At 64.4% G+C, this 52499-nt stretch carries 67 protein-coding genes (2 of these 67 running past the window's edge); 30 read left to right on the top strand and 37 right to left on the bottom strand.

Annotated elements, in window-relative coordinates; translation table 11 throughout:
* Nucleotides 1-909: the start of a YadA-like family protein gene (locus NSO95_RS14395; RefSeq protein ID WP_257597004.1), read on the bottom strand. It extends 1299 nt beyond the left edge of the window; the window shows 909 of its 2208 coding nt (coding positions 1-909); the start codon lies at nt 907-909; the stop codon falls past the left edge of the window.
* A 512-nt stretch (nt 910-1421) separates the two neighbouring features.
* Between NSO95_RS14395 and astD the strand changes: the two genes are divergently transcribed.
* Nucleotides 1422-2837, top strand: coding sequence for a succinylglutamate-semialdehyde dehydrogenase (gene astD / locus NSO95_RS14390; RefSeq protein WP_257597003.1), 1416 nt, complete (start codon nt 1422-1424; stop codon nt 2835-2837).
* On the opposite strand, the gene NSO95_RS14385 is transcribed toward astD, so the two are convergent.
* Nucleotides 2834-3547, bottom strand: a complete 714-nt coding sequence (locus NSO95_RS14385; protein ID WP_257597002.1) for a hypothetical protein — start codon at nt 3545-3547, stop codon at nt 2834-2836. The genes astD and NSO95_RS14385 overlap by 4 nt on opposite strands.
* A gap of 162 nt (nt 3548-3709) precedes the next feature.
* Nucleotides 3710-4171: a glycine zipper 2TM domain-containing protein gene (locus NSO95_RS14380; RefSeq protein ID WP_257597060.1), complete on the bottom strand. Its 462-nt coding sequence runs from the start codon at nt 4169-4171 to the stop codon at nt 3710-3712.
* Nucleotides 4172-4388: 217 nt separating this feature from the next.
* Here NSO95_RS14380 and rarD point away from each other — a divergent pair, with 217 nt between their 5' ends.
* The gene (gene rarD / locus NSO95_RS14375) at nt 4389-5291 is read left to right on the top strand and encodes an EamA family transporter RarD (RefSeq protein WP_257597001.1); all 903 of its coding nucleotides are present in this window, start codon (nt 4389-4391) and stop codon (nt 5289-5291) included.
* Here rarD and pyrC read toward each other — a convergent pair.
* Nucleotides 5288-6319, bottom strand: coding sequence for a dihydroorotase (pyrC, locus tag NSO95_RS14370; protein WP_257597000.1), 1032 nt, complete (start codon nt 6317-6319; stop codon nt 5288-5290). The genes rarD and pyrC overlap by 4 nt on opposite strands.
* A 189-nt stretch (nt 6320-6508) precedes the next feature.
* Between pyrC and ygfZ the strand changes: the two genes are divergently transcribed.
* Nucleotides 6509-7246, top strand: a complete 738-nt coding sequence (ygfZ, locus tag NSO95_RS14365) for a CAF17-like 4Fe-4S cluster assembly/insertion protein YgfZ (protein WP_257596999.1) — start codon at nt 6509-6511, stop codon at nt 7244-7246.
* Between the two features lie 9 nt (nt 7247-7255).
* On the opposite strand, the gene NSO95_RS14360 is transcribed toward ygfZ, so the two are convergent.
* Nucleotides 7256-7852, bottom strand: a complete 597-nt coding sequence (locus NSO95_RS14360) for a TetR/AcrR family transcriptional regulator (RefSeq protein WP_257596998.1) — start codon at nt 7850-7852, stop codon at nt 7256-7258.
* Between the two features lie 28 nt (nt 7853-7880).
* Here NSO95_RS14360 and NSO95_RS14355 point away from each other — a divergent pair, with 28 nt between their 5' ends.
* Both NSO95_RS14355 and NSO95_RS14350 read left to right on the top strand, forming a co-directional pair.
* Nucleotides 7881-8813, top strand: coding sequence for a metal-dependent hydrolase (locus NSO95_RS14355; RefSeq protein WP_257596997.1), 933 nt, complete (start codon nt 7881-7883; stop codon nt 8811-8813).
* A gap of 88 nt (nt 8814-8901) precedes the next feature.
* Nucleotides 8902-9777, top strand: a complete 876-nt coding sequence (locus NSO95_RS14350; RefSeq protein ID WP_257596996.1) for a metal-dependent hydrolase — start codon at nt 8902-8904, stop codon at nt 9775-9777.
* Nucleotides 9778-9895: 118 nt separating this feature from the next.
* Here the strand turns inward: NSO95_RS14350 and NSO95_RS14345 are convergent, their stop codons facing one another.
* The 3 genes from NSO95_RS14345 to rplU form a co-directional block, all read right to left on the bottom strand.
* On the bottom strand, nt 9896-10426 hold the full coding sequence (locus tag NSO95_RS14345) for a GNAT family N-acetyltransferase (protein ID WP_257596995.1): 531 nt from the start codon (nt 10424-10426) through the stop codon (nt 9896-9898).
* A gap of 202 nt (nt 10427-10628) precedes the next feature.
* Entirely contained in the window at nt 10629-10898 is a 270-nt protein-coding gene (rpmA, locus tag NSO95_RS14340; RefSeq protein WP_257596994.1) for a 50S ribosomal protein L27, read from the bottom strand.
* Between the two features lie 12 nt (nt 10899-10910).
* Nucleotides 10911-11384, bottom strand: coding sequence for a 50S ribosomal protein L21 (rplU, locus tag NSO95_RS14335; protein WP_257596993.1), 474 nt, complete (start codon nt 11382-11384; stop codon nt 10911-10913).
* Between the two features lie 207 nt (nt 11385-11591).
* On the opposite strand from rplU, the gene NSO95_RS14330 reads away from it, so the two are divergent.
* A complete protein-coding gene (locus NSO95_RS14330) occupies nt 11592-12104 on the top strand; it encodes a hypothetical protein (RefSeq protein WP_257596992.1) in 513 nt (170 codons plus the stop codon).
* Between the two features lie 96 nt (nt 12105-12200).
* On the opposite strand, the gene NSO95_RS14325 is transcribed toward NSO95_RS14330, so the two are convergent.
* The 19 genes from NSO95_RS14325 to coxB form a co-directional block, all read right to left on the bottom strand.
* Nucleotides 12201-12623 carry a hypothetical protein gene (locus NSO95_RS14325; protein WP_257596991.1) on the bottom strand — a complete coding sequence of 141 codons (423 nt, stop codon included), beginning with the start codon at nt 12621-12623 and terminating at the stop codon, nt 12201-12203.
* An 81-nt stretch (nt 12624-12704) separates the two neighbouring features.
* On the bottom strand, nt 12705-13148 hold the full coding sequence (locus tag NSO95_RS14320) for a molybdenum cofactor biosynthesis protein MoaE (RefSeq protein WP_257596990.1): 444 nt from the start codon (nt 13146-13148) through the stop codon (nt 12705-12707).
* 3 nt (nt 13149-13151) lie between these two features.
* Complete coding sequence (locus NSO95_RS14315; RefSeq protein ID WP_257596989.1) at nt 13152-13394, bottom strand: MoaD/ThiS family protein; 243 nt, start codon at nt 13392-13394, stop codon at nt 13152-13154.
* A gap of 1 nt (nt 13395) precedes the next feature.
* On the bottom strand, nt 13396-14400 hold the full coding sequence (gene moaA / locus NSO95_RS14310) for a GTP 3',8-cyclase MoaA (protein ID WP_257596988.1): 1005 nt from the start codon (nt 14398-14400) through the stop codon (nt 13396-13398).
* Nucleotides 14393-14722 (bottom strand): Rossmann fold domain-containing protein, encoded by a 330-nt coding sequence (locus NSO95_RS14305; RefSeq protein ID WP_257596987.1) that lies wholly within the window; start codon nt 14720-14722, stop codon nt 14393-14395. The genes moaA and NSO95_RS14305 overlap by 8 nt, the downstream gene beginning before the upstream one ends.
* A gap of 4 nt (nt 14723-14726) precedes the next feature.
* Nucleotides 14727-15098, bottom strand: a complete 372-nt coding sequence (locus tag NSO95_RS14300) for a dihydroneopterin aldolase (RefSeq protein ID WP_257596986.1) — start codon at nt 15096-15098, stop codon at nt 14727-14729.
* Nucleotides 15095-15589: a hypothetical protein gene (locus NSO95_RS14295; protein ID WP_257596985.1), complete on the bottom strand. Its 495-nt coding sequence runs from the start codon at nt 15587-15589 to the stop codon at nt 15095-15097. Before NSO95_RS14295 ends, NSO95_RS14300 begins: the two co-directional genes overlap by 4 nt.
* Entirely contained in the window at nt 15586-16476 is an 891-nt protein-coding gene (locus NSO95_RS14290) for an RsmD family RNA methyltransferase (protein ID WP_257596984.1), read from the bottom strand. The genes NSO95_RS14295 and NSO95_RS14290 overlap by 4 nt, the downstream gene beginning before the upstream one ends.
* Nucleotides 16476-17876, bottom strand: coding sequence for a threonine synthase (thrC, locus tag NSO95_RS14285; RefSeq protein ID WP_257596983.1), 1401 nt, complete (start codon nt 17874-17876; stop codon nt 16476-16478). The genes NSO95_RS14290 and thrC overlap by 1 nt, the downstream gene beginning before the upstream one ends.
* Nucleotides 17877-17949: 73 nt before the next feature.
* Entirely contained in the window at nt 17950-18522 is a 573-nt protein-coding gene (locus tag NSO95_RS14280) for an SURF1 family protein (protein WP_257596982.1), read from the bottom strand.
* Entirely contained in the window at nt 18519-18905 is a 387-nt protein-coding gene (locus tag NSO95_RS14275; protein ID WP_257596981.1) for a DUF983 domain-containing protein, read from the bottom strand. The genes NSO95_RS14280 and NSO95_RS14275 overlap by 4 nt, the downstream gene beginning before the upstream one ends.
* Nucleotides 18902-19765, bottom strand: coding sequence for a cytochrome c oxidase subunit 3 (locus tag NSO95_RS14270; protein ID WP_257596980.1), 864 nt, complete (start codon nt 19763-19765; stop codon nt 18902-18904). The genes NSO95_RS14275 and NSO95_RS14270 overlap by 4 nt, the downstream gene beginning before the upstream one ends.
* Before the next feature lie 64 nt (nt 19766-19829).
* Nucleotides 19830-20420, bottom strand: a complete 591-nt coding sequence (locus NSO95_RS14265) for a cytochrome c oxidase assembly protein (RefSeq protein WP_257596979.1) — start codon at nt 20418-20420, stop codon at nt 19830-19832.
* 3 nt (nt 20421-20423) lie between these two features.
* Nucleotides 20424-20546 (bottom strand): cytochrome c oxidase system small membrane protein, encoded by a 123-nt coding sequence (locus NSO95_RS14260; RefSeq protein WP_257596978.1) that lies wholly within the window; start codon nt 20544-20546, stop codon nt 20424-20426.
* Nucleotides 20543-21466, bottom strand: coding sequence for a heme o synthase (locus NSO95_RS14255; protein ID WP_257596977.1), 924 nt, complete (start codon nt 21464-21466; stop codon nt 20543-20545). Before NSO95_RS14255 ends, NSO95_RS14260 begins: the two co-directional genes overlap by 4 nt.
* A 52-nt stretch (nt 21467-21518) precedes the next feature.
* Nucleotides 21519-22214: a GNAT family N-acetyltransferase gene (locus NSO95_RS14250; RefSeq protein ID WP_257596976.1), complete on the bottom strand. Its 696-nt coding sequence runs from the start codon at nt 22212-22214 to the stop codon at nt 21519-21521.
* A gap of 23 nt (nt 22215-22237) precedes the next feature.
* Nucleotides 22238-23188 carry an alpha/beta fold hydrolase gene (locus NSO95_RS14245; RefSeq protein ID WP_257596975.1) on the bottom strand — a complete coding sequence of 317 codons (951 nt, stop codon included), beginning with the start codon at nt 23186-23188 and terminating at the stop codon, nt 22238-22240.
* An 86-nt stretch (nt 23189-23274) separates the two neighbouring features.
* Entirely contained in the window at nt 23275-24999 is a 1725-nt protein-coding gene (ctaD, locus tag NSO95_RS14240) for a cytochrome c oxidase subunit I (protein ID WP_257596974.1), read from the bottom strand.
* A gap of 35 nt (nt 25000-25034) precedes the next feature.
* Nucleotides 25035-26111 (bottom strand): cytochrome c oxidase subunit II, encoded by a 1077-nt coding sequence (gene coxB / locus NSO95_RS14235; protein ID WP_257596973.1) that lies wholly within the window; start codon nt 26109-26111, stop codon nt 25035-25037.
* Between the two features lie 195 nt (nt 26112-26306).
* On the opposite strand from coxB, the gene pyrE reads away from it, so the two are divergent.
* From pyrE to ruvX, 7 genes are all read left to right on the top strand, one after another.
* Complete coding sequence (gene pyrE, locus NSO95_RS14230; RefSeq protein WP_257596972.1) at nt 26307-26885, top strand: orotate phosphoribosyltransferase; 579 nt, start codon at nt 26307-26309, stop codon at nt 26883-26885.
* On the top strand, nt 26885-27625 hold the full coding sequence (locus NSO95_RS14225; RefSeq protein ID WP_257596971.1) for a pyridoxine 5'-phosphate synthase: 741 nt from the start codon (nt 26885-26887) through the stop codon (nt 27623-27625). Before pyrE ends, NSO95_RS14225 begins: the two co-directional genes overlap by 1 nt.
* Nucleotides 27626-27881: 256 nt before the next feature.
* Complete coding sequence (gene acpS, locus NSO95_RS14220; RefSeq protein WP_257596970.1) at nt 27882-28283, top strand: holo-ACP synthase; 402 nt, start codon at nt 27882-27884, stop codon at nt 28281-28283.
* Nucleotides 28241-29152, top strand: a complete 912-nt coding sequence (lepB, locus tag NSO95_RS14215) for a signal peptidase I (protein WP_436278043.1) — start codon at nt 28241-28243, stop codon at nt 29150-29152. Before acpS ends, lepB begins: the two co-directional genes overlap by 43 nt.
* The gene (locus tag NSO95_RS14210; RefSeq protein ID WP_257596968.1) at nt 29104-30237 is read left to right on the top strand and encodes an AI-2E family transporter; all 1134 of its coding nucleotides are present in this window, start codon (nt 29104-29106) and stop codon (nt 30235-30237) included. Before lepB ends, NSO95_RS14210 begins: the two co-directional genes overlap by 49 nt.
* Nucleotides 30237-31373, top strand: a complete 1137-nt coding sequence (locus tag NSO95_RS14205) for a DUF3089 domain-containing protein (RefSeq protein WP_257596967.1) — start codon at nt 30237-30239, stop codon at nt 31371-31373. The genes NSO95_RS14210 and NSO95_RS14205 overlap by 1 nt, the downstream gene beginning before the upstream one ends.
* Entirely contained in the window at nt 31355-31840 is a 486-nt protein-coding gene (gene ruvX / locus NSO95_RS14200) for a Holliday junction resolvase RuvX (protein WP_257596966.1), read from the top strand. Before NSO95_RS14205 ends, ruvX begins: the two co-directional genes overlap by 19 nt.
* On the opposite strand, the gene NSO95_RS14195 is transcribed toward ruvX, so the two are convergent.
* From NSO95_RS14195 to NSO95_RS14185, 3 genes are read right to left on the bottom strand one after another with little or no spacing between them, the layout of a single operon-like run.
* Complete coding sequence (locus tag NSO95_RS14195; RefSeq protein ID WP_257596965.1) at nt 31837-32736, bottom strand: transposase; 900 nt, start codon at nt 32734-32736, stop codon at nt 31837-31839. The genes ruvX and NSO95_RS14195 overlap by 4 nt on opposite strands.
* Nucleotides 32724-33680: a hypothetical protein gene (locus NSO95_RS14190; protein ID WP_257596964.1), complete on the bottom strand. Its 957-nt coding sequence runs from the start codon at nt 33678-33680 to the stop codon at nt 32724-32726. Before NSO95_RS14190 ends, NSO95_RS14195 begins: the two co-directional genes overlap by 13 nt.
* Before the next feature lie 6 nt (nt 33681-33686).
* Complete coding sequence (locus NSO95_RS14185) at nt 33687-33851, bottom strand: hypothetical protein (protein ID WP_257596963.1); 165 nt, start codon at nt 33849-33851, stop codon at nt 33687-33689.
* Nucleotides 33852-33978: 127 nt separating this feature from the next.
* On the opposite strand from NSO95_RS14185, the gene NSO95_RS14180 reads away from it, so the two are divergent.
* Together NSO95_RS14180 and NSO95_RS14175 are read left to right on the top strand one after the other, a co-directional pair.
* Nucleotides 33979-34434: a PaaI family thioesterase gene (locus NSO95_RS14180; RefSeq protein ID WP_257596962.1), complete on the top strand. Its 456-nt coding sequence runs from the start codon at nt 33979-33981 to the stop codon at nt 34432-34434.
* A 34-nt stretch (nt 34435-34468) separates the two neighbouring features.
* Entirely contained in the window at nt 34469-34834 is a 366-nt protein-coding gene (locus NSO95_RS14175; protein WP_436278042.1) for a PaaI family thioesterase, read from the top strand.
* Here the strand turns inward: NSO95_RS14175 and NSO95_RS14170 are convergent.
* Nucleotides 34831-36993: a transglycosylase domain-containing protein gene (locus NSO95_RS14170; RefSeq protein ID WP_257596960.1), complete on the bottom strand. Its 2163-nt coding sequence runs from the start codon at nt 36991-36993 to the stop codon at nt 34831-34833. The two genes, NSO95_RS14175 and NSO95_RS14170, sit on opposite strands and share 4 nt — an antisense overlap.
* Nucleotides 36994-37071: 78 nt before the next feature.
* Complete coding sequence (gene cobS / locus NSO95_RS14165; protein ID WP_257596959.1) at nt 37072-38067, bottom strand: cobaltochelatase subunit CobS; 996 nt, start codon at nt 38065-38067, stop codon at nt 37072-37074.
* 90 nt (nt 38068-38157) lie between these two features.
* Here cobS and NSO95_RS14160 point away from each other — a divergent pair, with 90 nt between their 5' ends.
* A complete protein-coding gene (locus NSO95_RS14160; RefSeq protein WP_257596958.1) occupies nt 38158-39000 on the top strand; it encodes an oxygenase MpaB family protein in 843 nt (280 codons plus the stop codon).
* Between the two features lie 30 nt (nt 39001-39030).
* Here the strand turns inward: NSO95_RS14160 and NSO95_RS14155 are convergent, their stop codons facing one another.
* The 3 genes from NSO95_RS14155 to NSO95_RS14145 form a co-directional block, all read right to left on the bottom strand.
* The gene (locus NSO95_RS14155; RefSeq protein WP_257596957.1) at nt 39031-39399 is read right to left on the bottom strand and encodes a response regulator; all 369 of its coding nucleotides are present in this window, start codon (nt 39397-39399) and stop codon (nt 39031-39033) included.
* Between the two features lie 101 nt (nt 39400-39500).
* Nucleotides 39501-40529: a sensor histidine kinase gene (locus NSO95_RS14150; protein ID WP_257596956.1), complete on the bottom strand. Its 1029-nt coding sequence runs from the start codon at nt 40527-40529 to the stop codon at nt 39501-39503.
* 162 nt (nt 40530-40691) lie between these two features.
* The gene (locus NSO95_RS14145; RefSeq protein WP_257596955.1) at nt 40692-41375 is read right to left on the bottom strand and encodes a winged helix-turn-helix transcriptional regulator; all 684 of its coding nucleotides are present in this window, start codon (nt 41373-41375) and stop codon (nt 40692-40694) included.
* A gap of 73 nt (nt 41376-41448) precedes the next feature.
* Here NSO95_RS14145 and NSO95_RS14140 point away from each other — a divergent pair, with 73 nt between their 5' ends.
* From NSO95_RS14140 to NSO95_RS14105, 8 genes are read left to right on the top strand one after another with little or no spacing between them, the layout of a single operon-like run.
* Nucleotides 41449-41880 carry a VOC family protein gene (locus NSO95_RS14140; protein ID WP_257596954.1) on the top strand — a complete coding sequence of 144 codons (432 nt, stop codon included), beginning with the start codon at nt 41449-41451 and terminating at the stop codon, nt 41878-41880.
* A 27-nt stretch (nt 41881-41907) separates the two neighbouring features.
* Entirely contained in the window at nt 41908-42273 is a 366-nt protein-coding gene (locus NSO95_RS14135; protein WP_257596953.1) for a DUF1428 domain-containing protein, read from the top strand.
* A 3-nt stretch (nt 42274-42276) separates the two neighbouring features.
* Entirely contained in the window at nt 42277-42930 is a 654-nt protein-coding gene (locus tag NSO95_RS14130) for a glutathione S-transferase family protein (protein ID WP_257596952.1), read from the top strand.
* A complete protein-coding gene (locus NSO95_RS14125; RefSeq protein ID WP_257596951.1) occupies nt 42923-43747 on the top strand; it encodes a VOC family protein in 825 nt (274 codons plus the stop codon). The genes NSO95_RS14130 and NSO95_RS14125 overlap by 8 nt, the downstream gene beginning before the upstream one ends.
* Nucleotides 43747-44232 carry a VOC family protein gene (locus NSO95_RS14120; RefSeq protein ID WP_257596950.1) on the top strand — a complete coding sequence of 162 codons (486 nt, stop codon included), beginning with the start codon at nt 43747-43749 and terminating at the stop codon, nt 44230-44232. The genes NSO95_RS14125 and NSO95_RS14120 overlap by 1 nt, the downstream gene beginning before the upstream one ends.
* 3 nt (nt 44233-44235) lie before the next feature.
* On the top strand, nt 44236-44910 hold the full coding sequence (locus NSO95_RS14115; protein ID WP_257596949.1) for a dihydrofolate reductase family protein: 675 nt from the start codon (nt 44236-44238) through the stop codon (nt 44908-44910).
* Nucleotides 44910-45587, top strand: a complete 678-nt coding sequence (locus NSO95_RS14110) for a glutathione S-transferase family protein (RefSeq protein ID WP_301332666.1) — start codon at nt 44910-44912, stop codon at nt 45585-45587. Before NSO95_RS14115 ends, NSO95_RS14110 begins: the two co-directional genes overlap by 1 nt.
* Before the next feature lie 12 nt (nt 45588-45599).
* Nucleotides 45600-46052, top strand: coding sequence for an SRPBCC family protein (locus tag NSO95_RS14105; RefSeq protein WP_257596947.1), 453 nt, complete (start codon nt 45600-45602; stop codon nt 46050-46052).
* Here the strand turns inward: NSO95_RS14105 and NSO95_RS14100 are convergent, their stop codons facing one another.
* Nucleotides 46053-46646: a J domain-containing protein gene (locus NSO95_RS14100; RefSeq protein ID WP_257596946.1), complete on the bottom strand. Its 594-nt coding sequence runs from the start codon at nt 46644-46646 to the stop codon at nt 46053-46055.
* Nucleotides 46647-46661: 15 nt separating this feature from the next.
* Here NSO95_RS14100 and NSO95_RS14095 point away from each other — a divergent pair, with 15 nt between their 5' ends.
* The 5 genes from NSO95_RS14095 to NSO95_RS14075 are packed head-to-tail and all read left to right on the top strand — an operon-like array spanning nt 46662 to nt 50468.
* Nucleotides 46662-46967: a BolA family protein gene (locus tag NSO95_RS14095; RefSeq protein WP_436278041.1), complete on the top strand. Its 306-nt coding sequence runs from the start codon at nt 46662-46664 to the stop codon at nt 46965-46967.
* A 4-nt stretch (nt 46968-46971) separates the two neighbouring features.
* Nucleotides 46972-47811 carry a helix-turn-helix domain-containing protein gene (locus NSO95_RS14090; protein WP_257596945.1) on the top strand — a complete coding sequence of 280 codons (840 nt, stop codon included), beginning with the start codon at nt 46972-46974 and terminating at the stop codon, nt 47809-47811.
* Between the two features lie 51 nt (nt 47812-47862).
* Nucleotides 47863-48744, top strand: a complete 882-nt coding sequence (locus NSO95_RS14085; RefSeq protein ID WP_257596944.1) for a pirin family protein — start codon at nt 47863-47865, stop codon at nt 48742-48744.
* A gap of 9 nt (nt 48745-48753) precedes the next feature.
* Nucleotides 48754-49569: an SDR family NAD(P)-dependent oxidoreductase gene (locus NSO95_RS14080; protein ID WP_257596943.1), complete on the top strand. Its 816-nt coding sequence runs from the start codon at nt 48754-48756 to the stop codon at nt 49567-49569.
* 2 nt (nt 49570-49571) lie between these two features.
* Entirely contained in the window at nt 49572-50468 is an 897-nt protein-coding gene (locus NSO95_RS14075; RefSeq protein ID WP_257596942.1) for an alpha/beta fold hydrolase, read from the top strand.
* 620 nt (nt 50469-51088) lie between these two features.
* Here the strand turns inward: NSO95_RS14075 and NSO95_RS14070 are convergent.
* On the bottom strand, nt 51089-52183 hold the full coding sequence (locus tag NSO95_RS14070; RefSeq protein WP_257596941.1) for a DUF2332 domain-containing protein: 1095 nt from the start codon (nt 52181-52183) through the stop codon (nt 51089-51091).
* Between the two features lie 54 nt (nt 52184-52237).
* Here NSO95_RS14070 and hisG point away from each other — a divergent pair, with 54 nt between their 5' ends.
* On the top strand, nt 52238-52499 hold the beginning of the coding sequence (gene hisG / locus NSO95_RS14065; RefSeq protein ID WP_257596940.1) for an ATP phosphoribosyltransferase. The gene runs 395 nt beyond the window's last position; 262 of the gene's 657 nt are visible here — the first part of the coding sequence; the start codon lies at nt 52238-52240; its stop codon lies off the right edge, out of view.

The following is a 52499-nucleotide window of genomic DNA, read 5'->3' as shown; positions in this document are numbered from 1 at the left end:
GCCTACCGCCACTGCATCCTCGTCGGTTGCCTGCGCCAGGTTGCCGACTGCAACCGAGGTCAAAGCCGTGGAACTGGCGGCTTCGCCAACAGCCAGCGAACGCTCGCCCGACGCGACCGCAAGATGGCCCAGAGCGGTTGCCCGGGTACCGGTCGCCATTGCGCGCCAGCCGAAGGCCGATGTGCCCGGCTGCGATGCCACCGATTCGGCACCGGCGGCGATCGAATTCAGGCCGGTCGATTGCGCGAGGTCGCCGATTGCGACCCCGTCGTCGCCCGAGGCGAGCGCCGCATTACCGACCGCGACGCTGGTATTCCCGGTCGCCTGCGCGCCGAACCCGTTTGCGGTCGATCCCGTGCCCGAAGCAAGCGAACCGACACCGGTGGTGGTCGATTCCAGACCCGTCGCCATTGCACTCTGGCCAACGGCGGTCGCCCGGTCAGCCAATGCCATGGATTGCGCACCCACTGCGGTGCTCGAACCGCCGGTAGCGACTGCCTGGCGGCCGATCGCGGTCGAGATGGCACCGGTTGCCTGCGCACCCGAGCCGTTCGCCGTCGCGCCGCTACCGGTAGCCTGCGATTCATAACCGGTTGCGGTTGCAGCCGCACCCGAAGCATTGGCCCGCGCGCCGAGCGCGGTGGCGCTGGCCGAAACGGCCTGCGCACGCTGGCCGATCGCGGTGGTCGAAGCACCCGTTGCGTTGGAACCCGTGCCGCAGGCCAGCGAGTCGATGCCCGCCGCGTCGCCCGCGATAATCAGAACCACGCCGTCCGAAAGCACTACGCATTCTTCGGGTGGAGCAGCCATGGCAGGGGTCGCGGTAAGAGCTGTCGCAGCGGCGATCGCTACGGCAACGGTCGAACCTGACAGGCCGAGACCAGCGATATACTTGGAATTTCTACGCATTTTTCACACCTCGAAAACACGAGCCAACTTGCGTTGGCACCCCGACCCGGATTGCTCCGCGCCTGTTGAAGTGCGACCCCCTTGACCTGAGACTTTCCTTAATCTCACCCTCGCCAACGGGACCGCAGATTGTACGCGACAATCCCGTATCGGATTGCCACGCAAGTCTTTCCGCCCGAAGGTTGGGGTTGCGCGTCCGTTGTCCGGACCTGCGCGATTCTCGGATTTCTCCCCTGTCCTCGGATTTAACTTACAGAATTTTGGGGTGTTGGCAACAATCCGTTCATCATTCCTCTTCGCCATTTTCCTGCCAACTGGACTGATGGGCTGGCGATGAAATCGTGCCATACGAAGCAGCACCGTTAACTGGATCGGCTGAGTGAGCGAGCAAAGTGCCATGGCCCGGGCGCGACAACCATTTGACCGCGCGGCGCGATAGATTAGAAGCCACCCAAGCCGCGCCGGCAGGCGGTCGCGTGCTGCACAAGACGGGCGCGGGAGAACCGGCGAAAGTGTCAGATTCGGTAATCGTATCCTACGAACCGGCCACAGGAGCAGAGCTGTGGCGGGGCAAAACAGGCGACGTCGATGAAGCGGTAGACCGCGCCCGCAGGGCATGGCCGGCATGGGCCGCGCAGCCGCTCGCGACGCGCATCGAACTGGTTCGCCGCTTCGCCAACGAGGTGCGCAAGGACTCCGACAAGCTGGCAGAAATGATCGCCCGCGAGACCGGCAAACCCTTGTGGGAAGCGCGCACCGAAGTCGAATCGGTGATCGCGAAGGTCGAGATTTCGGTGACTGCCTATGCCGAACGCACCGGCCAGAAAAAGCTGGACAGTGCGCTGCAGGGATCGTCGGCGGTGCGCCACAAGCCGCATGGCGTGATGCTGGTGCTCGGCCCGTACAACTTCCCTGCGCACCTGCCCAATGGGCACATCGTCCCGGCGCTGATTGCGGGCAACTGCGTCATCTTCAAGCCGAGCGAGAAAACCCCGGCGACCGGCGAACTGCTTGTCGCGTGCTTTCACCGCGCCGGAATCTCGGCTGCGGTTATCCAGATGTTTGTCGGGGGGCCGGAAGAAGGAAAGCAACTCGTCGCGCATCGCGGCGTCGACGGAATTCTCTTCACCGGCTCGGCCCAGGCCGGGATCGCGATCAACAAGCGGCTGGCGAACAACCCCGGCAAGATCCTCGCCCTCGAGATGGGCGGTAACAATCCGCTCGTCGTGATCGATACGCCCAAGGTGACCGATGTCGTCACCCTGATCATCCAGTCGGCCTTCACCAGCGCGGGACAGCGCTGCACCGCAGCACGCAGGCTGATCATCAAAGAAAGCATGTACAGCCCTGTCATCGACGAGCTGAAAGCCATGACCTCGCGCATCATCGTGGGTGAGCCCTTTGCGGACCCTGCCCCGTTCATGGGCCCGGTGATCGACAATGATGCCGCCCATCAGATGATCGAGAGCTTCCTCTATTTTCTGTCCAATGGCGGCAAGGCGATCCGTCACATGACCCGCCCGTCGGACGATCTGCCGTTCCTCACGCCCGGGATTATCGATACAACCGATATGGCCGACCGCCCCGACGTCGAACTTTTCGGACCTTTACTTCAGGTCATCAAGGTCAAGGACTTCGACGCCGCCATCGCCGAGGCAAACCGCACGAGGTTTGGCCTGTCCGCCTCGCTGATCGGCGGAACTCCGCAGGATTACAATCGCTTTTGGGCAAATGTTCGGGCCGGTATCATCAACTGGAACCGTCCGACCAATGGCGCCTCTTCAAAGGCACCGTTCGGTGGGCTCGGGCTGTCGGGCAATCATCGCCCGGCCGCTTTCTATGCGGCCGACTATTGCGCCTACCCCGTGGCTAGCACCGAGCTCGAGCAGCCGCGCGCGACCATCGGCGTCGGGCTGTCGAACGGCTAATCGGTCTCTAGGCTGGCAATCGAGACCTCAGATTGGCCCGTCGGAAGCGACCTTGCCGCGATTTCGTAGCGCAGCGTTCCCGTGTTGCCCGAGAGTACGCGCCAACCCTCGCCCATGAAGTAGTCCGTCGCCAATCCTGCGCCGACTACCCGCGTATGATGAAACGCAATTACATCATCGAGAGGCACCGGGGTGATATAGATCACCGAACGCAATCGGCAGCCTGCGGTGTCGGCACCAATCGATTCCTTGGTGCTGCCGCGCGGGTAGATAGAGAGCGGTTCGGGTAGCCGCGCCGCCCAGATCGCTGAGAAACGCGCCGCATTTGCGCAGGTGGTGGTCGGGGCCAGTCGCTGCGCGCGGCCGATGGAATTGAGCGCTTCCGCAGCGGTGAGTCCGTCGGTCTGTTGCGCTTCGGGCAAGGGCTTGAGGCCCGAACTCCCGCCAACCAGCATCAGGGCATCCTCGCGCGCTGCAATGATCGCCACCTGCCCGGTTTCGTCGAGCGGCAAGGGCTGTCCGACCTCGAAAGCAAGCGCGGCATTTGCCATGTTCTGCGACACGAGATCGGGATCGGCCATGATCGGATCGTTGAGCGCACGCTGGACCATCGGGTCGAGCTCAGTCGGATCGATTGGCTCCGGACTGCGATTACACGCCGACAGGCCGGCAACAGCCAGCACCAGCGAGGCAGCATGCCCTGCCCGCAAGATCGCCCCGGATTTCACTCCACAACATTTAGGCGAACAGGGTTAAAATCCGCCAAACAGGGCAAAAAGACACCCGGCCGCCCGAATGGCGACCGGGTGTCTTCCACGACCCGAAGGTTCGCGCCCCGGCTGTTGGTGGGGACAGCCGAAGTTGGGTATAGATTAGCGGCAGCGCGCGTTGCTGCGGTCGATTTCGCGGCCCAGCAGAGCACCACCTGCTGCACCGAGGATCGCGCCGAGAGTACGGTCACCGCGTCCGGCAACTTCGTTGCCGATCAGGGCACCGACACCTGCGCCGATCAGAAGGCCGGTGGTGCCGTTCTCCTTGCGGCAGTAATAGCGGTTGTCGTCCCCGCGCCAGACGCGGGTCGAACGATGGACCGGCTCGCCGTAGTGGCGCTGCTGCCCGCCGTAGCCACCGGAGTAGCGATCGTCACGGCGGTCGCGACGACGGTCCCAGCGGCGTTCGCGGTCGTATTGGGCGTCCACGCTGGTTTCCAGCGGGGCGTAAGCCGAAAGATGGGTTGCGGACTGCGTCTCGATCGGAGCGGCGCTCGCGGGAACAGCGGAAAATGCCATTGCCGGGGCTGCGATCGTGAGGGCTGCGAGTGTCTTCATTCTCATAGTCATGTCTTCGGTCCTTTCGCTTCGCTTGCGGGCGACTATCGGCTTGCGTGCGATTGGCTAGGTATGCGTGTCGTCCGATGCATTCAGAAATACCGATGGTTTCCTGAACAGTTTGCAACGCGATTGTAAGGTTCGGAAATGCGCGACGAGTTGTGCTGATTTGCCCGTCGAATGGCAGCTTGCAGCGTCAACGGGACCCGCCTAACGGCCCACAATGAACCCGCAAGAAGAGGAAAAGGCGCCGTCCGGCCTGCCGGCAGCGATCGCGGCCTACCTGATCTGGGGCTTCCTCCCGCTTTATCTCATCCTCGTCCAGACGGTCCCTGCATTCGAGTTCGTCGGCTGGCGCATCATCTGGACCTTGCCGATCTGCCTGGTGATCGTCGCGCTGCGCAAACAGGGGCCTGATCTCAGGGCTGCCCTTGCCGACCGTCAGAGCCTGGCAATCCTGACCGCCAGTGCAACGCTCATCGCGGTCAACTGGCTGGTCTATATCTGGGCGGTCCAGAACCATCACCTGTTTGCGGCAAGCCTCGGCTACTATATCAACCCGCTGGTCAACGTCCTGCTCGGGACACTGGTGCTCGGCGAGCGGCTCAACCGGCGGCAATGGTGCGCGGTTGCGCTGGCAGCGGCAGGGGTGGCACTGCTGCTCGGCGGCGCGCTCACTACGCTGTGGATCAGCCTGACCCTCGCTTTCAGCTTCGGCACCTATGGCCTCCTGCGCAAGCGGGTAGCGGTCGGATCGCTGCCCGGCCTGACCATCGAATCGGCGATCCTGCTGCTCCCCGCCTCGGGGATCGCGCTGTACTATGCGTTGCAGCCCGGCGGTTCGTCCTTCGGCAACGATCTGTGGCTGAGCCTCGCCATCGTGTTCGGCGGCGTGGTGACCGCCGTGCCGCTGCTGTTGTTCGCCATCGCCGCGCGGCGGATGGATTATTCCACCATGGGCTTCATCCAGTTCCTTGCCCCGACGATTGTGTTCATACTCGGCCTGACCGTGTTCGACGAGCCGTTGCAGCCGGTCCAGCTGGCCTGCTTCGTCCTGATCTGGGCCGCGCTGGCAGTTTTCCTCTACGACCTGTGGTCGCGGTCGCGCGCACCGAAGGTGGTCTAGACGACCGCCCAGCCGAGCGTTTCGCCTGCATGAAAGGGCACCACGGCCGTCCCCGAAGCGTCGATCGTTTCGGGCACCGTCACCGGCTCGCGCCGCAGGGTCACCGTGCCCTGATTGAGCGGCAAACCGTAGAAGCGCGGCCCGTTCTCGCTCGCGAAGGCCTCGAACCGGTCGAGCGCGCCCTCTTCGTCGAACACGGCGAGATAGCTTTCCAGCGCGAACGGCGCATTGAAGATGCCGGCGCAGCCGCAGGCGCTCTCCTTGGCCTCGCGCGCATGCGGCGCGCTGTCGGTGCCGAGGAAATACTTCGCCGAGCCCGAGGTCGCCGCCTTGCGCAGCGCCAGCCGGTGCGTCTCGCGCTTTGCGACCGGCAGGCAGTAGGCATGCGGCCTGATCCCACCGACAAGCATGGCGTTGCGGTTGATGTGGAGGTGCTGCGGGGTGATCGTCGCGCCGATGTTCGGCCCAGCCTCGTCGACGAACGCAACCGCTTCAGAAGTCGTGATATGCTCGAAGATCACCTTGAGTTCGGGTAGTCGCTCGACCAGCGGCGCGAGCACGCGGTCGATGAACACCGCTTCGCGGTCGAACACGTCGATATCGGCACTCGTGACCTCGCCATGGACGCACAGCGGCATGCCGATCTCGGCCAACCTCTCGAGCGCATGCATGATCTTGAAAACGTCGGTGACGCCGCTGTCCGAATTGGTCGTCGCGCCGGCAGGGTAAAGCTTGGCTGCGGTGAACACGCCGTCGGCATGCCCCTGCGCCAGATCGCCTGCATCGGTGTTGTCGGTGAGGTAGCAGGTCATTAGCGGGGTGAATTCGACGCCTGCCGGCACTGCGGACTGGATCCGGTCGCGATATCCCGCCCCCATCGCTGCCGTCGTCACCGGCGGCGTGAGATTGGGCATCACGATCGCCCGGGCGAATTGCCGCGCGGTGTATGGCACCACGGCGCGCATCATCGCGTCGTCGCGGAAATGGAGGTGCCAGTCGTCGGGGCGGCGGATCGCAATTTCGTTCATTTGCAACTACTTGTCGTCGAAGTGGAACAAGTGGAACACAGTTCAATGCAAGTTTTGATTCCCGTGCCGCCGCACCAGACAAGTGCAACCGATCGGGGACGTAAAGAACCGTTCATGCCCGCCCCATGGCACAGCCGCAGCCTGTAGGACAGGGCTTGATTCGCGCGCGCGCCGTGCCACTTATCGGGTATGACCGCTTGCCGCCTCGCCCGCCGCGCCGTGATCCGGCTGACCCCGACCGATGCTGGCGAAGATGTGGCGGACTTCCTGCAGGGCCTCGTCACCAACGATGTGAAGGGACAGCTTCCCGCCTATGCAGCGCTGCTCAGCGCGCAGGGAAAGACAATGTTCGACTTCATAGTCTGGCCCGGGGCGGACGGCGCTCTGCTGCTCGATTGCGAGGCCGCCCATGCGGAGGAACTGGCCAAGCGGCTCTCGCTCTACCGGTTGCGCCGCAAGATTGCGATCGCTGTCGACCCCCACACAGCGGTCTATTGGCGACCCCATGTCGGAGACGGCGCTGCGGCGGACCCGCGTTTGGCGGCTCTAGGCGAACGCTGGATCGCACCGCTGGACGAGAACACTGCTCCGGCAGACGACGCATGGCTCGCGCATCGGCTGTCGCTTGGCGTGCCCGAAGGCCGCGCTGAACTAAGCGATATCCTGTGGCTGGAGACCAATGCGGTCGAACTCAACGGCGTCAGCTTCACCAAGGGCTGTTATGTCGGGCAGGAAAACACCGCCCGGATGAATTGGCGGCAAAAGGTCAACCGCCGGCTGGTGGTGGTGCCGCTCGAAACTTCGAACGAAAAGCGCCGCAGGGTCGATTATCCCGAACTCGGCAAGGCGGTCGATCACCTGCGGGTGGAAGAACTTGTCCCTGCCGCCCTGCCCGTCTGGCAGCGCAGCGCGGTCGAAGCCCCCTAGCGCCTCAATCTAGCTGGCAACCCGCCGTTCGAGCGAGCGGATCAGCATCCCTTCGGCCCTTCTGCGCACGGTGTCGCGCGGCAGGCCGAGCGACTTCGCCATCGGAGCCCCCATCAGCGCATCGCCCAGCGCGAGAAGAACGAGGCTCAGCGTTTCCTCGTGCAGGAGCATGATTTCCTCATGCGTTTCGGCCTCTTCGGGGGCGATTTCATCCACCAGCTGGTGGATCGTCTCGATAATCGGGTCGAGCGCATCCTCGTTGCCAGTCAGCAGCATCCAGCTCGCCAGCGCGCCTGCGCCCTCGCGGTCGAAGGCATCGAACGCAAGGTCGACCACTTCGCGCGGGCTACCAAGCCCTGCCCTGCTCGCGCGGACGGCGTCCTTGATCGTCTCGCACACGGTCGCGGCGAGATGCGCTGCAAGCGCCTTTTGCAGCCCCGATGCCGACCCGAAATGGTGCAGCAGATTGGCGTGGGTGCGGCCGATGCGCTGCGCCACCGCCTTCAGCGTCACCGACTGGGGCCCTGTTTCGATCAGCAGACCGCGCGCCGCCTCCAGCGCGGCGGTGCGCGATTCTTCGGGGGACAGACGCTTGCGGGTTGCCATCGATTCGCGTGCCTAATAAACTGTAAACATGGGTGAGCAGATAACCAGAGACCTAGAACGCGCGGAACCGGCGAGCAAGTCGGCCTTCCCCGGTATCAAAACACGTGTGGACAAACCGGCCAGCGCGACGCCTGCGGAGCACGAATTGATCGTGCGCGACGTGAGGTTCGACCGCGATCACCCTTCGCCCCGCTGGTGGCATTCGAACGATCCGGTTGCCACCGCCTGGTACAATTCGGTCTCCGCCAGCCTGCCCCGCGGCGAGGCCTTCTTCATCGATACGCTGCGCACTTTCCGCGAAGATCTGCCGCCGAAGCTGGCGCAGGAAGTCAAGGCCTTCACAACGCAGGAAGTGAACCATACGCGCGAGCATGTCGCGTTCAACCGCCTCGTTTCGGCGCATGGTTATAATGTCGAGAGCATCGAGCAGGGCATCCAGGCCATGCTCGACCTGACCGAAGGGCGGCCGAAGGAATTCAACCTCGCAATCACCATCGCGCTCGAGCATTTCGCCGCAGTGATCAGCCGCCAGTTACTGGTCGACCCGCGCTATCTTGCCGGTGCCGACCCCGTGGCTGCCGATGTGTGGCGGTGGCATGCGACCGAGGAGATCGAGCACAAGGGGCTGGTCTACGACGTCTGGCTGCATGCCACGCGCGACTGGTCGAGCTGGAAGCGGTACAAGACCCGCGCGCTGATCGCGGCGCTGATCACGAAGAAATACTTCGGCAACCGTATTCGCGATGCGATCGGCTTGCTGGAGCAGGACGGTTTCACCCGCAGCAAGGCCAAGCGCGAGCTTTATGCCTTCCTGTGGTGGAAGCCGGGGATGATGCGGCGGATGTTCTTCGAGTGGGCGGCGATCCTCCTCCCCGGTTTCCACCCGTGGAAGCGCGACGACCGGGCGCTGATCCGCAAGTTCGACAGCCCCTATGCTGATGCGGTGATGCCGGCGGAGTAGGAGATTGGTGGTGAAAGCCTTTCGTTATTGACACTGATGTAAGTAACGCATACTTACACGCCTGTCAGTAACCGAATCGGAGCGAACCATGAACGCCCCCGCCCAAATCGATCTCGATACCCGCCACAACCCGACACCCGAGGATCTCGACATCGTCGTGCGGGACGAGCGGTTCAATCGCGGCACCAATCCCAACCGCTGGTGGGCCGGCGAGCCCTTCGGCACCGCCTGGCACAATGCGCTTTCGGCCACTTTCCCGCGCGGCGAGGCCTTCTTCATCGAATCGGTCAAGGCACATCGCGACGGTGCCGATCCCAAGCTGGCGGCGGAAATCCGCGCTTTCGTGAAGCAGGAAATCAATCACACCCGCGAACATGTCGCCTTCAACAAGCTGGCCGAAAACCACGGCTACGACATCAAGAAGATCGACCTTCGGGTGAAGGAAATGCTCGAACTGACCAAAGGCCGCCCCGAGATCCTCAATCTCGCCGCGACCATGGCGCTGGAGCATTACACCGCCATGATGGCGCATGAATTCCTCGCCAACCCGAAGCATTTCGACAAGGCCGATCCGGAAGTCGCTGCAATGTGGCGCTGGCACTCGATCGAGGAAGTCGAGCACAAGGGCGTCGCCTACGACACCTGGAACCATGCCACGCGCGACTGGACCGACTGGAAGCGCTGGAAAGTGCGCAGTCTGATGATGCTGATCGTCACCGGCCGCTTCTTCAAGAACCGCTGGGAAGACAGCATGAACCTGCTCGCGCAGGATGGCATCACCGGCTGGAAAGCACGCTGGGGCCTGTTCAAATACCTCGCCTGGTCGCCCGGCGTCGTGCGCCGCATCTTCCCGGCATGGCTGGCCTATTTCAAGCCGGGGTTCCACCCGTGGGACCACGACGACCGCGCACTGATCCGCAAATACGAAGGCGAATTCGAAGCCGCATTGATGCCGGCTGAGTGATCTGGGCCCCCGCGAAGGCGGGGACCTCGGGCAGCACGCCACTTTGCCGACCGAGACCCCCGCCTTCGCTGGGGAGCGCAGAAAGGAGGCCCCGCAGCGATGCGGGGCCTCTTTCGTTTCAGGCGGCTTGCGGCAGCTCGACGGCTGGCTCCCCTAGCTCGAGCTCGAACTCGACCGAGGGTACAGCGCAGCCGCGAGCGCGGCTGAAACGAGTCCTCATGCTTCCGGTCGGCCGGAAGCCGAGCTTGCGCAGGACCTTGCCCGATGCGGGATTGTCGACGAAGTGGCCAGCGGTCAGCTGCGTGTGGCCGAGCATCCGCGCCACATCGATCACGCCGCGCGCTGCCTCGGTGGCGTAGCCCTTCCCCCAATGTTTGCGGGCAATCCAGTAGCCGACTTCGGGCCTGCCTTCGTGCTCGCCCAGCCCGGCGCTGCCGATCACGCCTTCGCCAGGCAAAGTGACGAGGAAGTGGGGCAGAGAACGGTCCTGCTCCATCGCGGCGAAGAATTTGGCGTCCTCTTCCCCATAGGGCCACGGCGCGCGGGCGAGGTTTCGCACCACGCCTTCATCGGCGACGCCGGCAAGGATGGCTTCCCAATCTTCGGGGAAACCGGGTCTGAGGAACAGTCTTTCCGTGCGATGGAACATCGAATTTCTCCCATTCGGCCCCGCGCCGGGCTCCTATTCCGGCCGCGTGACAATTGCGTTTCGGCGAAAGATTATTTCGCCGGATGGAGAGGGAGAAACGACAAGAGGGAGACAGGTCGGCCCCATCTCCCTCTTCGTCTGCCGGTGGTTATCCCGGCTGGGACCGTCCTGTCTGGACAGCCCCGTTAGCGAACTGTCCGGTTTATTCGGCGGCTTGCGCAATCATGTCGACCGACACGTATTTGCGGCCAAGCTTGCCCTTGTGGAATCGGACCACGCCGTCGGTCAGCGCGAACAGCGTGTGGTCCTTGCCCATGCCGACATTGACGGCCGGATAGACCCTGGTTCCGCGCTGGCGCACGATGATGTTTCCGGCGACGACTGCCTCGCTGCCGAACTTCTTCACACCAAGGCGACGACCGGCCGAATCGCGGCCGTTGCGGGATGAACCGCCTGCTTTTTTATGTGCCATCGTGCGTGTCCCTTACTTCGTATCGGTCTTCTTGGCGGCCGGCTTTTTGGCCGGGGCCTTCTTCGCGGCAGGCGCCTTGTCGGCAGCTTCCGCCTTCGGAGCCGCCTTCTTGGCTGCAGGAGCCTTGGCTTCCTTGGCCGGGGCGTCTTCCTTCGGCGCAGCTTCCTTCTTCGGAGCGGCCTTCTTGGCATCGCCGACGGCGGTGATGCGCAGTAGGGTCATCTGCTGGCGATGGCCGTTCTTGCGGCGATAGTTGTGCCGGCGGCGCTTCTTGAAAACAATGACCTTTTCGCTCTTCGCCTGCGCGATGATCTCGGCCGAAACGGTCACCTTGGAAGCGTCGGCGATCGAATCGCCTTCACCGGCGAGCAGGATATCACCCAGCGTAACGGTGTCACCGGCTTCGCCAGCCAGCTTCTCGACGGCGATCTTGTCTCCGGCGGCAACCCGGTATTGCTTGCCGCCCGTGCGCACAACTGCGAACATGGTCGTATTCTCTCAATCTTGTTGCTGTGCCGCAGTCTCTCGAAAACGGCGCGTCCGAACCCCCGCCGAGTGGCGTGGCCCGGAAAGAAGCGTGCCGTTAAGGGAAAGCGCCTGCGAAGTCAACGCTCCGTCGCGCGGTTTTTTGCCTGATACCGGGCACTTCACGAGACGGTGGCAAGCGGCCTCCGCCATGCTAGTAGAAGCAGGATGAAAATTCCATCCAACCTCGTCGCACTTGTCCTCGGCGCGACTGCCATTTCAGGGTGCGCGGCCAGCAACTCGATCTATCCCTCGCTCTCGATCCGCGATTTCGAGCGCGGCCAGGGCAGTTTCGACGCCCCTCAGGGATCGGCTCCGATCGAGATTGCTCCCTTGCCGCAAGACAAGGCAGCGCGGATCGTCGCATTGTTGGAACAGTTGCAGGCATCGCATGCGCGTTTCATGTCCGAGGCACCTGTTGCGCGGAATGCCGTGGTATCAGGCGCGGGATCGGCGGCAGGCGAGGACCGCTGGGCCGCCGCGCAGGTTGCGCTTGCCTCGCTCGATTCGGAACGCAGCCAGGCTGCGGTCGCACTGGCGGATCTCGACCTGATGGTCGCGGATACCTCGCTGGCGGTCGAACGGGTCGATGACGTCGTGGCCGCCCGCGAAGTGGCGCTTGCGCGATTGCGCGAGCAGGACGCGATCCTTGCCGAACTGCGCGGCGTACTCGATCGCTGATCGCCGGATATGCATATGCGCGGGATCGCTCTCTACGATCCCGCGCATTCGCAGCCCAAGGTCAGGGCACATTCCGGAATGGACTCCGCTAGATGGTCAGACCAGCGCCGCGATCGTGACCGTCGCCAGACCCCAGAGCAGGATCAGGACGGGCAGGATGAGCATCTGGACCACCGCGTCGCGCCCGCTGAGTCGGCCGGTGTTCGTCTGGATGCCGCTGTGCTTGAGCTGGCCCATTGTCAGGGCACGGCTCTTCGTCTGCGGAGCGAGCCTTGCCCAGACCATCGGCACTCCGAACCCTGCCACGACGAACAGCGCAAAAATCACCATCGGGATGATCAGGCCGGGACTGGCGAAGCCTGCCGCCATCACCGCAAAAAAGCCGAGGTACAGGCCGACCGTCGTCGCATAGAGAACCGTGGGCAGCTCGAAGGTACGATCGACCTGATGTGGTGCCCGCGCCTCCTCGCGGACAATGGCGCGAGCGGCAAGATCTTCACGGACGATATGCTTGGACATGGGAGGCTCCTTACAATGTGGAGCCTGTTTCGCAGGCTGGAAGCCTGCTGGCTTTGATCGAGATCAAATCCGCAGATTTCTTCACCCCCAGCGGGCAAGGTCGCGATGGTCCTCGTCGCGCGGTTCGATCCAGTGCCAGCCATCGCTGCGCTTCTCGCGCTTCCAGAACCAGGCGGCGCTCTTCAGGTGATCCATGCAGCAATCGACCGCATCGATCGCATCGCGCCGGTGCAGTGCGGCGGCGGAAACGCAGACGATCGGCTCACCCACGCGCAGCAAGCCGATGCGGTGCACCATCAGCAAGCCGAGCAGGTCGAACCGCTCCTCGGCGCGGTCTGCAAGCTGGTGCATTCCGCCCAGCGTCAGTGGCTCGTAGTGCGTCAGTTCGAGCGCTGCGACTTCGGCGTCGCCGCGTACTTCGCCGACGAAGGTGCACACCCCGCCCAGCCCCGGATGTGCATTGGTGAACGGACCGATCAGTGCGCCCGGGACGAACATTTCGGTCAGCAGGCGAATGTCGCGCAAGGCTCAGCCCCCGCTGACCGGGGGGAGCAGCGCGACCTCGTCGCCGTCCTGAGCGGAGAGTTCGGTCTTGTTGGCCAGAACACGCCCGCCGCATGCGAGGTGGATACGGTCTCCGGCGAGGACCTCGGCAACATCTTGCCCGACAAGCTTGAGCAGCCCTGCCCAGTCGAGCGGCGCTGCGGCGGTCATCTCCTCGCAGCCTGCGAGGTCGCGCAAGGGGCCCAGAAAGAGGATGCGGATCGCCATGTCAGCCGCCGGTCATCGACATATGGCGCGGCAGCGCGGGTGACTGGTGCTCGGCATCGATCCGGAAATCGTGCTTCTCCGGCTTGATCCGCAAGGCCGCGTCGAGCCCGCGCGCGAGCTGGCCCGCTGGATCCTCCGAACGCAGCGCCGCGCGCAAATCGACCCGCTCGCCGCCGCCGAGGCAGGGATAGAGCTGCCCGGTCGCGGTCACCCGCATGCGGTTGCAGCCGGCACAGAAATTCTCGGTCAAAGGCGAGATGAGACCCAGCCGCCCACCGGTCTCCGCCACATCGAAATAGCGCGCGGGGCCGCCAGTGCGGTGCTGCGACGGGACCAACGTGAACTCCCGCTCCAGCGATTCGCGCACTGCTGTGAGCGGAAGGAAATGCTCGAAGCGGGATTCGTCGATCTCGCCCAGCGGCATGGTCTCGATCAGGCTGTGATCGAAACCCTGCCCATGCGCCCAGCGCATGAGTGCGGGAATTTCGTGCTCGTTTATGCCCTTGAGCGCGACGGTGTTGATCTTGACCGCCAGCCCGGCGTCGCGCGCCGCGGCGATACCCTCAAGCACCTGCGGCAGCGCATCGCGGCGGGAAAGGCGCGAAAAAACCTCGCGGTCGAGCGTATCGAGCGAGACGTTGATCCGCCTGACGCCCGCCTCGGCTAGCGCCGCAGCATGCTGCGCCAGCTGTGTGCCGTTGGTGGTCAGCGTCACCTCATCAAGCTCTTCGCCGACGTGCCTGCCGAGCGCGCGGACGAGATCGATCATGTCGCGCCGCACCAACGGCTCGCCGCCGGTCAGCCGGATCCGCCTGACCCCGCGCGCCATGAAGGCACGCGCAAGATCGTAAAGCTCTTCCAGCGTCAGCACCTCGGCGCGCGGGAGGAACTGCATTCGCTCCGGCATGCAATAGCTGCACCGGAGGTCACAGCGGTCGGTCACCGACAGCCGCAGATAGGTGATGCGCCGCGCAAAGCCGTCGATCATCGGCGCGGGATCAGCCATCGAACCGCCCCGCCCCGGCGAGCGGGAGATATTGCCCGGTCACGCCGGGGGCATTTTCGAGATAGGACAAAGTGGCGGTGATCGCCGCGTCATCGGCCCCGGCGATGATGTTGACCCGTGCCGGCGCATGCGCGCGGGCAAGATCATGCGCCATCGCGGTCCGCCAGTCGGCGTGGTCGAAGCCTGCCGGCGGGAGGACGAACACCACGTCTTGGCCCTGCGCCAGTATCTCCTGCGCGTTTTGTAGCGGCCTGGCGCGAAACGCCTCTGCCGCCTCGATCGCCGATTCGGGCAGGGTCTCGACGCGGATCGCGGTTTGCATCGCGCTATCTCCGATGCCGGGTCAGGGTGATGCCGATCTTCTCGTCTTTCTCGGCGATCGCCAGTTTGACGATCTTGACCGTCACCGCTTCGACCCGCTCATCCTGCAGGAACAGGGTTTCACAGATGTGGTCCGCCACGGCTTCGATCAGTTTAAAATGCACTCCGGGCGGCAAGGCATCGGTCGCCGCAAACTTGAGGTCCATATAGTTCTTGCTCGCTTCGAGCGGCGTATCCGGCTCGTAGCGTTCGGCCACCCGCATCTGCGCGCTGATCGAAATCCGCAGCGGCTGCGGCTTGCCGGTTTCTTCCGAATAGATGCCGGTCAGGACATCGTGTTCGAGATCGGCGACTTCGAGGGTGAGCGAATCGATCATGACTTCTGAGCTTTGCCCCACTCGAAGCACTCCTTCACACACTGGCTATGGAATCCTTCCGCATCAATCACCTCATAGCCTACTCGGCGTGCTCCATCAGCGAAGCCCAAGAGCGCTTCTTCACCCAATGTGCCCAATTGCAAGTTTTGTTGGTTTACGCAAATTGCAGTCAATAAAGGCAAATCCGCCCTGCGGCATTCGCCCAGCAAAGTGTCTAAGTGACCGTATGCCCCATTCATTTGATGTCTGGCAGCTTGCCATGTGACTCCGCTCGCCTCGGCTAGCTTGCCGTAGGATGTGAATTCTCCTGCGATAGCGCAACATTTTAGATGATCGAGTGACTTCCCGAAGTCGAGCTTCTGCTTCTTCTGCCGCCGTTTTGTCCTCTCTTCAACTAGCAGCATATAGGCGGGATCGTCAGCCTTATTTGCCTCTTCATACTTCCGAGCCCAGCTCTCAATCTCGTCATCAGTTTTGTTGTCGAACCTCATGCGGTATTGCTCCAGCGCGCGAAGATCGCGGTCGGCAGCAGGCGGCCGCTCTCGCCCTCTTCACGCACGGCGAGGTCGCCATGTTCGATGACGCCCGGCAGATGGGCGAGCTTTTCCGCCAGCAGCCCGGCGATGGCGAGGCTGCTTATGCGCACGGCGTAGACGGTGAGGAACAGAAACCGGCTATCGGCATCGAGCACCTGTGCACAGTCGCCGACCAACTGCGCAAGCCCTTCCTCGATCCGCCAGACCTCGCCGGTCGGCCCGCGCCCGAACTTCGGCGGGTCGAGGATGATTCCGTCGTAGCGATTGCCGCGCCGCACCTCGCGCGCAGTGAACTTCGCCGCATCGTCGACCAGCCAGCGGATCGGGCGGTCCTCCATGCCCGAGAGCGCAGCGTTCTCGCGCGCCTGGGCGACCGATTTCTTCGACGCATCGACATGAGTGACGCGCCTGTACCGGCTGAGCGCGAGCGAGCCGACACCGGTGTAGCCGAACAGGTTGAGCGTCTCAGCATCGGTTCGCTCGCCCAGTTGTTCACCCATCCATTCCCACACCGGAGCCATATCGGGGAAGAACTGCAAATGGCGGAACGGGGTGCACTGCGCGGTGAACTTCGCTTCGTTCCACCCCAGCGGCCAGCCCGCTTCGGGCACAGGCCGTTCGAACTGCCAACGCCCTCCGCCGTCCTCATCCGAACCGGGGACGAATTCGCCGTGAGCCTGCCAGTCCGCGAGGCGCGGCTGCCACATTGCCTGCGGCTCGGGGCGGATGAAGCGGTACGGGCCGTAGCGTTCGAGCTTGCGCCCGTTGCCACTGTCGACGAGGCCGTAGTCGTCCCATCCCTCGCCTGCGAGCAGACTGGGCTCCTCGCACAATTCCGCCATCAGCGGGACTCGGTGCCGCGTTCGGCGACATAGGCGGCGATGTCGTCGTAATCGCCTGACAGGCGATCGTAGCGCTCCTCGCGCGCAAACAGATCGCCTACCCGGGCGGGTAGCGGCGGGCGGACGCCGGTCGAACGTTCGACCGCATCGCGGAACTTGGCGGGATGCGCGGTCGCCAGAGTCACGACCGGGATATCCGTCGCGATGCCTGCCGCGCGCGCCGCATGGAGACCGATCGCGGTGTGCGGATCGATCACTTCGCCGCATTGCTCGTATGCCCAACGCATCGCGCGCGCCGTGTCGTCAGCATCGGCGCGAGCACTGGAGAACAGCGTTGCCGCACCTTCGCGCTGCGCATTGGTCAGGCGCATGGCCCTGGTCGCCTCGAAGCCGCGCATCTGCTCGGCCAAGGCTGAGCCGTCGCGCCCGCCGACGTCGAACAACAGCCGCTCGAAATTGGAGCTGACCTGGATATCCATCGACGGTGCGGCGGTGGGTGTGACCTCGCCTGCCGAGTAGTCGCCGTCCGACAGAGCGCGGTGGAGGATGTCGTTGACATTGGTTGCGACGATCAGCCGCTCGATCGGCAGCCCCATCTGCGCCGCAACATATCCGGCGAAGACGTCGCCGAAATTTCCGGTCGGCACGCTGAACGCAACCTTGCGCTCAGGTGCGCCCAATTGCAGCGCGGCGGCGAAATAATACACCACCTGTGCCATCAGCCGCGCCCAGTTGATCGAATTGACCGCGCCGATGTGGAACCGCCCGGTCATCGCCGGATCGTTGAACATTCGCTTCACGCTTGCCTGCGCGTCGTCGAAGCTGCCGTCGATCGCGATGTTGTGCACATTGGGGGCGAGCACCGTGGTCATCTGGCGGCGCTGGACGTCGCTCACCCGGCCGTCGGGGTGGAGCATGAAAATATCGACTCGCTCGCGACCCGCAACCGCATCGATCGCCGCGCTGCCGGTATCCCCGCTGGTCGCGCCGACAATGGTCAGGTGGTCGCCGCTGCGCGCAAGGAAAGTCTCGAACAGGAGGCCGAGCAGTTGCAGAGCAACGTCCTTGAACGCCAGCGTCGGGCCGTGGAACAGCTCGAGCAGCCACTGCTGTTCGTCGAGCTGCCTGAGCGGCACCACCGCAGCGTGCGCGAAGCGGGCATAGGCTTGGCGGCACAGGTCGCGCAATTGGTCTTCGCTCAGGCTGCCCGCGACGAACGGCAGCATCACCCGCGTGGCGAGTTCGGCGTAGTGCAGCCCGCGCATCGCGGCGAGTTCGGCGGCGCTGAACTGCGGCCAGGCCTCGGGCACATAGAGCCCGCCGTCCGAAGCGAGCCCGGCGAGCGTCACGCCTTCGAAATCGAGCGCCGGGGCGCTGCCGCGGGTAGAGACGTATTTCATCGTGTCCGGCGGTTAGCCGCGCGCGCCGCGCCGGGCAAGCGAGCGAGGCTTGGCGCGCGCCAAGTTCCCCTGCTCACGCCGAACGGCGCAGCTTCACGCGCAGGGCGAGAAAGTAGATGACCAGCGCGGTCAGCGCGAAGAAGAACCACTGCCCGGCGTAGGCCAGATGGTTGTTCGGAATATCCGCCGGATCGGGCTTGGCCAAGGGCCCAAGTTCGGCAAGCGGCGGGTCGGCGACGATCTTGCCGCCAGGGCCGAGGATACCCAGCACCTCCCCGCCCTTCCATTCGGGCGACTGCGGATTGCGCGACCAGCCGAGCGCGACCTTGGCCTCCATGCCGCCCTCGAGCGTGCATTCCGCAACATGGGAGAAGCCGCTCATGCCGAGCCGGTTCTGGCCCGCGACGCCGAGGATGCTGGCGACCTTTTCGCAGGTTGCGCGCACCGGGCGATAGAGCGAGGCTTCGATCTGATCCGAAGGGGGATAGTCGATCCGGGCGGCATCGACCGGCACCGCCGCATAGCGTGCGATCAGCGTTTCCTTCTCTTCCAGCCGGTTCAGCTGCCAGATGCCGAGGCCGATCATTGTTAGTACGGCTGCCAGCACAATCACGCTGGATACGAGGGGAACTTCACGCCAGTTCACGAGTCTCTTCCCGCCTCGCCCGCCTTGTTTCGATACTCGGCGTAGATCAGCCAGGTCTTGGCAAACCGCAGACCCGCAAACACCGACAGCACCACCACCGGGATCCACAACAAGGCATGGATCCAGAATGGCGGGCCAACCGCCACTTCGAGCCACAGCGCGAGCCCGACGACCACGCCGCCGATGATCAGCGTCAGGAACGCCGCCGGCCCGTCGCCGACGTTGAAGCCCGTATAATCCAGTTCGCAGTTCGGGCAGCGCGGGGCGAATTGGGCGATCGCTTCGAACAGCGTCGGTGCACCGCATCGCGGGCAAAGACCGGAAAGGGCAGCTTCGGCCAAGCCGGGCTGCCCCTTCGCATTGTCCGGATTGTCGGAGGTCATCCGTGGACCGGTGCGCCCCAGCCGCCCCAGATGTAGACCGCGACGAAGAGGAACAGCCACACCACGTCGACGAAGTGCCAGTACCATGCCGCCGCTTCGAAACCGAAGTGCTGGCGCGGGGTGAAGTGGCCCTTGTAGGTGCGGGCGAGGCAGACGATCAGGAAGATCGTCCCGACCAGCACGTGGAAGCCGTGGAACCCGGTCGCCATGTAGAAGCCCGAGCTGTAGGTATTGCCGCCGAAGCCGAACGGCGCGTGGGCATATTCGTAGGCCTGGATCGCGCTGAACAGGATGCCGAGACCTATCGTCAGCCACAGCCCCTTCTTGAGACCTTCGCGGTCGCCATGGATCAGCGAATGGTGCGCCCAGGTGACCGTGGTGCCCGAGCACAGCAGGATCAGCGTGTTGAGCAGCGGCAGGCTGAAGGGGTCGAGCACCTCGAGCCCGTTGGCCGGGAAGACCGCGAGCGCTGCCGCGCCTTCTTCACCGATGCGGTTGACCCATTCACCGTCCACAAGTTCGAGCGGCGCGGGGAACAGCGCGAAATCGAAGAACGCCCAGAACCAGCCGACGAAGAACATCACTTCGGACGCGATGAACAGGATCATGCCGTAGCGCATGTGCAGCTGCACCACCGGCGTGTGGTATCCGGTCTGCGCTTCCTTCACCACATTGGCCCACCAGCTGAAGAAGGTGGCGATCAGCCCGGCGATGCCGAGGCCGAGCACGAGGTAAGCGTTGGCCATCTCGTGCATGTACAGCACCATGCCGCTGGTGAAGGTCAGTGCCGAGATCGAGCCGATCAGCGGCCAGATGTCGGGCGGAAGGATGTGATAGTCGTGGTTCTTAGCGCCAGCCATGGGTCTCTCGTCCTGTCAGAACTGTTGGCCTGCCCTTAATCGCGCGAAGCGGACAGGTCCAGTGTCACGAAGCGGGTTTCTCACCCACCGATGCGGTCTTCTGTTCGATCGCCTTGTGGAAGGTGTAGCTGAGGGTGATCTGCTCGACACCCTTCGCGTTCTCGTCGTCGAGAATCGCCGGGTCGACAAAATACAGCACGGGCATGCGGATTTCCTCGCCCGGCTGCAGCGTCTGCTCGGTGAAGCAGAAGCACTGGATCTTGTTGAAGTAGCGCCCGGTCTGCTCGGGTTCGACGTTGAAGGTCGCCGCGCCGGTGATCGGCACGTCGCTGTCGTTGCGCGCGGTGTAGAACGCGAGCTGGCGCTGACCGATGCGAACCGACTGGGTTACCTGCACCGGCTTGAAGCTCCACGGCATGTCGTTCGCGGTGTTGGCGTCGAACCGGATCGAGATTTCCTCGCCGGCCGCGCGCGCTGCGGCTCCGTTCGCCTCCGCATCGGTGGCGCGCTGGGTCGTCCCGCCGAAGCCGGTGACTTGGCAGAACAGTTGGTAAAGCGGCACCGCGGCATAGCCGAGGCCGAGCATCGCGAGCGCCCCCAGCAGCGCATAGAGCGCGGTGCGGTTGTTCTTCTTCTCGAGCGCGATCGTCGTCATCACTTATCCCATTCGCACAATGGTGATGGCATAAAACAGCACAACCATGAACAGCAGCACGCCGCCCAGTGCCCAGTTGCGGCTCTTCTGGCGGCGGCGGACTTCGGTTTGTTCTTCGGGGGTCATGCGAGGAGTCCCTGGTTGCGCAGCGCCGCGTCGACGACGAGCATGGCGAACAGCGCGAAAAGATAGAGGATGCTGAACTTGAACAGGCGCTTTTCGGGCTTCATCGCATCGCCCGGCTCGGCGACGCGCAGCGCGACCGGGACCGACAGGACGAGGAAGGCGAAGGACAGCGCCAGCGCCGCGATCCCGTAGATCGCCCCGGTCCCGCCGATCAACCACGGCGCTGCCGCGACCGGCACCAGCAGGGCGGCGTAGAGCAGAATCTGCCAGCGGGTCGACTTCTCGCCTTTGACCACCGGCATCATCGGAATGCCGACCTTGGCGTAGTCGATCTGCACGAACAGCGCGAGCGCCCAGAAGTGCGGCGGGGTCCACATGAAGATGATCGCGAACAGCAGCACCGGCATCGCGGTGATATCGCCGGTCACCGCGACCCAGCCGATCAGCGGGGGGAAGGCCCCCGCCCCGCCCCCGATGACGATGTTCTGCGGCGTGCGCGGCTTGAGCCAGATGGTGTAGATCACCGCGTAGTAGAAGATCGAGAACGCGAGGATGCCTGCCGCGAGCCAGCCCACGCCGAGCCCCATCACCATCACCGACATGCCGCTAAGGATCAGGCCGAAATCTCGCGCGTCGACCGCGCTCAGCCGCCCGGTCGGGATCGGGCGCTTGGCGGTCCGCTTCATCCCGGCATCGAGATCGGCTTCCCACCACATGTTGAGCGCCGCCGCGCCGCCCGCACCCACCGCGATGCACAGGATCGCGGTGAAGGCGATCACCGGATGGATGGTGCCCGGTGCAGCAAGCAGGCCGCACAGGCCGGTAAAGATCACCAGAGTCATCACGCGCGGTTTTGTCAGCGCGAAGAAATCGCGCCAGTCCGCAGGGAGCGAAACGGTCGAGGTGGTCGCAGTGGTCATGATTCTTGGGGCGCCTATACGCGCCTCGGGCGCGAGAATGAAGTGAAACCGGTCATGCCGGAACGCGATAATGATAGTCGTAGAGGTGGCGGTCGAAGCCAAGCCCGGTGTAAAGCGCCAGACCGGCGCTATTGGCGGCATCGACCTGGAGGCACGCCGTCTTCGCCCCGGCCCGGGCTGATGCGCCTAGCAACGCCTCCATGCACAGCCGCCCCAATCCGCGCCGTTGAAACTTTGGCAATGTGCGGATCGATTCGATGACAGCAATGCCGTCACCCAGCGCTGCAAAACCGATGGCGGCGACATCTTCCTGGCGCTTTACCGTAACGAAAAGTGCCGGAACCGTAATCTTGGCCAGCAGCGCGGCCGTCGCAGGATCGCCGTGCGGCCCCACCCGGGCCGCGAGCCAATCGGGTGACAGTTCGCTGCTGATCTCGAAATTGGGACCTTCGGGAATAGTGCGGCCTGCCAGCGACGCCGACAGGGTTCGCGTCGTCCCTTCGACCGCCAGCCCAGCAGTTGCCAAGTCCGCATCGGCTCTGGCGCAAAAATCCGGCACCCTGACAATCATTCGCAAGTCAGCTTTGGCATAAGCGGGAGCAAATTGTTTGAGAGCGTCCCGTACATCGCCGTGTTCGGGCCCAAGTGGGTTGATCGAATTGACGCGCCGCGTGTCGCCACCGGTCAGCCGTGCAACCCAGCCATCTGCCTCTATTTCCTGAAGGGCCGGCCAGGCATCGCGAAACATCCGCTCACGGGACCACAAATCGTTCAAATCCGGCCGAGCCAGTCGATCAGCAGCGCGTTCACGTCGCCTGGCCGCTCTTGCTGGGTCCAATGGCCCACCCCGTCGAGCACATGGCCTTCGACCTGCGGCGCGAACAGCTTCATCATTCCGACGGGATCGGTCACCGCGCCGAACAGGAAGGTCGCCGGGTCGCGCGTGCCGCCAATGAACAGCGCTGGCTGCTCGATCCGCTGGCCGTTCCAGCCTTGCAGCCATGCATGGTCGGCTTCGTGGTTGCGGTAGCGGTTGAGCGGCCCACGGAAGCCCGAGGCTTTGAATTCGCCCTCGTAGAAGTCCATGTCCGCCTCGGTCAGCCACGGCACCGGTTGCGGATCGGGCAAGCCTTCGAGGAAGGTCGCGCCGAGAGGCTTGCTCCAGTAATCGCCCGGCGGCACATCGCCGCTGATCGAATACATCATCCGCTGCACCCAGTCGCGCGGGTCCTTCTCGGCTTCGGCCTCGGCCACGCCCGGCTGCTGGAAATATTCCTGGTAGAAGAACCGGCCCTGGCTGGTGAAATGCTCGCGGAACACGTCGGTGAACGGGCGGCTCGGCACCCCGGCAAAGGGGACCGACAGGCCGGCGACTGCGCGGAAATGCTGCGGGTTGGTCAGCGCGGTGTTCCATACGATCGGCGCGCCCCAATCGTGCCCCACCAGAATGGCGGGCGCATCGGGCTGGAGCGCCTGCTTGAGCCCAACCAGATCGCCGACGATCCGCTCCATCGCATAGGCTTCGACCGGCTCCGGTTTGTCCGATCCGCCATAGCCGCGCACGTCGATCGCGCAGGCGGTGAAGCCCGCTTCGGCGACGGGGCCGAGCTGGTGGCGCCAGCTGTACCAGCTTTCTGGAAAGCCGTGGACCATGATCACCAGCGGCCCCGTGCCTTCTACCGCGCAGCGCAGCGTCAGTTCTCCGACTTCGATGTGGCGCATTTCGGGCATGGCTTACCTCGCGGCTTGCAAGCAAACGGCCGACCCTTGCGGGCCGGCCGGAAGCGTTTCGTTCCTGTCGGCCCCGATCAGGCGCGGGCAGGTGTGATGTCGGCGGCCCCGCCATGGTCGTGGTAATCGTGGTGGTCCTCGATCACCGGCAGGGTTTCGAACTGGTGGAACGGCGGCGGGCTCGACAGCGTCCATTCGAGCGTGGTTGCGCCTTCGCCCCAGTAATTCCCTTCCGCCTTCTTGCCCGCCACGAAAGCGTAGACGAGGTTGGCGAAGAAGATCAGCATCGAGCCGGCCATGACGTAGTAGCCGATCGAGGAAATCTCGTTCCAGTAGGCATAGGCTTCCGCATAGTCCGGATAGCGGCGCGGCATGCCCTGCCAGCCGAGGAAGTGCTGCGGGAAGAAGATGATGTTCACCCCGATGAAGAACACCCAGAAGTGCAGGTGGGCGAGGAACTCGCTGTGCATCTTGCCGCTCATCTTGGGGAACCAGTAGTAGAACCCGGCGAAGAGCGAGAACACCGCACCCATCGACAGCACGTAGTGGAAGTGTGCGACGACGAAGTAGGTATCGTGCACCACATCGTCCACGCCGCCATTGGCAAGATAGACGCCGGTCACGCCGCCGATGGTGAACAGGAAGATGAAGCCCATCGCCCACACCATCGGGCTCTTGAACTCGATCGAGCCGCCCCACATCGTCGCGATCCAGCTGAAGATCTTCACACCCGTCGGCACGGCGATCACCATGGTCGCGGCGGTGAAATACATCTTGGTGTTCACGTCGAGACCGACGGTATACATGTGGTGCGCCCAGACGACGAAGCCGACCACGCCGATCGCGACCATGGCGTAGGCCATGCCGAGGTAGCCGAACACCGGCTTGCGACTGAAGGTCGCGACGATCTGCGAGATCATGCCGAAGCCCGGCAGGATCATGATGTAGACTTCGGGGTGGCCGAAGAACCAGAACAGGTGCTGGTACAGCACCGGATCGCCGCCGCCCGCCGGATCGAAGAAGGTGGTGCCGAAGTTGCGATCGGTGATCAGCATGGTGATCGCGGCGGCCAGCACCGGCAGCGCGAGCAGCAGCAGGAAGGCGGTGACCAGCACCGACCAAACGAACAGCGGCATCTTGTGCAGGGTCATGCCCGGCGCGCGCATGTTGAAGATGGTGGTGATGAAGTTGGTCGCGCCGAGGATCGAGCCGGCACCGGCAAGGTGCAGCGAGAAGATCGCGAAGTCCACCGCAGGCCCGGTCGAGCCGCTGGTCGAAAGCGGTGCATAGACCGTCCAGCCCACACCCGCACCGTTACCGCCCGCCCCGCCGGGGACGAACAGCGAGATGCACAGGCTGAGGAAGCCTGCGACAGTCAGCCAGAACGAGATGTTGTTCATGCGCGGGAAGGCCATGTCCGGCGCGCCGATCATCAGCGGCACGAACCAGTTGCCGAAGCCGCCGATCATCGCCGGCATGACCATGAAGAACACCATGATCAGGCCGTGCGCGGTGATGATCACGTTCCAAGCATGAAGATTGGCTTCGAAGCTCGCTTCGCCGCCCATCATGTCGACGTACCAGCCGAGGTACTGGATGCCAGGTTCGGCCAGTTCCATCCGCATGATGCCCGACAGCGCACCGCCGATAATCCCCGCGAAAATCGCGAAGATCAGGTAGAGCGTGCCGATATCCTTGTGGTTGGTCGACATGAACCAGCGGGCGAAGAAGCCCGGCTTGTGATCCGCGTCATGCGCGTGATCATCGTGGTGGATGTCGAAACCTTCAGCGGTGGTGGCCATGGTCAGTCTCTATCGCTCTTTTCGAATGCTTATGTCTATTCGGCCGCAGCCGGTGCAGCGGCGGCGGGCGTCTCTGCGGCGGCCGGGGTCGCGGCGGCGGCGGGCGCTGCTGCGGCCGGCGCGGCTGCGGGCGCGTCACCCTGGACGGTGCCGCCCTTGCTGCGGACCCAGGCCTCCCACCGGTCGCGCGGCAGCGCTTCGACCGCGATCGGCATGTAACCGTGCTTGATGCCGCACAGTTCCGAGCACTGGCCGTAATAGATGCCGGGCTCTTCGATGTAGAGCAGCTTCTCGTTGATCCGGCCGGGCACCGCGTCGAGCTTGAACCACAGCGACGGAACGGCGAAGGAGTGGATCACGTCGGCCGCAGTCGTTTGCAGGCGGATCGGCGTCTTGACCGGCACGACCATGCGGTTGTCGACCTCGAGCTGGCCCGGGAAGCCCTTCGCTTCGGCCTCGTCTTCCGGCATCATGTTCGACACGACTTCGAACCCGCCGTTGTCGGGATATTCATAGCCCCAGTACCACTGGTACCCGATCGCCTTGACGGTGACCGCGTCCTTCGGCGGGGTTTCGTACTGCTTGGCGAGCAGGTCGATCGAGGGGATCGCGATGGCGACGAGGATCAGCACCGGCACCACCGTCCACACGACTTCGATCAGCGTGTTGTGCGTGGTCTTCGACGGGGTCGGGTTGGCCTTCTTGTTGAAGCGGATAACCACCCACAGCAGCAGGCCGAGAACGAACGCACTGATGATCGCCATCACCCAAATCAGGCCGATATGCAGCTGATTGGCCTGGTGACCGATCGGCGAATACTGCTGCTGCACATCCCAGCCCTTGGCAGTCGGCTGCCCCTTGATGTGCTCCGGCCCGAGCGGGGTGTAGCTCGAATCGCCCGTTGCTGCGGCGGAGGAGGCTGCGTCGGTTGCGGGAGCGGCTGCGGCATCGGTCGCCGGTCCAGCCACGGTTTCCGTAGCGGCGGCGGTTTCGACCGGCGCGGGTGGCGCAGCCTGTGCCATCGCGGCCTGCGGCGCGAACGCCAGCAATAAAGCCGCCCAAAGCGTCGTCGCCAGTCGCTGTGCCCCCTTGGGCGAATTACCGAAACTCATTGTTTTCAATGCTCTCTGCCAGTAACCGGATGCGACCGAATACAGCCGCTCAGCCCCCGGAAGGGGGGAACAATGCGCGGCCTATACGCATGCTTGCCCCCCGTCTCAAGCGCTTATAGGAGAAAAATCCGCAAGTGCTGTTGCCCCTCTGGCGACATGTCGATTCCAACCATTGAAGGGCTAACGACTTTCCCCATGACCGAAGATGAAGTCCTGTCCGAATTCCGCGCTTGCGGGGCCTTGCTCGAAGGCCATTTCATGCTCTCCTCCGGGCGGCACAGCGCCTATTATCTGCAATGCGCGCGGGTGCTGATGAATCCCGAACGCGCCGGGCGGCTGGCAGTCGCTCTGGCGGCCAGATTGCCGCGCGAGTTGCGCAGCCAGATCGACGCGGTGATCTCGCCTGCAATGGGCGGGCTGATCATCGGCCATGAGATGGGCCGAGCGCTGGGAAAGGATGCGATGTTCCTCGAACGCCCGGACGGTGTGTTCCACCTGCGGCGCGGCTTCGCGCTCGCACCCGGCACCAGGGTGCTGATGGTGGAGGATGTGGTCACCACCGGCCTGTCGAGCCGCGAGGCGATCGAGGCTGTCTCGCGCGAGGGCGGCGAGGTGCTGGCCGAAGTCGCACTGATCGACCGTTCCGCCGGCTCGGTCGATCTCGGCGTGCCGTTCTATCCGCTGGTCGAAATCAATTTCCCGACCTACGCCGACGACGAGGTGCCGGAGGCGCTTGCCGCCGTGCCCGTCACCAAGCCGGGGAGCCGGAAGTAGTGAGCGGTCGTCTTCGTCTCGGGGTCAACATCGACCACGTCGCGACCATCCGTAACGCGCGCGGGGGCGATCATCCCGATCCGGTGCGCGCGGCGGAGATCGTCGCGGCGGTCGGCGGCGACGGGATCACCGCGCATTTGCGCGAAGACCGGCGGCATATCCGCGACGAAGACCTCGCGCGCATCCAGACGGCGACCGACTTGCCGCTCAATCTCGAGATGGCGGCGACCGAGGAGATGCTGGCGATCGCCTTGCGGCACAAGCCGCACGCCGCCTGCATCGTGCCCGAAAAGCGCGAGGAGCGCACCACCGAGGGTGGGCTCGACGCGGCGGGGCTGCACAACACGCTGGTGCCGATTATCGACCGCCTCAAGGAGGCGGGCATCCGGGTGAGCCTGTTCATCGAGGCCAACGAGCGCCAGCTCGATGCCGCGCTGCGGCTCGGCGCGCCGGTGGTCGAATTCCATACCGGCGGCTACGCCCACGCCTTCCTCGATGGCGACCGGGAGCGGGTCGCGAGCGAACTGAAGGGCATTGCCGATCTCTCCGCCCTTGCCGCCAAGAACGGCATCGAACCGCACGCGGGCCACGGGCTGACCTACGAGAACGTCCAGCCGATCGCCGCGATCCCGCAGCTCGCCGAGCTCAACATCGGGCATTACCTCGTCGGCGAGGCGGTGTTCGTTGGGCTTGAACAAGCGGTGCGCCAGATGCGCGAAATAATGGATGAGGCGCGGTGAGTCTTTTGCTTTCGCCCCTCAAACGCCGGGTGCGGGCCATCCGGCCCGCTTGGCTTCGCCGCAGAGGCGGCGGCGCGCAGTCGCGCGCTGGCGTCGCTGGTCGCGCCGCGCCCGGCGCTTCCCCGCTTGCTTGTTTCGGGACGACGGCCCGATGGGCCGCAAGGGCGACTGCCCGCCCGCAGGCGCTCGACCCGGCACGGGTCGAAACAGCGCCGAGGACGTACGCCCGGATGGGCGTGCGAATGGCAAACAAACCATGATCATCGGTGTCGGCTCCGACCTGTGCAATATCGAGCGCATCCAGAACTCGCTCGATCGGTTCGGAGAACGGTTCGAGAACCGCGTCTTCACCGATGTCGAGCGCGCCAAGGCACGGCGGCGTCCCTTCACCATCGCCGGAACTTACGCCAAGCGCTTCGCCGCCAAGGAGGCATTCTCCAAGGCGGTCGGCACCGGCTTCCGGCGCGGGGTGTTCATGAAGGATATCGGCGTGGTTAATGCGCCCTCGGGCGCGCCGACACTCAAGCTCGAGGGCGGCGCGGCGAAACGGCTTGCCGAAATCACCCCGGATGGCCATGAGGCCGTCATTCACCTTACCCTCACCGACGACCATCCATGGGCGCAGGCCTATGTCATCATCGAGGCGCGCCTGCTTTGAGTAACGAACCCTCCGCCGTGACCGACAAGACGAAAGAACCGATCAACTGGCTCGCTGAAATCCGCGGCCTCGCGCTGATGCTGCTCGCGGTGCTCGGCTTCCACAGCTTCATCGCCAAGCCATTCTACATTCCGTCGACCTCGATGGTGCCCAACCTGCTGGTCGGGGACCGGCTGGTGGTTAGCAAATATCCCTACGGCTGGTCGTGGGTCTCGGCATCGTTCCACGTCCTGCCGCGCGGCGACTGGCGCGTCTGGCCGGGCACACCCGAATATGGCGACGTGGTGATCGCCGTGCCGCCGAGCCGCGACGAGGACTATATCAAGCGCGTGGTCGGCCTGCCGGGCGATACGATCGAAGTGCGTAAGGGGCAGATCATCCTCAACGGCAAGCCGGTTCCGCAGGAAGTCGAACCGGCAATCCGCATCCCGGTGGACGATGCGCAACTGTGCGACCAGGTCACCTGCCTCGGCTATTTCGACGTTTATCGCAAAACGCTGGAGGACGGGCGCGAGGTCTACGAGCTCCCGGTCATGCGCGAAACATTGCCCAATGGCGCGACCTATCTGGTGATCGATCACGTTCGGCAAAGACTCGACGAATATCCGCCCACGAAAATTCCTTCCGGACACATCTTCATGATGGGCGACAACCGCGACCATTCAGCCGATAGCCGTGCATCCGATCTGGAACAGGGTCTGGGCGGCCCGGTGCCGCTGGAGAATGTCGGCGGGCGGGCCGAGTTCATCACCTTTTCGCTCGATGGCACGGCCAGCTGGAACCCTTTGACCTGGCCGGGTGCCTTGCGCGGGAAGCGCGCATGGACGACACTGCGTCCGACCATCGACGAGAGCAAGGCAAGCGAATGAGCGATCCGCACGAGGCCGCCGGGAACGACGATCTCGGATCGAGCCCGTCGCGGATCGACAATCCTGAATTGCGGTTCGAAGCCCAGCGGGCGTTCGTCTGGACGCTGGTCGTGGGGGCAGTGATCCTCGCGATCTATATCTCGCAATCGCTGCTGGTGATCTTTGGTGCGATGGTGTTCGCTGCGATGATCGACGGCGGAGCGCGCCTGCTCGGCCGGGTCCTGCCGCTCAGCCGCATGTGGCTGGTGCTGATCGTGATCGGGGCGACCGCCGGATTTTTCTATTGGCTGGCGATGTACGCCGGCTCGCAGATTTCGCGCGAGGCGGCGGCGCTGCCGACCATCGTGCAGGCGCAAATCAATGCCGGGATCGCGTGGCTGCAAACGCAGGGTTTCGACGTCAGCCAGACCGATCTGCAGGGCATTGCCGGAAATCTGATGAGCGGCGTCGGCACGGTTACCCGCGCGATTGGCGGGCTGCTGGGCGGGCTAAGCACGATTTTCCTGATCGCGATCATCGGCATCTATGTCGCCATGGAGCCGCAACTCTACGAACGTTCGGTGGCCTGGATGTTGCCACGGCACCGCCGTGCCGAGTTCTTCGAAACGGCTTCGCGGATGGGCTACACCATGCGGCGCCTGATGGCCGGCAGGCTCGTCGGCATGGTGTTCGAAGGGGTTTTCACCTGGATCATGCTCGCGCTTTACGGGGTGCCGATGGCGGCGCTGCTGGCGATCCTGACCGGGTTGCTCGCCTTCATCCCCAACCTTGGCGCACTCATCGCGGGCGGACTGATGGTGATGGTCGGCTTTTCCGGCGGGACGGACATGGGTATCTACACCATCATCGTCTATTTCCTTGTCCAGACCTTCGATGGCTATGTGATCATCCCGCTGATTGCGAAGAAGACGGTCGACCTCGCCCCGGCCATGGTGCTGGCTTCGCAGCTGATCATGGGGATCCTGTTCGGCATCCTCGGGTTGTTCCTGGCGGACCCGTTGCTGGCGATGATCAAGGTCGCGCTCGAACGGCGGGCCGAACGCAATGAAGAGGCATATCAGGCAATGATGTCAGAGGGTTCATAGTGGCGCGCAAGTTTCTCTATCTCGTTGCCGGGCTGATCATGGTTGCGGTGCTGGGGCTGATCGCGCTCACCATCTGGTCGAAGGAACTGACCGAGCTCGCTCTGGTGCCGTCGGGCGATTTCGTCGAGCAGCAACCGCTCGACACCAACGCCTATAACGACCCGAAGATGTGGCTGTCGCGCCCCGGGATGGGAACGGGCGATCCGGCGCGCTGGCAGCCTGCCCAAGTTCGCGACGGGGTGGCCATGCCGCTTCCGGTGGACGACGCCCCCGATTTCGCGGTCTTTTTCATCCACCCGACCAGCTATCTCGACCGCGCAAACTGGAACGCGCCGATAGACGACCCGCAGTCGCAGAACGTCGCCAGAATCTACGTCAAGGGCATGGCCAGCCCGTTCAACGCAGCAAGCGAGATCTGGGCCCCGAGATACCGTCAGGCAACGATGGGAAGTTTCCTCACCAAGGGGGAGGAAGGCCAGAAGGCGATCGATGCCGCCTATCGCGATGTGAAACAAGCTTACGGCTTCTTCGTGGCCAGCGTGGATCAGAACACGCCGATCGTACTGGTCGGACACAGTCAGGGTGCCCTCCACCTGTTGCGGTTGCTGCGCGAAGAGGTAGCGGGCAGCGACATCGCTCCGAGAGTTGCCGCAGTGTATGCAATCGGCTGGCCGATTTCGGTCGAGCAAGATCTCCCTGCCCTCGGCTTCCCGGCTTGCGCGACACCTGGCCAACCGGGCTGCATTCTGAGCTGGTCGAGCTTCGCCGAGCCGGCGGACCCAAGCGCGCTGCTCGAGACCTATGCCGGATCGATCGGTTTCGATGGCAAGCCGCGGGGCGAAAGCCGGATCCTGTGCATCAATCCGCTAACCGGCTCGGTCAACGGCGAGGCACCGGCCGAGCGCAATCTCGGGACACTGGTGCCCGAGGCCGACTATTCGACCGGCGAGTTGATCCCGGCAGCAGTCCCCGCGCGCTGCGATGAGCGCGGACTGCTGCTGATCGGCGATCCGCCCGAAGTCGGCAGCGCAGTGCTGCCGGGGAACAATTACCATGTCTACGACATCCCGCTGTTCTGGAAGAACGTGCAGCAGGATGTCATCGCGCGGGTCGAGGCATGGGGCAAGACGTCCTGATCACCGAAAGCGCCAGCGAGTTTGGCGCCGCAGTGGGCGATGGCGGCGCACTGCTGGGGCTCGATCTCGGCACCAAGACCCTCGGCATCGCAACCTGCGATGCCGCATGGAGCTTCGCAACCGCGGGCAAGACCCTGCCCAAGGGCAAGTTCTCGAGAGATGCCGCTGCACTATCCGCCATCGTCCAGGAACGCGCGATCAGGGGCATCGTGCTCGGCCTTCCGCGCAACATGGACGGCAGCGAAGGCCCCCGCGCGCAATCGAGCCGCGCCTATGCCCGCAACCTCGCGCAGGCGCTCGATCTGCCGGTCCTGCTGTGGGACGAACGCTGGTCGACCGCGAGCGCCGAGCGCGACATGATCGGGCAGGATTTCAGCCGCAGGAAGCGCGCCGAGCGGATCGACAGCCATGCCGCCGCGATCATCCTGCAGGGCGCAATCGATGCGCTGGCCGGAAGCGCCTTTTAAGCTGATTCGCGCCGCCGCAATTCGGCTTCCTTTTTCACCAGCAAGCTGCCCGAACGCTCGGCCTCGCGCCAGATCGTGTCGCGGTTGGACGGATCATGCGCAGCTAATGCCCGCGCTTCGAAGCACGCGAGCCGAATCCGGTCGCTCGCATGGTTGCGCCCCCAGTCTTCGGCCAAGCCGACTCCCTCCTCGTCACCCAGCGCCACGGCAATGCGCAGCAAGGTTTCCGTCGAACCGCTATTGAGCACCCTGCTCACTGTTCCGCGCGTGAGGTCGAAGCCATACTGGTCATGCCATCCCTGCGCCGGTTCGCAGGCCATGACATTGAGCGACACCGAGAGACTGTCCGGCGGCAGTTGCGCGTGGACATCGCGATGCGCCCGGTAGTGCATCAGCCTGCCCGGCGAAAGCGCACTGCGCTCGATGAAGCGCAAGCCGACTGGCTCGCCGCGATAGCCCGTGACCGTGTGATAATCGTATTCGTAATAGTCGCTGCGATAGCCCGGCCCGAAATAGCCGTAGGTCAGGAAATCGAAATTGTGATCATGCGCCGCGCCATAGGCAAAATTGTGTGCCCCGCTCCGGCGGAAGCAACTGTCCTGTTCGGACGGCCAGATGTTGGCGCGCAGGAAAAAGCCGTTGCGCGGCGAAGTCAGCATGATCGATTGCGGGCTGTAGGCGCTTTGCGGTGTCTCGCCCTTCCCGCTTTCGGCCAGCAGTTCGACGAGCCCGTCGCCAAGGAAGGTGCGGTTCGCGCCGAGCGCTCGGAGGAGGCCGGCGACTTCGTCGACCATGCCGGGGCAGGCGGGGTCGAATCCTATGGCTGCAATTGCGGAGGCACACTCTTCGACCCCCATCTGCCGGTCGTCGGTCGGAACGTCTATTACGCGTGGCACGCTACGGGCCGATCCTGTGCGAATTCCGGAAAACGCTGTGCCAGCACGGCAAGCAGCTGGGCCGCGCTGGCATTGAGCGGATCGGTCGTGTCGCTCGCGACCATTCGCAACAACCGCATGCCTTCGCTGCCGTCGAGCGCCAGGCAGTGCCGCAGTGTCTGCCACCGCTCTTCACACCCCCCGAGCAAAGCACGTGCTGCGAGCGCAGGCACCGCATCGGTCCGCCCCATTGCGGTCAGCACGGCCATCGCCATTTCCCGGCAACTTTCGCGCCGGTCCCCGGTGGCGCGATGGACGATCCGGCCATCCGCTAGACATAGCTCGACGCTCGGTCGAGGCCGTTCGGGTGCCCTGCTCAGGCGCAGCATGACCAGCGACTGGTCGACCCGAACGACCTGCTTCGCCTGATACCGATCCGGCAAAGCGACCAAGGATCCCGGTTCGAGCGAAAGCTGACGGCTTTCGGGTTGATCGCCGTCGCGGCCGCTCCAGCGATAACCCGAGGCGCAACCTTTACCGGCGAGGACGAATTCGTGCCGTTCAGCATCGACGAAGCTGACCGTGCGAGGTTCCTTTTGCGCCGAGCTCGCCTCGTGCAGCACCAGAGACAATGCCGCCCCGCCGGACTCGGCGAGTTGGATCAATCCGATTCCGCCGGAGTACTGATGGCGCGCAGGGACATGGCCGAAAGGATGACGCGAAAGGCAGTCGAGCCAGCCGGAAAGAAGCTCCCGGATACGCCCGAGGTCCGATCCGAGGAACTCTGCCGCCAGCATGGCGCAATCCCCCAGCTTTGCGCCCTGCGCGTAGCGCTGCAGCCCTTCGACCACACCGGCCCCGGCATCGGCCCGCCACGCCGCCTTGACTGCCTCGAGCGCCGCTTGCGACCGGCGCTGCGAAGCGACATCCCCCCGCAACGCCGTGATTGCCGGATCGACCCGCATCGCCGTTCAGAAGACCAGAGCTTCGGGCGGGATCATTTCATAGATGTAAACCATGATGATCAGGATCCGGTCATCGGTGGTTGCAGTAGCCAGGTCGGACAGCGAACCGAAAGCGCCGCTGGCCTCCGGCAGGTCGGGCAGGCTGGACAGGTCGATTTTGGGCAGGTGCATGGTCATTCCCCCTTGTCTGGCAGCCGCAGACGGAATGCCTGCGCTGCTGGTCGAGATTGCGGGTCGCAACGCCGCCAAGGAAATTAGAAGATTGCAAGTCCATCCGCCCTCCTCCTAAGCGAATGGGATGACATCGACAGTTGCCCGTTTCGATCCCGCGCGCGCGGCGAAATTCCTGCTCGGGCATGGCCACGCCGGGTGGCTCGGGCTGCGGTTCGTGGCGGCGGGTGACAACTGGGTCGAGCTGGAACTCCCCTGGCGCGAAGACCTGCTGGGCGAGCCGGACCGGCATGTCCTTGCCTCGGGTCCGATCGTCAGCCTGATGGACATGGCATCCGGCCTGTGCATCTGGACCGCGCGCAAGGAATTCGCGGCGATCGCCACGCTGGACCTGAGGGTCGACTACCAGCGGCCGGCGCGTGCGCGGGCGGCGGTGGTGGGGCATGCCGAATGCTACAAGGTCACCCGCTCCGCCGCCTTCGTGCGCGGGGTAGCGCATGATGGCGATCCCGGCGATCCGGTGGCCAATATCGCCGGGGTTTTCATGACCATCACGGGGGATACGCGCCGTGTCCCGCAATGAGAAAATGGCGGAGCTTCCGCCCTACGCACGTTCGATGGGTATCGCCGTCGACTCCTTAGAGGATGGCTTGCCGATCGTCGCGGTGGACTTCGCGCCCAATGTCGAGGGCCGACCGGGGGTGTTCCATGGCGGCGCGACGAGCGGATTGCTCGAAACCGCAGGCTATGCCGCGCTGCGCAGCGCGCTGGCAGACCGCGAGGTCCAGCCCCAACTGAAGCCGGTAAACATCACCGTCCAGTTCCTTTCCGCCGCGAAGAACCGGACCACTTACGCGAAGGCCCGGATCACCAAACTCGGCAGGCGAAATGCCAACCTGACGGTCGAGGCATGGCAAGAGGACCGCAAACGCCCTGTCGCGACCGCGGTGATGAACATTCTGGTCGTAAGTCCCGAAGTCTAGTTTTCCGCCGGCTCGGGCTCGCGCGGCTGTACCGAGAAACCACCGTCGTCGAGCCGCAGGTCGAGCGGAACCCCTTGTACCTCGGTAGAGACGGTGACCCCGTTCTCGCCAATGCTCATGGTCGGGCCGCCCTCGCCCAAGGGTATATCGTCCATCGGCTGGATCGGGCCGCTCGGGTTCGGCTGCGGCGTTTCGCGCCTGCTGGGCTCGCGCACTTCGCCCAGCGCCTGCTGCATGAAGTCGCGCCAGATGCGGGCAGGCAATCCTCCGCCGCTCACACCTTTCAGCGGCGTATTGTCGTCCTTGCCGATCCATACGCCGACCACGAGGTCCCCCGCATAGCCGATGAACAGCGCGTCGCGGTTTTCCTGGCTGGTGCCGGTCTTGCCGAAGTTCGGCCCGCGCAGCATCGCCGCGCGGCCGGTCCCCGCATTGATCGCCGCGCGCAGCAACTGCTCGATCGATGTGTGGGTCGAGGAGCCATAGCTGTCGGTCCCGCTCCACAGCCAGTCGAGCCAGCCCTCTTCCTCCGCCGGGAAAGCGCGCGGTTCGACCGGGAAGCTGTTGCCGGCAATCCCGGCATAGGCAGCGGTCATTTCGAGCAAAGTGGTGGTCGAGGTGCCGAGCGCGAGGCTGGGATCGCCCTCAGCCAGCGGCGACTTTATGCCGAGTGCGCGCGCCTGCCGGATCACCGCATCGCTGCCGACCCGGTCGAACAAGCGAACCGCCGCAACATTGCTCGACCGCGCGAAGGCCTGCTCCAGCGTCAGGCTCTCGCTGTAGTTCTCGCTCGCGTTCTTCGGGCGATAGCTGCCCTGTTCGATCGCGGTGTTGTCGATCAGGTCATCCGGCTCCATCCCCGCTTCGAGCGCGGCGAGATAGACGAACAGCTTGAAGGTCGATCCGGGCTGGCGCTTCGCCTGGGTGACGCGGTTGAAGGGCGAGGCGGAATAATCCTTGCCGCCGATCATCGCGACGACCTCGCCATTGGGCCGCATCGCCACAAGGGCCACTTGCGCCTCGCCCAGCGGCGCGCGCGTGACCACGCGGCGGGCGATATTCTGCAGCCGCGAATCGAGCGTCGTGGTCAGCGTCTGGCTGGCATAACCGCTCTGGGTCAGCTTGCGCGCCTCGGGCAGGGCCCAATCGGCAAAATAGGTGCCGGTGGGCAGGTCGTTCTTCGTCCGGTTGTCGATCCGGGGCGATGGCAGAGCAGCCGCTTCGGCTTCGGTCAGCTTCCCGTTCGCCACCATCGCATCGAGCACCATGTGCATGCGTTTTTCCGCCGCATCGTAGTTCTTGCGCGGATTGAACCGCGACGGGGCCTGCACCAGCCCTGCCAGCATCGCCGCCTGCTCGGGCTTCAGCTTCTCCGGCTTGCGGTAGAAGTAATGCATCGAGGCGGCACGCAGGCCGTAGACGTTGTCGCCGAAATAGGCGTTGGAGAGATAGCGTTCGAGGATCTGATCCTTGGTCAGCCAGCTCTCGAGCCAGAAGGCGATCAGCATTTCTCGCGCCTTGCGGGTCAGTGTCTGCTCGGGGGTCAGGAAGGTGAATTTGGCGAGCTGCTGGGTGATCGTGCTGCCGCCGCCGACCCCGGTGAACACCGCCCGTCCGATCCCGCGCGGATCGACCCCCCAGTGCGAATAGAACCGCCGGTCCTCGATCGACAGGAATGCGTCGACCACATGCGGCGGCAAATCGGATACCTTGACCGGATCGGCCACGATCGCGCCGTTGCGCGCAATCGGCGTGCCGTCCGCCGCGACCAGCGTCAGCTGCGGCGGGGCGATGGGCTGGAGCGATTTCGACAGCGGCGCGGTGATCGCGAGCCAGGCGACGAGGAGGATGAAAGCGAGGAAGGAACCGGCGACGATCCTCCCCGCCCACCAGCGCTTGCGCCGGCCCTTCCAGTATGCTGGCTTCCACCAGCGCAGTTTGGGCCGGGTCTGGTCGACCTGCTGTTCGAGCTGCTCGAGGCGGCGATCCCACTCGTCGTAATCCGGCGCGCGCGAACCCGAACGGTACAGCGGCAGGCCGTCCTCATCCTCGTCGGGTTCGCGCTGTTGCGATTCGTACAGCGCATAAAACCCGCGATGCGCCGGCGGCGCGCGGTTTGCCTTATCCCCCTTGCGGAACAGCTGGAAAATAGAAGCCATTCAGGCTGTGTTACCCCGCCAACACACCAATTGCGAGGGAAAATTCCTGTCCCATTTGTGATGAACCCGGGGTGAGCGCTATCGACCCGGCTTGACCACGCTTTCGGGCAGGTCTTCCCCGAACACGCGCTGGAAGTATTCGGCCACCAGCATCCGCTCCGCCTCGTCGCACTTGTTGAGGAAACTCAGACGGAAGGCGAAGCCGATGTTCTTGAAGATGGCTGCATTCTGCGCCCAGGTGATTACCGTACGCGGGCTCATGACGGTCGAGATGTCGCCGTTGATGAAGCCCTGCCGGGTCATGTCCGCGACCTTGACCATGTCGGCCACCGTCTTGGCGTCGGTCTCCGGGTTTTTCGCCTTGACGATCTGTTCTTCGGTTTCGGCGGGCAGGTAGTTGAGCCCGACGACGATGTTCCAGCGGTCCATCTGGCCCTGGTTGATCGCCTGCGTGCCGTGATAAAGCCCGCTGGTGTCGCCCAGCCCGACCGTGTTGGCAGTAGCGAACAGGCGGAAGCCCGGATCGGGGCGGATGACGCGGTTCTGGTCCAGCAAGGTGAGCTTGCCCTGCTGTTCGAGCACGCGCTGGATGACGAACATCACGTCCGGGCGGCCCGCATCGTATTCGTCGAACACCAGCGCCACCGGATGCTGGAGCGCCCAAGGGAGCAGCCCTTCGCGGAACTCGGTCACCTGCAGCCCGTCGCGCAGCACGATCGCATCGCGCCCGATCAGGTCGATGCGGCTGATATGCGCGTCGAGGTTGATCCGGATGCAAGGCCAGTTGAGGCGCGCCGCGACCTGTTCGATATGGGTCGACTTGCCGGTGCCGTGATAGCCCTGGATCATCACCCGCCGGTCGTGCGCGAAGCCGGCAAGGATCGCGAGCGTGGTGTCGGGATCGAACACATAGCTTTCGTCGAGATCGGGCACGCGGGCGTCGGCCTTGGAGAAGGCGGGGACTTTCCAGTCGATATCGATGCCGAAGGTTGCGCGCACATCCACCTCGGTGTCGGGGGCGGCGAGCACGGTTTTGTCGGATGCCTCGAAGGTCTTGTCGGTCATGTCGTTCATCTTGGCCGTTGCCTAGACGCGCGCGCGGGGCGCTGCAAGCATGTGCAGCGCAACATTCCATTCGCCCGCCGCAACCCTATATTGCCACTCATGGAATCGCTGCGCCCGTCGGAACGCATCCGCATGAAGCTGGTCGACAGCGTGCGCGCGGTGTTCAACGATGTCGAGGGCGGGCAGCAGCCGGTTGCGATCAGCGACGAGGCGCTGTTCGAGCGCGATTCGCCGATCCGCATGGTTCATGCCGATGTCGTGGGCATGATGATCGGCGGCATTCGTAGCCTGCTGATCCAGATGCTCCATCCGCATGCCTTGCAGGGTGTGCTCGACCATTCGGATTTTCGCAACGACATGCACGGCCGGCTGCGCCGGACCGCAAGGTTCATCGCGCAGACGACCTTCGCCAATCGCGACGAGGCGGAGGCAGCGATCGCGCGGGTCAACCGCATCCATGCGCGGGTGACCGGCACGCTGCCCGACGGATCGCCCTATGCGGCAAACGATCCGCGCACGCTGGCGTGGGTGCACGTGGCGGAGGCGACCAGCTTCCTCGAGGCCTATCTGCGCTACGTCCGGCCCGCCATGCCATTTGCCGAGCAGGACGAATATTTCCGCCAGTTCGCCTTGATCGCCCGCAAGCTCGGGGCCGATCCGGTACCGGAGACGAAGAACGAGGCGGAAAAGCTGCTCCGCGAAATGCGGAGCGATCTGCGCTATTCGCCCGAGGCGAAAGAGGTGGCGCGGCTGGTGCTCAGCCAACGAACGAAGGGCGCACCGCGCGGCGTGCAGGCGACGCTCGGGACGGCGGCCGTGGATATCCTGCCGCCCTACGCGCGGCAGATGCTGGGGCTGGAGCGACCCGGCCTCGGTGTTCTGCCAGCGCGGGCCGCAAGCTGGGGCATGGGCAAGACGCTACGCTGGGCGTTCCGGCAGTAACTCCGGGGGTAGTAGGGTTTCAGCCCGGCTTCAGCGGACCGCGGTGTGCTGCACAGGATGCTCGATGGCCCGCTTGATGGCTGCTTCGAGCAATGGCAGCGAAAATGGCTTCAGGACAATCACCGCGCCCGGAAGCTCTTCCAGAACTTCCTCGCCACTCCCTGTCATGAACACGACCGGGATAGGCTTGCCAGAGCAAATCGCCTTGACGGCATCGGTTCCGGTTCCATCGCTGATCCGGTGATCCGCGACGATGAGGTCGGGGCATCGATTGCCTGCCGCTTCGATGGCACCTGCCACCGTGTCAGCAAAAGCGAATGTCGTGTATCCGAGCTCGATCAGCGCATCTTCGATCGCGAGCGCGATCAGATACTCGTCTTCGATGATGAGGGCCTGCATTAAACTCCCTTTGAAGGCTCGGGCGCCTGGGCAGATAAGCTAGACTACGGGCTCGCTGTTGCACCGGATCGCGCCCCGAACTTGTCGGCTTTTGCGGTTGTTTACATCTTGTTTCGATGAGTGATCGAGACGATACAGCCGGGATGGGCATCCGTCACTGCGACGGTTGCCTTGAGCTGCTTCGCTAGTGCGTTGACGATGCCTGTGCCGAGGCCCGGCTTCCCGCTTTCATGGGCCCCTTCAATGCCAACACCGTCGTCTGCCACGCTCAGTATCCAACCGTCATCCGTGGCGTGATACCCGATGCGGATCGTGCCCTTGGCTTCATCCGGATAAGCGTGTTTGAGCGAGTTGATCACCAGCTCTGTGACAATGAGGCCCATGCTCACTGATCTGTCGGCGGAGGTGACGCTGTCGTCCGAGTCGACCACAAGGAACAGCAGTGCGGGATCGGGAATCATCGAAGCACCGATGCTGGCACACAAATCGGTGAAATAGGGCCGCAAAGCGACCTCGCCCGTGGCGCTCGAAGCCAGTTGGCGCTGGAGAGTGGCAACGGACATCACCCGGTGGTGGGCATCGCGCAAGTGCGTGCGCGTCTCTTCGGACTGGGCAATCCGCACACGCTGCATGAGGACACTCGCGATGATCTGAAGGCTGTTTGCCACACGATGATTCAGTTCCTGGAGCAGGACCTGCTTTTCCTGCACCAAAGCGTCGTTTTCCCGCCTGGATTTCAGCGCTTCGGTGACGTCGGTAATCGCTACAGCAAGCCGAAGTGCCTCACTTTCATGCCGTTCGAGCACATGGGCATGGATCACCAGGTTGCGTGTCGGTTGATCAGGGCGAACGAGATCGACTTCATAGGCCTCGATTTCGGCCTGTCCGGCTGCGGTCGCTTTCAGCAGTGATTTCAGTTGCGGGATGTCCCATTCCCCTTCACCCAGCTCGAACAGCTCCTTGCCTACCACGCCGTCGCAATCGATCGAGAAGTTGCGGCAGAACGAACCGCTGGCAGCCTTCACCACGAGCTCCTCGTTGAGCAGGATGAGCGGAGTACTGGATGACATGACCAAGGCCATGCCCAGACTACCTGTGGATTCAGGCTTCATAGCTTTGATGGGTTCCATGGCCGAGGCCTTCGGATGCAGGAGACTCGCGGGACGAAAGCCTTACCCGGCGCTCGCTATCGTGCTTACCACCTCCGGCGAACTCGGAGAGAAAACCTCTTTAGCACGAATGCTGCGCAAACATGGCACCCTATTTTGGCCATGGCCGCGGGGCCAGCAAAACTAGGCGAGCTTCGGCGGGAGTGAGAACAGCGCGACGAAGCGCATGGCAAGATCGCGGTCGCCTTCGATGCTGAGGCCTGCCCCGGCTTCGAGCTCCTCCCACGGCACCCCGGCATAGATGCCCCCGGCAATGATCGACGCGAGCGGGGCGCGGAAAAGCGCGTCTGCCTGCTCGATGCCGCCACGCCGGATCGGCAGCTCACCCGCGCACGGCCTAGCCAGAAACTCTTCATCGCCAATCGCGAAACCGACCTTTCCCTCAATCGTGCCGGTGCGCGTGTAATCGGCCATGGTGCGCATCGACAGCATCAGCGAGACCGGCGACAGCGGGAGCAGCGGATCGTGGCCGGAGGACATCGCCGCCCAGCGCCCGATTTCCTGCAGGATCGGCTCGGCAGCATATCCCCATGCGGTGAGTTCATAGACCTGCGCCTTGCCGGGCGGCGGCAGCTGGCGGCGGACCAGCGCGCCCGCTTGCTCCAGCCCGGCGAGCCGCTCGGTCAGCACCTTGGCCGATATTCCGGGCAGGCTGGCGCGAAGGTCGGAAAATCGCCGCGGTCCGAGCATTAGTTCACGCAGGACAAGCAGCGCCCAGCGCTCGCCCACCAGCTCCATCCCGTAGGCGGTGCCGCAGGCGTCGTCATACCACTTGCCATGGATAGAAGTTTCATTTGGTAACTTCATAGTTGTTTTTGGTAACTCAAAGGTCCATCAAAGGCAAGTGCCGATTCGCGGGACCTGAGGAGAGGAAACCGCCATGACCAAGATGATTTTCATCAACCTGCCCGTCACCGACCTCGCACGATCGATCGCGTTCTACCAAGCGGTGGGGTTCGAGCAGAACCCGCAGTTCAGCAACGATATGGCGTCCTGCATGGTCTGGTCGGAGGCGATCCATGTCATGCTGCTGACGCATGATTTCTGGAAGACCTTCACCTCGAAGGAGATACCCGATGCCCACCGCGCCGCGCAGGTGCTGCTGTGCATCAGCCGGGATTCGAAGGAGGAGGTGGAGAGCATCGTGAACCAGGCGGTCGACGCAGGCGGAAAGCCGGACCCGACCCCGGTGCAGGATATGGGGTTCATGTACGGCCGCAGCTTCGAGGACCCGGACGGCCATATCTGGGAGACAATGTGGATGGACCCGCAGGCCGCCGCTGACGGCCCGCCCGCCGAAGGCACGGCGTAAATCCGCGACATTCGAAGGAGAGAGACGATGTATGTACAAGGTTTCGTGATCCCCGTGCCCGAGGGCAAGAAGGACGCCTATCGCGAAGTGGCCGAGAAGTTCTGGCCGATTGCGAAAGACCATGGCGCGCTGTCGCAGGTCGAATGCTGGGAAGCCGACGTCAAGGACGGCACCACCACCGATTTCCGCATGGCGGTGAAGGCGGAAGGCGGCGAGAAGATCGTCTTCAGCTGGATGACCTGGCCCGACAAGGCAACCGCCGACGCGAGCCACGACAAGTTGATGGCCGACCCCAGGATGGCCGAACACTTCGGCGACGGCAGCGACATGCCGTTCGACGGCAAGCGGATGATCTTCGGCGGGTTCGAACCGATCTTCGAACAGCAAGCCTGAGCCGTGACCGATCCGGTTACCATCTGGACGCTCGACTGGGTGCCGGAAGGCCCGCGCGGCTTCGTTCGCGACTTGCGGCTGCGCTGGGCGTGCGAGGAAGCCGGCATTCCCTACCGGATCGCGACCGTTCCTTTCGACGGCCGGGAGACAAACCACCTCGACCGCCAGCCGTTCGGCCAGGTTCCGATGCTGGAGGATGGCGAAATTCGCCTGTTCGAAAGCGGCGCGTGCCTGCTCCACCTCGCGCGCAAGAGCGAAGCGCTCCTGCCGCGCGATCCCGCGGGGGAGGCGGAATGCGTCCAGTGGCTGATGGCCGCGCTAAACACGATCGAGATGGTCACCATGCCGTGGGTCGTGCTGCAATGGTCCGAGCAGGACATTCCGGCGATTTCCGACTGGATGGACCGACGCCTCGCCCAGATGGAGGCCGTGCTGGCCACCCGTGAGTGGCTGGTCGCAGGCCGCTTCACGGTGGCGGACCTGGTCATGGCGGATGTTCTGAGGCTCGACATGCTGCGCGGCCGGGGCGATCGTCCCGCGAGCGAGGCCTATGTCGACCGCATTTTGGCGCGGCCCGCATTCCGAAAGGCCCATGCCGAACAGATCGCGCAATTCGAGACGGCGGATGCCGCACGCAAGGAGAGTAACGATGGCTAATCACCATGGCGATTTCATCTGGTACGAACTGATGACCACCGACCGCGCGGGAGCGGAGGCATTCTACGGCCCCTTGCTGGATTGGCGCTTCGGCGGCGGTGACGACTACCGTCATATCGAGGCCAGCGAGAGCCAGATCGGCGGCGTCCTGCAATTGACCGACGAGATGACCTCGGGCGGGGCCCGGCCGGGTTGGCTGGGCTATGTCTCTGCCGACGATACGGACAAGATGGCCGCCTTGATCGAGGCGGATGGCGGGCGCATCGCCATGCCCGCGCGCGACATCGAGGGCGCGGGCCGCGTGGCGATGGTGACCGACCCGCAGGGCGCGCCCTTCTACGTGATGACCCCCAAGCCGCCCGAGGGGGTCGAGAACCCGGAAAGCCACGCCTTCTCCTACGACCGGCCGCGCCAGGGGCATTGCGCGTGGAACGAGTTGATGACCAGCGACCCCGAGGCCGCGAGGCACTTCTACGCCAAGCATTTCGGCTGGGTGAAAGGCGGCGAGATGGATATGGGCCCGCTCGGCACATACGAATTCCTGCGCCACAGCGGACGGGCACCGGAAGGCACGCCGATGGGTGTCGGCATACTCGGCGCGGTCATGCCGATGATGCCCGAAGGCCCGCCGATGCCGATGTGGACCTTCTACTTCCGCGTCCCCGACATCGACGCCGCGGTTAATGCGATCCGGGACGGCGGGGGGACCCTGTTCCAGGAGCCGATGGAGATTCCCGGCGGCGAATATTCGCTCAACGCGAGCGATCCGCAGGGCGCGAGCTTCGGCCTCGTCGGGCCGCGGAAGGGAGCAGAGTGATGGCCGACAGCAAAATCGCCACCTGCCTGTGGTTCGAGCGCGACGCGCATGAAGCGGCGCAGCTCTATTGCGGGCTGTTCCCCGACAGCCGGATCGAGCGGGTCGATACCGCGCCCGGCGACTATCCCGGCGGCAAGGCGGGGGATGTGCTGACGGTCGGTTTCACGCTGCTGGGCCAGCCCTTCATGGGGCTCAACGGAAAGGCGGAGAACGGCTTCACCGATGCGATCAGCTTCCAGGTGTTTACCGACAGCCAGGAGGAGACCGACCGCTATTGGGCAGCGCTGACCGCCGATGGCGGCGGCGAGATGGCGTGCAGCTGGTGCTTCGACCGCTTCGGCATGCGCTGGCAGATCGTCCCGCGCGTGCTGATGGACGGGCTGGGCCACCCCGATCCTGCGGCCAAGGCGCGCGTCTTCGCGGCCATGCAAGCGATGGTGAAAATCGACCATGCGGCAATTGAAGCCGCGATCCGGGGAGACTGAGCGATGCCCCGCACAATCACCGGTGCCGCCTTCTTGTCGCTTGACGGGGTGATGCAAGCCCCCGGCGGTCCGACCGAAGACCCGACCGGCGGCTTCGACCAGGGCGGCTGGGTGTTCAAGCTGTGGGATGACGGGATCAACGAAACGCTCGGCTCGCTGTTTGCAGGCGAATACGACCTGCTGCTCGGCCGCCGTACCTACGATATCTTCGCCGCCTACTGGCCTTATGCGACAGGCGACAACAAGCCGATGAGCGAGGCCTTCGGGCGGGCGAACAAATATGTCCTGACGCGCGGCGAACAGCCGCTCGATTGGGAGAATAGCCACCGGATGCGCGGGATCGAGGACGTAGCCGCTATCAAGGCACAGGACGGCGCGGATATCATCATCCAAGGGTCGAGCACGCTCTATCCCGCATTGCTCGCGGCGGGCCTGATCGACCGGCTGATCACCATGACCTATCCGGTGCTGCTCGGCAGCGGGAAGCGGCTGTTCTGCGAAGGCACGCCGGCGGATCTGCTGACCGTTACCGACCACCGCGTGACGGCCAAGGGCACGGTCATAACAACCTACAAGCCCGGCGGCACGCTGCCCCCCTACCCGCCCGAAGGCCCCATCCCATCCACCAGCGACCGCGAACTGGCGCGGCAGAGACGAATGGCGGAGGGCAACTGGTGATGCTCGAACTCCACGGCCACCCCTTTTCCTCCTACACGTGGAAGGCACTGATCCCGCTCTATGCCAACGGGACGGAGTTCACTTTCCGAGAGATCGACCAGTCGGTGCCGAAGTTCGAAAGCTTCACCGGGCGGGCGCACCCTTCCGGCCAGTTCCCGGTGCTGGTCGATGGCGGGCAGGTGGTGGTCGAATCGACCAGCATCGTCGAACATCTCGCGGTCCACTATCCCGGCCCGGCTCCGCTCATTCCCGCCGACCCGGCCCAGGCCGCAGTGGCGCGGATGCTCGACCGGGTGTTCGACAACTATGTGATGGGCAATATGCAGCGGGTGATCGCTGCGCATTTCGTCGACCGGGACGATCCCGCTGCGGGGGGCCTGCGCGCCGAACCCTACGAACCCGAGATCGCTGCCGGAAAGGCGGGCCTGCGCCGGGCTTACGCCTGGCTCGAAAGGTGGCTCGAGGCAAACGTCCTGCCGCCGCACGTCAGCCTCGTCACCTGCGCCGCCGCGCCCGCACTGTTCTACGCCGACTGGGTCGAGCCGATCCCAGCTTCGTGCCCGCGGCTTGCAGCCCTCCGGGCCGAACTGCTCGCGCTGCCGGCGGTCGTGCGCTGCGTCGAGGATGCCCGCCCCTATCGTGCATACTTTCCCTATGGCGCGCCCGACCGGGACTGACTGGAGACTACCATGCACCAACTTACGCTCACCCGCTTCATCGCCGCCACGCCCGAGGCGGTGTGGGACGTCCTCGCCAACCGGCAGGAAGAATGGTTCTGCCCCAAACCCTGGCGCGCCGAGGTCACCGCGCAGGAGCGGCGGGCGGGCGGACGCAGCGCGATCACCATGTACGGGCCCGACGGCGAGGTGATGCCCAACGAGGGCATCTTCCTCGCCTGGGATGAAGGCCGCCGCTTCGTCACCACCGACGCCTGCACCGCCGATTTCGAACCCTCAGGCCCGTTCATGATCGGCATCTGGGAAATCGAACCCGCGAGCGAAGGCGGCGTGGAGGGCACGCGCTACACCGCCAGCGCACGGCACTGGTCGGAGGAAGCCATGCAGCAGCACGAGGCAATGGGCTTCACCGAAGGCTGGGGCGCATGCGCCGACCAGCTCAAGGCACTGTGCGAAGCCGGTTGATCAGGCGAAGACCCGTGACTTCTTGAGCAGCTGGTAGGCCTCGACTACCCGGCCCAGCCGTGCCTCGAACTTGCGGTCGCCCCCGTTGCGGTCAGGGTGGTAGCGGCGCACCAGCTCGGAATAGCGGCGGCGCAGCTTCTGGCGGTCGACATCGAGGCCGAGACCCATCGTGTCGAGCGCCCTTGCCTCGTCGGGGCTGAACCGCCCGTCCATCTCCATCTCCGCTTCGCGGCGGGCGCGGCTCTTGATCCCGTTGGCGCGGGCGGAGATTGCGTCGAGCGGGTCGTCGTAGTCCGCCCAGCGCGGCATCCCGTCGACCCCCGCCGTCGGGCGGAAGGCGCGCGTCTCGGTCTGCCAGCCGGCGATGGGGGACTGGGCGGAGAGGATTTCTTCCGCGCTCATCCCCTCGAACCAGTCGTATCCGGCGTTGAATTCGCGCACATGGTCGAGACAGAACCAGCGCCATTCACCCGGCCCGTCGAACGAGCCGCCGCGCGCGCCCGGCGCGCGAAACTCGCCCGGTTCGCGGCATCCCGGGTGCTGGCACATGCGCTGCGCATCTTCGTAACGGCCATGGAATCGCGTCTGCTTCACCGCATAAGGATGGGCATGGACAAGCCGGAAGTGAAGCCCCAAAGAGACGCCATGGGGACAAGGGTTGCAGAGGAAATCGAAGACTTGCTGCGCGCGGCCTTTGCGCCGACGCGACTGGAAGTCATCAACGACAGCGCGAAGCACAGCGGCCATTCGGGCGATGATGGCAGCGGGGAATCGCATTTCACGATTGTCATCGAAAGCGCTGCCTTTGTCGGCGTTTCCCGGCTTGAACGCCAGCGCATGGTCAACCGCTCATTGGGCGACATACCCGGACAGAGGGTGCACGCGCTGGCGATAAAGGCATCCACTCCGGACTGAGCTGATGCTGCTGTCGCGCACATTCCGCCCTTCGGAGGCCCTCGCCCCCTTTGTGCGGCGGTTCTATGTCTTCGAAGCCGAACTGCCGGAAGAGATGGTCATCGAGGATTTCCTCCTGGCGGAAACGGCCTTCGTGCGCTGTCTGCTCAAGGGTGACTGGAAGGGCGAAGTGGCACCGGGGGAATGGAGCCAGCCGGGCCGGACGCTGTTTTTCGGTGCCAACGCCCGTCCCTTTGGCGTCCGTGTCCAGGGCAGCTTCGCGGTCGCCGGATTCGCGATCCGTCCGAGCGGGTGGAAAGGTCTGTTCGAAAGCTCGCATCGCGAATTCGCCGACCGGCTGCTGACCCTGCAGGAACTGTGGGGCGATATTGCCGACACGATGCAGGCCGGGGTCGAGCAGGCGAGCGACGATGCGGGCAAGCTCGCTGCGATGGAAGGCGCCATAACCGAGCGGCTCGATGCCATCGGCACCCGCCGGACGGACAGGCAGATGGCAAAGTTCGAGGTATTCGCCCGCACCGACAGCGGCATCAGGGTGGAGGATGCCGCGCGCGAGGTCGGTCTCTCGGTCCGCCAGCTCGAGCGGCGGTGCCAGTACACATTCGGCCTCACACCCAAGGCGATCCTGCGCCGCAGCCGCTTCCTCGACATGGCGACCGCGATGCGCGGCTTTTCCAGTCCGAGCGACCACGATCTCGCCAGCTTGCGCTATTTCGACCAGTCGCATGTCGCGCGCGAGTTCCGGCGCTTCACCGGGATGACCCCGACCGAATTCACCAACCGGGTGACCCCGCTCCAGACCGCCGGGCTCAAGTTGCGCGAGGAAAGCCGGTTCGAGGATTGATCGCCGACAAGGCCCTTCCCCCGCTCGTTGGGTCGTGACACAATCGCCCGCATGTTCGAACAGACCATCACCCCCGTTACCCACGATCTCGGCCAATTCGAGGTGCGGCGGGCGATTCCTTCGCGCGCACGCACCATGGTCGGCCCGTTCATCTTCGTCGACCAGTTCGGCCCAGCGCAGCTCGATATCGGCAGCGGGATGGACGTGCGGCCGCATCCGCACATCAACCTCGCCACTGTGACCTGGCTCTTCGAGGGCGCGATCGACCACCGCGACAGCATCGGCAGCTTCTCCACCATCCGCCCCGGCACGGTAAACCTTATGACCGCCGGGCGCGGGATCGTCCATTCCGAACGCAGCCCGCAGGCGGAGCGCGATGCCGGGCCGCGCCTCTACGGCATGCAGACCTGGCTCGCCCTGCCTGACGGGTGCGAGGAGATCGACCCCGCGTTCGAAGCCATTGCGGACTTGCCGGTGGTCGAGGACCAATGCGCGAAGGCGACGGTCATCATGGGCGAGCTGTGGGGCAAGCGCGCGCCGACCACCACCCATGCCGACACCATCTATGCCGAGATCGTTCTCGCCCCGACCGGTGCCCTGCCGGTCGAGATCAGCGCGGACGAACGCGCGGTGATGCTGGTCGGCGGCGAGGCGAGCGTCGACGGGCAAGCGCTCGGGCTTTACGAACTGACCGTGCTCGCGCCGGGACGCACCATGACGCTGGCCAGCGAACGCGGTGGGCGGGTGATGCTGCTCGGCGGCGAGGCATTCAAGACCAAGCGCCATGTGTGGTGGAACTTCGTCAGCTCCGACCATGACCGCATCCGGCAGGCTCGCGACGACTGGACCGCAGGCCGCTTCCCCACTGTCCCGGGCGATGCGGAGGAATTCATCCCCCTGCCCGACAAGCCAAAGACCGTCAGCTACCCCTAAGGAGAGGATATGGATTTCGCAGGACAGGTTGCCTGGATCACCGGCGCGAGTTCAGGTATCGGCGCGGCGCTGGCGCGCGAACTGGCGGGGCGCGGGGTGAATTGCATCCTCTCGGGTCGCGACGAAGCGCGGCTGCAAGCGGTGGCGGACGACCTCGCTGCCGAGGCGCTGATCCTGCCGTTCGACGTGCGCGACGATGCGGCTCTGGCCGATGCCACTGCGCAGGCGATCGGCTGGAAGGGGCAGGTCGATATCGCCATCGCCAATGCAGGCATCTCGCAGCGCAGCCGCGCGACGCGCACCGACATGGCGGTGTACCGCGAAATCATCGACGTCGACCTCACCGCGCAGATCGCCTTCAGCCAGGGGCTGATCGGCCATATGAGCGAGCGCGGCAGCGGGCACCTGCTGTTCATTTCCTCGATCGCGGGCAAGGTCGGGGTGCCGATGCGCACCGCCTATTGCGCTGCCAAGTTCGGGCTGGCGGGCTATGCCGATGCCCTGCGCGCCGAGCTGTCGCCCTCCGGCGTGGAGGTGCATGTGATCTACCCCGGCTCGGTCGCGACCGATGTTTCGCGCAATGCGCTGACTGCCGACGGCAGCAGGCGGGGCAAGAGCGACAAGGCGATCGACGAGGGTATTCCCGCCGGTGAAGCCGCGAAGACCATGATTGATGCCATGGCGCTGAACCAGCGCGAGATCATCGTCGCGCGCGGAATGGAGCAAGCGATGGGCGAGCTCCGCCGCACCCCCGACCAGCTGTTCGACCAGGTCGCGGCGATGGTCGCCAACGGTTATATGGAGAAGATGGAGGCCGAGGGCTGAGCATGGAGCAGCGCCGCGTCGCCCTTGCCAACGGGATCGAGCTCGATGTCGTCGACGAAGGGCCGCGCGACGCACCTGCGCTCATTTTCCTCCATGGCTTTCCCGAGAGCCACCGCACCTGGCGCAACCAGATCGCGCAATTTTCGGATCGCTACCGCTGCATCGCGCCCGACCAGCGCGGCTATCGCGGATCGTCCAAGCCGCAGGAGGTCAATGCTTATACGCCGGACAAGATGATCGGCGATGTGTTCTTCCTCGCCGATGCGCTGGGGATCGAGCGCTTCACCGTCGTCGGCCACGACTGGGGCGGCGCGATCGCCTGGGGCGTCGCCTATACCGGCATGATGAACGGGCGGGTCACCAGCGCGGTGATCGCCAATGCGCCCCACCCGGTGCTGTTTCCCAAGCTGCTCTACACCAACCGCGAGCAGCGCGCGGCGAGCCAGTATTTCACCCTCTTCCGCGACCCCGCCAATGACCCGATGATCCGCGGACACGGCCTCGCCCCGCTGCTGATGAAAGCGTTCGAGGGCAAGGTGATGACCCGCATCGACGAGGACGAGGCGGCGCGGATGCTGGCCGACTGGTCGGACCCCGACGCCGCTTTCGGCATGCTCAACTATTACCGCGCCAGCCCGATGGAAGTGCTGCCGCTCGATGCGCCCTACGAACTGCCCGCCGACTACCAGCCCTTCCCGCTGCCCAAGCTTGTGATACCGACACTGGTGATCTGGGCGATGGACGACGAAGCGCTGCCGCCCGCCAATCTCGACGGGCTGGACGAGGTGATCGTGGACCCGCAAGTGGTGCAGGTCCCCGGCTGCGGCCACTTCGTCCAGTGGGAAGCGCCCGAGGCGTTCAACGCCGCGATGGCGGCGTTTTTGGACGCGACGGGATAGACGGGATGGACCAATCTCGAACGGCGGAAGTCCGTGTTTTTGCGTGCAAAAGCGGCCGTTCCGCTAACGACCCCGTTGCGGTCATTGGCAGAACCGCTAGTTTCGCAACATGAATAGACTGCTTCCTAGGTGCATCTTGGCCTTTGCACTGACCGGATGCGCGGACCATCGACCGACAGAAGTGAAAGTTCGGGAGGCAATCTCGCGCTGCTCGACCTCAGAAAATTGTTATCTTTTGGATAGAGGGGGCAACCGACAGATGCTCACACGGTCCAAGGCCGATAAGCTCAAGCCATCGCTGCTTTGCGGAGGGCAAGCCACACTTGTTGAAGAAGCCGATCATAGGTCAACTGGTTCGTCACTATATGTCGGACAATGTCAGATCGATGGACAGAAATCTGCTCAGGTTACCCTCTGGTATTTCGATGATGGGCGTTACAATTTGACCATCGAGGATTGCCGCGCGACTGGATGTACAAAAGGTTGGTTTCGGCCAATCTAAGAGATGGAGAACGGCAGCTTTCCACCCTCATCTGAGCCATTCTGGGGTCCGCAAATTCCACCTGAAAGCGGACAGCGACCTACGCCAGAGTTTGTCCGCGCGGCCTAAGCACAACGTCCTACCCCAGCCACTCCATATCCGCGCCGTGCGGGTGCGACCAGGCGAGCTGCACCGCCTCCTCGCCGCCGGGCCAGTAGCGGACCTTGAGCATATGGCGGTGGACCGTGCGGTCGGCCTCGACCGATACCCACGCGAGCGGCCTGTCCGCAGTCGCCGCAGCGCCGGCGGATTCCATCGCCGCCGTCACGCGCTGCTGCTGGTCTTGGGGCACGTATTGCCACACGATCGAGTGCATCAGCACCCGCGTGGTGCCCGGTACTTGCGGCTTGGCCAGCGCATCCTCGACGAATTCCGCCGCGTTCATCCTGACGAGGTCGGGCTTGCGCTCGGTCGCGGCGCGGATCGCGGCTTCCATCCGGTCGAACCGAACCGTGTGCTCGGGCCAGATATAGGCCTTGAGGCGCAGCGCCTGCGCCGGATCGGTCAGGTCGACCGGGGCGACATCGCAGCCCTTCGCCGAAACGATCGCTATGTCGGCGGCAGGAGGCGGGCTGCCGTTCCATTCGGGCGCGAAATGCATCGCGGGTTGCTCCGGCCCGACCACGATCCCGCCGAGATCGTAGCGGTAGCGGTCCATCATCAGATTGATCCCCGCGCTCGATCCGATTTCGAGCAGCGCGAACCGTGCGGTCAAACCCTTGTCCGCCAGCCACAGCATCGCCGCCGAGAAATTGCTCGACCGGCCGGCCTCGTTGGTCTGCGGCGGCCCGTCGAGCCAGGGCATCAACGGCGCTTCGAACGCCAGCATCGCATCGCGCACCAGCGCAGCATCGTCGGCTGAAATGCCGCGATAGATCGGCGCGAGTTCCTTGGCATCGCCCGACAGGTGGAGTGCGTGGATACCGCCCGCGATCCGCAGCGGCAGCGCGTCGGCGAGCGGCGCGCCATGCCAGGTCCGGATCCGCTCGATCAGCGCGTTCGAGGCATCGGATGCCAGAACGTCGGCGATCGCCCCGACGACCCGCGCGGTGATCGGTGCCCCGGCATTCTCGCAATAGGCGACCTGGTTGGCGAAGGCGGTGGCGACCGCGCCCTCGCCGCGGGTGTTCATGTCGACGAATTCGTAATCCGGCCTTTCGCCCCGATCCGCCATATCCACCCCTTTCCAATTGCCCTTTGCCGGACCCTTGCCTATCTGCGCGGCGCGATGGCGCAAACACAATTGACCTTTGCCGTGCCCAAGGGGCGCATCCTCGACGAGGCGCTGCCGGTGATGGCGCGCGCCGGCGTGGTGCCGGAGGATGCGTTTCACGACAAGGCCAACCGCAGCCTGACCTTCGCGACGGGCCGCGCCGACATGCGGCTGATCCGGGTGCGCGCCTTCGATGTCGCGACCTTCGTCGCGCATGGTGCGGCGCAGGTCGGCATCGTCGGGTCGGATGTGATCGAGGAGTTCGACTACGCCGATC

The sequence above is a fragment of the Parerythrobacter lacustris genome, assembly GCF_024626475.1.
Classification (GTDB): domain Bacteria; phylum Pseudomonadota; class Alphaproteobacteria; order Sphingomonadales; family Sphingomonadaceae; genus Parerythrobacter_A; species Parerythrobacter_A lacustris.
Note: the sequence above shows the minus strand (reverse complement) of the source record. Positions and strands in the feature narration are given on the sequence as shown.

What these genes read in the sequence shown, in the direction of transcription:
- NSO95_RS14380 (WP_257597060.1), bottom strand. Translation starts at nt 4,171, where the DNA reads ATGAGAATGAAGACACTCGCAGCCCTCACGATCGCAGCCCCGGCAATG.
- rarD (WP_257597001.1), top strand. Translation starts at nt 4,389, where the DNA reads ATGAACCCGCAAGAAGAGGAAAAGGCGCCGTCCGGCCTGCCGGCAGCG.
- pyrC (WP_257597000.1), bottom strand. Translation starts at nt 6,319, where the DNA reads ATGAACGAAATTGCGATCCGCCGCCCCGACGACTGGCACCTCCATTTC.
- ygfZ (WP_257596999.1), top strand. Translation starts at nt 6,509, where the DNA reads ATGACCGCTTGCCGCCTCGCCCGCCGCGCCGTGATCCGGCTGACCCCG.
- NSO95_RS14360 (WP_257596998.1), bottom strand. Translation starts at nt 7,852, where the DNA reads ATGGCAACCCGCAAGCGTCTGTCCCCCGAAGAATCGCGCACCGCCGCG.
- NSO95_RS14355 (WP_257596997.1), top strand. Translation starts at nt 7,881, where the DNA reads ATGGGTGAGCAGATAACCAGAGACCTAGAACGCGCGGAACCGGCGAGC.
- NSO95_RS14350 (WP_257596996.1), top strand. Translation starts at nt 8,902, where the DNA reads ATGAACGCCCCCGCCCAAATCGATCTCGATACCCGCCACAACCCGACA.
- NSO95_RS14345 (WP_257596995.1), bottom strand. Translation starts at nt 10,426, where the DNA reads ATGTTCCATCGCACGGAAAGACTGTTCCTCAGACCCGGTTTCCCCGAA.
- rpmA (WP_257596994.1), bottom strand. Translation starts at nt 10,898, where the DNA reads ATGGCACATAAAAAAGCAGGCGGTTCATCCCGCAACGGCCGCGATTCG.
- rplU (WP_257596993.1), bottom strand. Translation starts at nt 11,384, where the DNA reads ATGTTCGCAGTTGTGCGCACGGGCGGCAAGCAATACCGGGTTGCCGCC.
- NSO95_RS14330 (WP_257596992.1), top strand. Translation starts at nt 11,592, where the DNA reads ATGAAAATTCCATCCAACCTCGTCGCACTTGTCCTCGGCGCGACTGCC.
- NSO95_RS14325 (WP_257596991.1), bottom strand. Translation starts at nt 12,623, where the DNA reads ATGTCCAAGCATATCGTCCGTGAAGATCTTGCCGCTCGCGCCATTGTC.
- NSO95_RS14315 (WP_257596989.1), bottom strand. Translation starts at nt 13,394, where the DNA reads ATGGCGATCCGCATCCTCTTTCTGGGCCCCTTGCGCGACCTCGCAGGC.
- moaA (WP_257596988.1), bottom strand. Translation starts at nt 14,400, where the DNA reads ATGGCTGATCCCGCGCCGATGATCGACGGCTTTGCGCGGCGCATCACC.
- NSO95_RS14305 (WP_257596987.1), bottom strand. Translation starts at nt 14,722, where the DNA reads ATGCAAACCGCGATCCGCGTCGAGACCCTGCCCGAATCGGCGATCGAG.
- NSO95_RS14300 (WP_257596986.1), bottom strand. Translation starts at nt 15,098, where the DNA reads ATGATCGATTCGCTCACCCTCGAAGTCGCCGATCTCGAACACGATGTC.
- NSO95_RS14295 (WP_257596985.1), bottom strand. Translation starts at nt 15,589, where the DNA reads ATGAGGTTCGACAACAAAACTGATGACGAGATTGAGAGCTGGGCTCGG.
- NSO95_RS14290 (WP_257596984.1), bottom strand. Translation starts at nt 16,476, where the DNA reads ATGGCGGAATTGTGCGAGGAGCCCAGTCTGCTCGCAGGCGAGGGATGG.
- thrC (WP_257596983.1), bottom strand. Translation starts at nt 17,876, where the DNA reads ATGAAATACGTCTCTACCCGCGGCAGCGCCCCGGCGCTCGATTTCGAA.
- NSO95_RS14275 (WP_257596981.1), bottom strand. Translation starts at nt 18,905, where the DNA reads ATGACCTCCGACAATCCGGACAATGCGAAGGGGCAGCCCGGCTTGGCC.
- NSO95_RS14270 (WP_257596980.1), bottom strand. Translation starts at nt 19,765, where the DNA reads ATGGCTGGCGCTAAGAACCACGACTATCACATCCTTCCGCCCGACATC.
- NSO95_RS14265 (WP_257596979.1), bottom strand. Translation starts at nt 20,420, where the DNA reads ATGACGACGATCGCGCTCGAGAAGAAGAACAACCGCACCGCGCTCTAT.
- NSO95_RS14260 (WP_257596978.1), bottom strand. Translation starts at nt 20,546, where the DNA reads ATGACCCCCGAAGAACAAACCGAAGTCCGCCGCCGCCAGAAGAGCCGC.
- NSO95_RS14255 (WP_257596977.1), bottom strand. Translation starts at nt 21,466, where the DNA reads ATGACCACTGCGACCACCTCGACCGTTTCGCTCCCTGCGGACTGGCGC.
- NSO95_RS14250 (WP_257596976.1), bottom strand. Translation starts at nt 22,214, where the DNA reads ATGTTTCGCGATGCCTGGCCGGCCCTTCAGGAAATAGAGGCAGATGGC.
- NSO95_RS14245 (WP_257596975.1), bottom strand. Translation starts at nt 23,188, where the DNA reads ATGCGCCACATCGAAGTCGGAGAACTGACGCTGCGCTGCGCGGTAGAA.
- ctaD (WP_257596974.1), bottom strand. Translation starts at nt 24,999, where the DNA reads ATGGCCACCACCGCTGAAGGTTTCGACATCCACCACGATGATCACGCG.
- coxB (WP_257596973.1), bottom strand. Translation starts at nt 26,111, where the DNA reads ATGAGTTTCGGTAATTCGCCCAAGGGGGCACAGCGACTGGCGACGACG.
- pyrE (WP_257596972.1), top strand. Translation starts at nt 26,307, where the DNA reads ATGACCGAAGATGAAGTCCTGTCCGAATTCCGCGCTTGCGGGGCCTTG.
- acpS (WP_257596970.1), top strand. Translation starts at nt 27,882, where the DNA reads ATGATCATCGGTGTCGGCTCCGACCTGTGCAATATCGAGCGCATCCAG.
- lepB (WP_436278043.1), top strand. Translation starts at nt 28,241, where the DNA reads ATGGGCGCAGGCCTATGTCATCATCGAGGCGCGCCTGCTTTGAGTAAC.
- NSO95_RS14210 (WP_257596968.1), top strand. Translation starts at nt 29,104, where the DNA reads ATGGACGACACTGCGTCCGACCATCGACGAGAGCAAGGCAAGCGAATG.
- ruvX (WP_257596966.1), top strand. Translation starts at nt 31,355, where the DNA reads ATGGGGCAAGACGTCCTGATCACCGAAAGCGCCAGCGAGTTTGGCGCC.
- NSO95_RS14190 (WP_257596964.1), bottom strand. Translation starts at nt 33,680, where the DNA reads ATGCGGGTCGATCCGGCAATCACGGCGTTGCGGGGGGATGTCGCTTCG.
- NSO95_RS14185 (WP_257596963.1), bottom strand. Translation starts at nt 33,851, where the DNA reads ATGCACCTGCCCAAAATCGACCTGTCCAGCCTGCCCGACCTGCCGGAG.
- NSO95_RS14180 (WP_257596962.1), top strand. Translation starts at nt 33,979, where the DNA reads ATGACATCGACAGTTGCCCGTTTCGATCCCGCGCGCGCGGCGAAATTC.
- NSO95_RS14175 (WP_436278042.1), top strand. Translation starts at nt 34,469, where the DNA reads ATGGGTATCGCCGTCGACTCCTTAGAGGATGGCTTGCCGATCGTCGCG.
- NSO95_RS14170 (WP_257596960.1), bottom strand. Translation starts at nt 36,993, where the DNA reads ATGGCTTCTATTTTCCAGCTGTTCCGCAAGGGGGATAAGGCAAACCGC.
- cobS (WP_257596959.1), bottom strand. Translation starts at nt 38,067, where the DNA reads ATGAACGACATGACCGACAAGACCTTCGAGGCATCCGACAAAACCGTG.
- NSO95_RS14160 (WP_257596958.1), top strand. Translation starts at nt 38,158, where the DNA reads ATGGAATCGCTGCGCCCGTCGGAACGCATCCGCATGAAGCTGGTCGAC.
- NSO95_RS14155 (WP_257596957.1), bottom strand. Translation starts at nt 39,399, where the DNA reads ATGCAGGCCCTCATCATCGAAGACGAGTATCTGATCGCGCTCGCGATC.
- NSO95_RS14150 (WP_257596956.1), bottom strand. Translation starts at nt 40,529, where the DNA reads ATGGAACCCATCAAAGCTATGAAGCCTGAATCCACAGGTAGTCTGGGC.
- NSO95_RS14145 (WP_257596955.1), bottom strand. Translation starts at nt 41,375, where the DNA reads ATGAAGTTACCAAATGAAACTTCTATCCATGGCAAGTGGTATGACGAC.
- NSO95_RS14140 (WP_257596954.1), top strand. Translation starts at nt 41,449, where the DNA reads ATGACCAAGATGATTTTCATCAACCTGCCCGTCACCGACCTCGCACGA.
- NSO95_RS14135 (WP_257596953.1), top strand. Translation starts at nt 41,908, where the DNA reads ATGTATGTACAAGGTTTCGTGATCCCCGTGCCCGAGGGCAAGAAGGAC.
- NSO95_RS14125 (WP_257596951.1), top strand. Translation starts at nt 42,923, where the DNA reads ATGGCTAATCACCATGGCGATTTCATCTGGTACGAACTGATGACCACC.
- NSO95_RS14120 (WP_257596950.1), top strand. Translation starts at nt 43,747, where the DNA reads ATGGCCGACAGCAAAATCGCCACCTGCCTGTGGTTCGAGCGCGACGCG.
- NSO95_RS14115 (WP_257596949.1), top strand. Translation starts at nt 44,236, where the DNA reads ATGCCCCGCACAATCACCGGTGCCGCCTTCTTGTCGCTTGACGGGGTG.
- NSO95_RS14110 (WP_301332666.1), top strand. Translation starts at nt 44,910, where the DNA reads ATGCTCGAACTCCACGGCCACCCCTTTTCCTCCTACACGTGGAAGGCA.
- NSO95_RS14105 (WP_257596947.1), top strand. Translation starts at nt 45,600, where the DNA reads ATGCACCAACTTACGCTCACCCGCTTCATCGCCGCCACGCCCGAGGCG.
- NSO95_RS14095 (WP_436278041.1), top strand. Translation starts at nt 46,662, where the DNA reads ATGGACAAGCCGGAAGTGAAGCCCCAAAGAGACGCCATGGGGACAAGG.
- NSO95_RS14090 (WP_257596945.1), top strand. Translation starts at nt 46,972, where the DNA reads ATGCTGCTGTCGCGCACATTCCGCCCTTCGGAGGCCCTCGCCCCCTTT.
- NSO95_RS14085 (WP_257596944.1), top strand. Translation starts at nt 47,863, where the DNA reads ATGTTCGAACAGACCATCACCCCCGTTACCCACGATCTCGGCCAATTC.
- NSO95_RS14080 (WP_257596943.1), top strand. Translation starts at nt 48,754, where the DNA reads ATGGATTTCGCAGGACAGGTTGCCTGGATCACCGGCGCGAGTTCAGGT.
- NSO95_RS14075 (WP_257596942.1), top strand. Translation starts at nt 49,572, where the DNA reads ATGGAGCAGCGCCGCGTCGCCCTTGCCAACGGGATCGAGCTCGATGTC.
- NSO95_RS14070 (WP_257596941.1), bottom strand. Translation starts at nt 52,183, where the DNA reads ATGGCGGATCGGGGCGAAAGGCCGGATTACGAATTCGTCGACATGAAC.